Raw genomic sequence first — 54745 nt, 5'->3', positions numbered from 1 at the left:
TGGTCACACAAATTCGGGTGTGTTCGTCAAGATCACAGCGTCAGTCAGGAATGAATGAGGTAACTGCTATCAGACATTTTTGAAACAGGTTCTAGTCTGTTTGATCTTTAAGCCGGTTCTCACCACTGTTCCACAGAGTATTTGCGCGATCTTTCAATCTTCGTTATAATAAGTTTAGAATATTCCCCACCTGATATAAGAGTAGTTAATCGGTCATCGTAGACATATCATAATATAATCTGGTCATTGATTCGGTTTGGCGGTGCGTAGTTGTTTCGTGCATTATCAATGAGGATCGCATGACGCATCGTGATTCGGCAACACTACCGGCGCCCCAAATGGAGATCGATCATGTGGGGCTTAGCTTCGGTGGTGTACGTGCATTATTGTCGGTTACGTTTAACATTTACCCCGGCATGATCCAGGCGATCATCGGCCCGAATGGTGCCGGCAAAACCAGCCTGCTCAATTGCATCAGTGGTCTCTACCGTCCTCAGCAAGGGCACATTCGTTTTGAAGGCCGTAATATCATTGGCCTGCCGCCTCATCAGATTGCTCGCCTCGGCATTGCCCGTTCATTCCAAAACATCGAACTCTTCCGCCATATGACGGTGGTTGACAACCTGATGCTTGGTCGTCACATCCACATGCGCAGCGGTATCTTCAGTGGCGGTTTCTACTGGGGGCGCGCCCAACGGGAAGAGGTTGAGCATCGCGAATTTGTTGAGCAAGTCATTGATCTGCTCGAAATTCAGTCGATCCGCAAGAAGATGGTGGGGACGCTCTCGTATGGCTTGCAAAAGCGGGTCGAGCTGGGGCGAGCGCTGGCGATGAATCCGCGCCTGCTCCTGCTCGACGAACCAATGGCCGGCATGAATAACGAAGAAAAAGAGGATATGGCTCGCTTTATCCTCGATATCAACGAGGAATACGGTACCACGATTGTCCTGATCGAACACGATATGGGTGTGGTGATGGACATCAGTGATCGGGTCGCTGTGCTTGAATTTGGACAACTGATCGCCTATGGCACCCCGGCTGAGGTGCGCAGTGATCCGAAGGTGATCGATGCCTATCTTGGCCGTGAACACGCGATGCCGACAGTATAACCAGGGCGATATACCGGCGGAAACTGGCGATGTCATTATCGGGTGAGACGATGATACAGATACCGGAGACAACTCTACCACGGCTCCTCTTTCAGAACGCGGAACGTTTTGGTGATAAGGTGGCCCTGCGCGAAAAGGATTATGGCATCTGGCAAACGGTAACCTGGCGGCAGTTTGCTGAACACGTGCGTGCCTTCGCAATGGGATTACACGCGCTGGGCGTTCGGCGTGGCGATGTGATTGCCATTCTCGGTGATAACCGTCCTGAATGGTTGTACGCCGAGTTCGCGGCCCAAACCATCGGTGCGATGTCGATTGGGGTCTATCAGGACTCGGTTGCCGAAGAGGTCTACTACATCGTCTCGGCTGCCGGCGCACGGGTGATCGTGGTCGAGGATCAGGAGCAGGTCGATAAGATCATCGAAATCTGGCCGCGGCTGGAAGGGGTGGTGAAGGTTATCTATTACGAACCGAAAGGCATGCGCAATTATCGCCAGCCCTACCTCGCCGATTTTCCGTCTATTGAAGAGCTTGGCCGGACGTATGATCGCGAGCATCCGGGTCTGTTTGAGGCTGAACTCGCTGCCGGTAAACCTGATGACGTAGCCATCCTCTCGACCACCTCCGGTACCACCGGCAAGCCGAAGCTGGCCATGCTGACCCATCGCAACATGATCAGCCAGGGTGCCGGTCTGCTCTCTGTCGATCCGCTCGGCCCTGATGATGAGTTTGTCAGCTTCCTCCCGCTGGCCTGGGTGGGGGAACAGATGGTGACGGTGGCTGCCGGTATGCAGTGTGGCTTTACCATCAACTTCCCGGAATCAGCCAGTACCGTGCAAGAGAATATTCGTGAGATTGGGCCACGGGTGATGTTCTCGCCACCGCGGATTTGGGAGAACATGCTCTCGCAGGTGCAGGTGAAGATTCAGGACTCGACTCCGCTCAAACGGGCGATCTTCGAGTGGGCAATGCGCCAGGGGTACGAGATGGCCGATACCCGCTTCAGCGGGAAACAGCCCGATCTCTGGCTGCGCCTGCGCTATGGGTTGGCGCGCCTGCTGGTCTTTGAGATGCTTAAAGACCATCTTGGCCTGCGCTTCCTCAAACGGGCTTACACTGGCGGTGCCGCGCTCGGCCCTGATGTCTTCCGCTTCTACCACGCGATTGGGGTGAATCTGAAACAGGTGTATGGGCAAACGGAAAGTGCTGGCCTGAGCGTCATCCATCGTGATGGGCAGATTAAGTTTCAAACCGTGGGCACACCGCTGCCAAATACCCAGATTCGGATTGCCGAAAATGGCGAAATTCTAGTCAAAAGCCCCTCTGTCTTTGTTGGATACTATCAAAACCCGGAGGCAACCGCAGAAGCGCTCGAAGATGGCTGGTTGCACAGTGGCGATGCCGGCTATTTTGATGAAGATGGCCATCTGATCGTGATTGATCGAGCCAAAGATGTAATGACGCTTCACGACGGCACCAAATTCTCGCCACAGTTTATTGAGAATAAACTCAAGTTTAGCCCGTACATCAAAGAGGCGGTGGTCTTCGGTGGCGACTGGCCCTTCGTGACTGCGATGATCAATATCGATTTCGCGAATGTCGGTAAATGGGCCGAGAACGCTCAGATTTCCTACACGACGTATACCGATCTGGCGCAGAAGCCGCAGGTGTACGCACTCATCCGCAAAGATGTTGAACGTGCCAATGCCGATTTACCTCCGGCAGCGCGGATTCGCCGCTTTTTGCTGTTGCACAAGGAGCTTGATGCCGATGATGGTGAGCTGACCCGCACCCGTAAGGTGCGCCGTCGCCTGGTCGCCCAACGTTATCAAGAGATTGTCGATGCGCTCTACAGTGATCAGGACGAACTTGAAATCGAGACCACGATCACCTATCAGGATGGGCGAACCGCGCTGATCAAGACGCGCCTGCGGATCGAAGAGATAGCTGATCCAGCGACGACACTGGCAGCATCACCGTCGCGGATGGCAGTTCGTTAGTTAAGGCAACGGAGAGCGGCATGGATCGGTTTATTCAGCTTGCCCTGAGTGGGATTGCAAACGGTGCCATTTTTGCGCTGGTCGCGCTCGGTTTTGTGTTGATCTACAAAAGCAGCGACGTGATCAATTTTGCGCAGGGCGAATTGTTGTTGATCGGTGCCTACCTGACCTACGCTATGGTCGAGCAGTTTGGTCTCTGGTGGCCGGCAGGTGTGGTACTGGCCGTGGTGCTGGCAGCGGTTGCCGGTGTGCTCATCGAGCAGTTGGTGCTGCGCCCAATGATCGGTGAGCCGGCGATTTCGGTCATTATGGTCACCATCGGTCTATCATCGCTGCTGCGGGCGATTGTTGGCGCGATCTGGGGGGTCACGCCACGTCCGGCGCCGCAATTTCTACCCACCGATACGGTCACCATCTTGGGGGCAAATGTTGGCGTGGATCGCCTCTGGGCGTTTTTCCTGGCTATTACGCTCTTCGTGATCTTAACCCTCTTCTTCCGCTATAGCCGTGATGGCATTGCCATGCGTGCGGTAGCCGATGATCAGCAGGCGGCGCTCAGCATGGGCATCAGTGTCAAGAAGGTATGGGCCGTGGCCTGGGCCATTGCAGCAATTACCGCCGCAGTCGGTGGTATTTTGCTGATGAGCATCTTCGGTGGTGTGTCAGGAACTATTGCCCGGGTTGGTTTGATCGTCTTTCCGGTTGTGATCCTCGGTGGCCTCGATAGCATTCCGGGTGCAATTATCGGCGGGCTGATTATCGGACTGTTGCAATCGTTCGCTGGTGGCTATCTGCCTCCCGAATGGGGGGTCGGTGAGGTTGTGCCGTTCATCATCCTCTTGTTTATCCTGCTGGTACGTCCTTACGGCCTCTTCGGACAGCGCATCATCGAGCGGGTGTAGGGGATACAGACTATACAGACAGGATTGCCTATGCAGAGCGGAACATTTCATACCACGTATGCCAGTGATGTCAGTCTGCGCCCCTATTGGCCGCAACGGATTCGGATTGTCCTCGTTCTGGTGGCAGCACTGATCTTTCCCTGGTTTGCCGACCGCTACTGGCTCAATCTAGCCAACACGATTGCCATCGCTGCCATCGGTGCTATCGGCCTGAACATCCTGGTCGGTTACACCGGCCAAATCAGCATCGGGCATGGCGGCTTTCTGGCGGTAGGGGCGTATACCGCCGGTTTGCTGGCCGTGAATCTTGGCACCCCGATGTGGCTGACTATTCCTATCGCCAGTTTTTTCACGGCGGCAGTTGGCGCCTTCTTCGGCCTGCCGTCGCTGCGCCTGAAAGGTTTGTATCTGGCGATTGCCACCCTTGCCTCGCAAGAGATTATCATCTGGCTCCTTACCCACGGTAAACTGCTCGGTATCGGCGAGTCACTTTCGTTACCGCGGGCGACCAATAATCTCTTCGGCCTGCCAATGGAGTGGCTCGGCAACAATGACTTCGCCTTCTACTGGGTGTGCCTCGCCTTTTTGATTCTGACGATCATCTTCGTGAGCAATCTCTTCCGAACCCGTACTGGACGTGCCTTTGTTGCGATCCGCGATCAAGACATTGCGGCCCAGGTGATCGGTGTCGATCTCTTTCGCTATAAACTCCTGGCCTTCGCCACGTCTTCATTCTTCGCCGGTCTGGCCGGTGCACTGACTGCGCACTACCGTGGCGTGATCTCGTGGGAGCGGTTTACGATTGAAACCAGCATTCTCTATCTGGCAATGATTATTATTGGCGGTTTAGGGAGCGTCTCAGGATCAATCTACGGTGCTGCGTTTATGATCCTGCTCCCGGCCTTTCTCTCGAATATGGCCCGCACGCTGAGTGGCATCGTTCCTGACATCAACTCGTATCTGCCGTATATTCAGCAGGGTGCTTTTGGTCTGGCAATCATCCTCTTCCTCATCTTCGAGCCGGAAGGCATCGTTAAGATGTGGCGCAATGTCAAGGATTATTTCCGGCTATGGCCGTTCAGTTATTGAGGTTTGTAGCAAGGAGGATGGCATGCACAGGTGGAAACGCACGTTCGGTTGGTGGATCGCCATGGCGTTGGTCGCCACGATGCTGGCAGCATGTGGCGGCGGCGGTACCGGCGGAGGTGGGGGTGCGAGTAGTGAACCGATCAAGATTGGCGCGATTTTTGACCTGACCGGTGCAACAGCCGACGTAGGAACGCCCTATGCCCGTGGACAGATTGCCTTTATTGATTGGAAGAATGAACAGGGCGGTATCAACGGACGGCGCTTGCAGTTGGTGAGCGAAGACTATTCGTATCAGGTGCCGCGTGCGGAAGAGTTGTATACGCAATTTGTAACCCAGGATAAGGTGCTGGTCTTCTCAGGATGGGGTACCGGTGATACCGAAGCGCTCCGTCCCAAGATTACCGAAGACAAGATTCCGTTTATCTCGGCCTCATACTCGGCGACGCTGGCCAATCCGTCTGAAACGCCCTACAACTTCCTGGTTGCGCCGACCTACTCTGACCAGTTGATCATTGCGATGAAGTGGGCGATTGATGACTGGAAGGCGAAGGGCAATAGCGGTATGCCGAAATTTGCGTATCTGATTAACGATAGCCCCTTTGGGCGTTCGCCACTGGCCGATGGTACAGCCTTTGCCACATCGCAGGGCATTGACACCCCGCAGGAGGTGCCTTCACCCCGCGGTGCAACCGATCTGACGCCACAATTGACCCAGATTCGCGACTACGGTGCCAACTACATCTTCTTGCAGAACGTCTCTAGCCCGGCGGCACTGGCGATCAAGAATGCGAAGAGCCTGGGCTACGACGTGCAATTCGTCTGCCTCAACTGGTGCGCAAACGAGATTTTGATTAAGCAGGCTGGGGCCGACGCTGAAGGTGTTGTTGGTGTGGTGCCCTTCAACTATGAGGCGGAAGGAGCGCGGGTGGCCCTCGATTACGCCCGCCAGAAGAATATTGACTACGGCGGTGCCGACAGCACCTTTGTCCAGGGCTGGACGGCGATGTCGATCCTGGTGGCCGGTATCGAGCGCACACTGGCGGACGGCAAAGAGCTGACCGGCGAGAATATCAAGAATACGCTGGAGACGATGGGGTCTATCGACACCAAAGGGGTAACACTGCCGGTGCAGTTCAGCCCCACCGATCATGCTGGTGTGAAGTCAACCCGTATGTTCCGGGTCGAGAATGGCCGGTGGGTCGCAATTACCGACTTTATCAGTGCGCGGTAAGTTGTCGGTGACCGGTGTGTTGTCTGCTGATGACACACCGGTCATTCATAGCAGGCAATCGCTGCGGTTGCCCTCTTGCATATGCTGACACTCAACAATATTGAAGTTATCTATAACGATGTGGTGCTGGTGCTCAAGGGGTTGTCGCTTGAGGTACCGCAAGGTCAGATTGTAGCCTTGCTCGGCTCCAACGGTGCCGGCAAAAGCACAACCCTCAAAGCCATTTCGGGGCTACTCAAGCCGGAAAACGGTGAAGTGACCGATGGTGAGATTTTGTTTCAGGGCCAGCCGATCCACAAAAAAGATGCTGCCGAGATTGTGCGGATGGGCATCTTTCAGGTGATGGAGGGACGGCGTGTTTTCGAGCATTTGACGGTCGAAGAGAATCTCCGTGCCGGCGCCTATACCCAGTCATTCCGCCGCTTCGCCGACGATCTGGCGCTGGTGTACGACTACTTTCCACGCTTGAAAGAGCGGCGCAATCAGGTTGCCGGATTTCTCAGTGGTGGTGAGCAGCAGATGCTGGCAATTGGGCGGGCACTCATGGCGCATCCCAAACTGATTATGCTCGATGAACCGTCGCTCGGCCTGGCGCCACTGCTGGTTGCCGAAATCTTCGCGATCATCCGACGGATCAACCGCGAGCAAGGAACAACGATTCTTTTGGTTGAGCAAAATGCACGACTGGCACTGGAATCCGCTCATCATGCCTACATTATGGAGAACGGACGGATTGTGCTTGATGGATCGCCAGACGATTTGAAAGATAATGCCGATGTGCGCGAGTTTTATCTTGGCTTAAACGAGATCGGTAGTCGTAAGAGTTACCGCGACGTCAAACACTACAAGCGCCGCAAGCGCTGGCTCTCCTGATCGGGTTATCCATAATATGAGGATGGTATGAATATTGAGGCATTTTACGCTAGTTTTGATCAACGAGTGCGTGAGATTGTTGCGTTTGGCTATGAGCATTCGCCGGCATTCCGTCATCGTATGGACTCTGCCGGCTTGACGCCCTCTGATATTCAGACCACCGCCGATTTGAGCCGGCTGCCGATATTGCGCAAAGAACAACTGGTGGAATTGCAACGTCAAGGTCCACGGTTGGGTGGCATGCTCACGGTGCCCCTATCACGACTGCGCCGCATTTTTCAATCTCCCGGCCCAATCTACGATCCTGAGTCTGATGAACCAGACCCGTGGCGCTGGGCACCAGCGTTTCGGGCCGCCGGTTTTGGCCCTGATGATATTGTGATCAACTGTTTTGGCTATCATCTGACGCCTGCCGGCGTGATGTTTGAAGAGGGTGCGCGGGCGGTTGGTTGTGCGGTCATTCCAGCCGGGGTTGGTAATCAGGCTCAGCAAATCGAGGTGATGGCCCACCTCGGCGTGACTGCCTATGCCGGCCTGCCGAGCTATCTGAAAACCTTGCTCGAACGAGCGGTTGAGGCAGGTTACGATCCGCGCACCTGGCCGCTGAATAAAGCCTTTGTCGCTGCCGAACCGTTACCGCCATCACTGCGGGCGTTGTTTGAAGAGCAGTACGGCATTCTGGTGTATGACGGTTACGGGACTGCTGAGACAGGAAACCTCGGCTACAACGGCCCAGAGCGGCAAGGCTGGCACCTGCCTGACGACGCTCTGGTGCAGATTTGCGACCTGAATACCGGTGAACCGGTACCTCCTGGGCAGACTGGTGAAGTCGTGGTAACGCTCTTCCGCCGCGACTACATCCTGATCCGCTTTGCGGTTGGCGACCTCTCTGCGTTGATGGAGCCAACGACCGCGACCGTCATTCAGACCCCGCGCCTGGTAGGGTGGTTCGGTCGGAGTGGGGAGAGTGTCAAGGTGCGAGGGTTATTTGTTCATCCCCGGCATATTGCCGAGGCGATGCGGCGCACGACCGGCTTGCAGGCGTATCAGGCGGTTGTGGTGCGTGAAAATCACCGCGACGAGCTGATCTGTCGGATTGTACCGACCGTCGATGCCGATCCTGCGCATCTCCGTGATAGTGCCGCGCAGGCGCTCCACGAAGCGCTGAAACTGCATTGTCGAGTAGAGCTGGTTAGTGAACTGCCAGCCGATGCCAAACCGTTCGTCGATCTACGAACCTGGGACTAATCCTGACCGGGTAGTCACGACCCGCTAACCTGCCCGCTCAGGCGCCCGGCACCCCACCCCGCCGCGAGGCAGGGTTTGTACCCGCCGATTGAGCGAACCCGCCGTCCTCTCTCGCCTGGCACCCCACCCCGCCGCGAGGCAACCCCGCAGGGGTGGCCAGGAAGTGAGGCAGGGTTTCAACCCGCCGCCCGATACCCCGCTGGCTTCGCCGACCTGCATCCCCGTCCCTGTCAGGGCGATCTATTCATCGCACCCACCGTTGCATCGCCACAACCCCGACGCTGTAGGGCAGCACACCACCTGCAAACGATGAGTAAACGTATAACTGGAAGCGCTTTCACGGTTTTGTACAAGTGCTTCGCGCTTTTTGAAAAGCCAACCCAACCCTTTTTTGTACTATAGGGTCAGTTGGAAGCGTTCCCAGTGAGTGGTGGCAGATATGCATATCACCCTTGACGAAATTGCCCGGCGGGCCGGAGTCTCGCGATCAACCGCATCACGGGTTCTCAACAATCATCCGCATGTGAACCCGGCAGTGCGCGAGCGGGTCTGGCAGGCTATTCGCGAAACGAACTATCAACCAAACCTTCCTGCACGCTCACTGGCCAGCCGTCGGTCGCAGGTGATTGGGATCATTATTCCGCAGTCGATCCATACCCTGTTCGCCGATCCGTACTTTCCGCTCTTGATCGAAGGCATTGCGTATGTCTGTAATGCGCGGGAATTTTCGATCATGCTAGAGCTGGCGACTAATACAACCGGCAATCCCTACCGTCATATTGGTCGGCGCGGCTTTCTCGATGGTGCGATTGTCGCATCGGCAATCGAAGATGAGTTTCTGACACAATGGCTACAACAAGAAACGCTTCCGGTGGTGTCAGTTGGGCGCATCAGCGCACATCCGGTTATTCCCTATGTTGATGTAGACAATCGTCACGGTGCGCGCATGATGGTTGAGCACCTGATCCGACGAGGTTACCGCCGGATCGCAACCATTACCGGGCCAATGAATATCGTTGCCGGACGAGATCGCTATGCCGGGTATTGTGAAGGGTTGACCGCTGCCGGATTACCGGTACAACCTGAACTCGTCGTCGAGGGTAATTTCAGCGAACAGAGTGGCTTTACGGCGATGCAGATGCTCTTGCAGCTTGATCCGCTGCCCGATGCCGTCTTTGCGGCCAGCGATATGATGGCGCTCGGCGCTTTCAAAGCCTTGCGTGCTGCCGATCTGGTTGTTCCGCGTGATATTGCGTTGACCGGATTCGATGATATTCCGCTCGCCGCAGCAATGACACCGGCGTTAACGACCGTTCGGCAGCCGATCAATGAACTGGGTCAGACCGCTGCCCGGCTCTTACTCGATCACCTGATTGTCGCTTCTCCCGAACCTGCGCCACAGCGGGTTATTCTGCCTACCGAGCTGATCATTCGTGAAAGTTGCATTCGCGACTCGGAAAGGGGGTGAAGATACCGCCACATTGCAAAACTCGTACCCCGACCTGTGTCCAACACAATGGTGTAGTAGTTCCAGAGGAGGAAATGAGATGAAGTCGTTTAAAGTCCTGCTCGTTAGCGTCACATTTATTCTCGCCACGATCCTCAATGCTGCTTGTGGCAGCAGTCCTTCAACCCCCGCCGCCCAGCCAACTACCGCTCCTGCTACTGAACCAACTCAGGCTCCGGCCCCAACGCAGGCGTCTGCTCCTACCCAGGCTGCTACCAGTGGGCGTACCAAAGTGCGCTGGTTTGTTGGTTTGGGAGCCGGTTCAGATGAAGGGGCAATTCCGGCGCAGAACGCTTTTGTTGAGCGCTTCAATGCCAGTCAGGATAAGATTGAACTGGTGATCGAGATTGTTGACAACAACGTTGCGTTCGATACCCTGGCCACCCAGATTGCTGCCGGTAATGCTCCATGTCTCGTCGGCCCGGTGGGTATTCGCGGACGCGACAGTTTCAAGGGTGCCTGGCTTGATCTTCAGCCGTTGATCGACAAGTACAACTACGACCTGAGCGACTTCGATCCCAATCTGGTGAAGTTCTACCAGGTGAAGGAAGAGGGCCAGCTCGGCATTCCGTTCGCGATTTTCCCCTCCTTCATCATCTACAACAAAGACCTGTTTGACGAGGCGGGGTTGCCGTATCCACCTGCCGAACATGGTGCGCCATGGGTTGATGAGAATGGTGTTGAGCATGAATGGAACATGACCACGCTGACCGAACTGGCAAAGAAGCTGACCGTCGATGCCAATGGTAATGATGCCACCTCACCCGATTTTGACCCGGAGAAGATCGTTCAGTTCGGTTGGATGAATCAATGGACTGACCCTCGTGGCATTGGCACCTTCTTCGGAGCCGGTTCGCTGGTCGATGACAATGGCAATGCGCAGATTCCCGACCACTGGAAGGCGGCCTGGAAGTGGACGTATGACGGCTGGTGGAAAGACTGGTTTATTCCGAATGGTCCCTACGGTGGTGCCGATTTCCTGCAAGGCCCTGGTGGCCCCTTCTCGTCGGGCAACCTGGCGATGATCCACATCCATATGTGGTACGTAGCACCATGGGCACTGGGGAATGTTGATTTCGATTGGAATCTGGCGGCCACACCGAGCTATAACGGGACGATTACGGCCAAGATGCACGCCGATACCTTTGGCATCCTGAAGGGCTGCCCGACACCTGATGAAGCCTTCGAGGTATTGACCTACATGCTCAGCAAAGAGCATGTGAGTGAATTGCTCACCATCTATGGCGGTATGCCGGCCCGTCTCTCGCTTCAATCCGACTACTTCACCCAGTACAACCAGACCAGCTTCCCCAACAAGACCGACATTAACTGGGATGTGGTGGTGGAAGCGATGAGCTACGCCGATAATCCGAACCACGAGAGCTGGATGCCCAGCTTCCAGGAGACAACGGATCGCTATAACGAGTTCTGGAACTACCTTGCCAATACACCTGATGCCGATTTCGAGGCTGAAGTAGCTAAACTGCAAGCCGATTTACAGAAGATTTTCGGCGCGGCGAAGTGAGTATTGGTTTCAGACCATCGATCCTGCGCTAAAGACAGGATCGATGGTTCCCCCAGGAGGTTGTTATGGCGATTGTTCCTGACGTAAGTGAAGCTCTAAGGGGTACTTTTGCCAAAACGAAGCGGCGAAAGTTAAGCCAGCTTGAGAAAAAAGAGATCCGCTGGGGGCTGCTCTTTATCAGTCCGTGGATTATCGGCTTTCTGGCTTTCTACCTCTTGCCAATGATCGCATCGTTTGGCTTCTCGTTGTACGATTTCAATCCAGCAGTTCCTGATCAGGCTAGATTTGTTGGCTTTGCCAACTGGCAACGGGCGCTGTTTCAAGATCAGGAAGTCTGGTTGTCGCTACGCCGTACCATCCACTTTGCGGCCATCTCGTTGCCGATTTCGCTCCTCTTTGCGCTGTTTCTGGCGATTTTGCTCAATTCGGAGCACGTGCTGGGCAAGAGTGTGTATCGCACACTCTTCTACATGCCGACGATGATCCCGCTGGTCGCAACAGTCTTGATCTGGAATGGCGTGCTTAACGAACAGACCGGTTGGATCAATGTTATGATTGAACGCCTGACCGGGATTCGGGCAACCGGCACGCAGGGGTTGCGCTGGCTGGCCGATCCCAATCTGGTCTACTACGCCTACACGATGTTCGGGTTGTGGGGTGTCGGAAATGCGATGATCATCTTCCTGGCCGGTCTACAGGGCGTGCCGAGTGAACTCTACGAAGCGGCTCAGATCGATGGGGCGAACTGGTTTCAGCGTTTAATCTTCATCACCATTCCTCTGATAACACCGGTTATCTTCTACCAGGTCGTGTTGGGCGTTATCGGTTCATTACAGTATTTCCTCGCGCCATTTGTGCTCAACAATGGTACCGGCTTTCCTGAAGGGATGACCCGCTTCTTCATGGTCTACTTCTACAAGCAGTCGTTCACCTTCTTCAGCATGGGGTATGGGGCGACCCTGGCCTGGTTGATGCTGATCATCGCCATGATTATCACGATTGTGCTCTTTGGCACGGCACGCTTCTGGGTCTTTTACACAACGGAGGAACGGTGATGGTACGCACACAATACGTTCCCATGCGTTCGCTTTCTAAAACGGCACGGCTCGCTCTCACCCGCATTGCGCTTACCGGCCTGACCCTGGTTGTGCTCGGTCTGTTCCTCATCCCAATGGTGTATGGGATCACGACCGCCGTTAAGACCGACAATCAAATCTCCGAGAGTGGCGCACCTTGGTGGCCGGCGAGTAAACGCACCTTCGAGTATGAAGGGAAGAGCTACGATGTCTATCTCGTGCCCATCGATGGTGAGATGCGTGAACTGGCACTCTACCGGCCCGGTCGGCAGCGGAGTCAGTTTATCGATCCGAACAATCCAGAGGCGGGTGTGATCGAGTGGGAAGGCCAGTGGCGACAGCTTGAGCGCACGTGGGAGCTTGATATTCAGTGGAATAATTTTGTCCGCGCCTGGAATACGATCAACTTTCCCAATCTTTTGCGCAATACGATAACCTACGCTGGTGTCACAACCTTTGGCGCAGTGTTATCGGCAGCATTGGTTGCCTACGGCTTTGCCCGTTTCCGCATTCCCGGCAAGCAAATCCTCTTTATGATCATGCTCTCAACCGTGATCCTGCCGGGTGCGGTTACCCTGATCCCAACCTACTTTGTCTTCTTGCAGATTGGTTGGGTTGGTACATGGCTCCCACTCATTGTTCCGGCCTTCTTCTCGTGGGGCACTAACGTCTTTCTCTTGCGCCAGTTCTTCCTCTCGATCCCGCGTGATCTGGAAGAAGCGGCGATGATCGATGGCGCCAGTCCAATCCGCATCTTTTATTCGATCATTCTGCCGATGTCGCGACCGGCCCTGACTGCCGTGGCTCTCTTCCATTTCTTCTGGGCCTGGAATGACTTTTTTGGTCCCCTGATCTATCTTGCCGGTCATCCCGATAAGTTTCCGATCACGGTGGGCTTGACGGCGTTCAACAATCTGTATTCGCAATCGACCAATCTGATTCAGGCAGCGTCGCTGATTTCGGCGGTTATTCCGATTATCGTCTTCTTCTTCGCCCAACGCATCTTCCTTGAAGGTGTGGTGATTACCAATTTCGAGAAGTAGTATGCATTTCCATCCAGTGCTTGTGCTCGTGCTGCTACCAATCTTTATTGCTGCCTGCGGTCAGGTGCCGGTAGGGTCGCCACCACCAACTGCCACGGTGGTAACCTACCGCGATCCGTCGGCGCCAATTGCTGAACGGGTGAATGATCTGCTCCAACGCATGACCCTGGCCGAGAAGATCGGGCAGATGACGCTGATCGAGAAGAATAGTCTGACGCCCGATCTGGTGCGCGATCTGGCTATTGGTGGGGTGCTGAGCGGTGGTGGCGGCTATCCTCAAGCAGAGAACTCGCCGGCAGCCTGGGCGGCGATGGTCAATGAATTTCAGCAGGCGGCACTCAGCACGCGCCTCGGCATTCCGCTCATCTACGGTGCTGATGGGGTGCATGGGCACAATAATCTCTACGGGGCGGTGATCTTTCCGCATAACATTGGGCTGGGCGCGGCCAACAATCCGCAGCTTATGGAACAGATTGGCCGGGCGACCGCGCTGGAGATGGCGGCAACCGGGGTGTTTTGGAATTATGCGCCGGCAGTGATGGTGCCGCAGGATGTGCGTTGGGGACGCACCTATGAAGGCTACGCCGAGCGGCCAGATCACGTTGCTGCGCTAGCCAGTGGGTTTCTGCGCGGTTTGCAGGCACCTGACATCGCAACCCCAAATCGTGTGATCGGTACCCCGAAGCACTTCCTCGGTGATGGCGGTACCGCCTGGGGATCGTCTACAACCGAGAACTATCAACTTGACCAGGGAGAAACCTTCGGCGACGAAGCCTTTTTACGAGCCGTCCATCTCCCACCCTATCAGGCCCTGATTGCAGCGGGTGCCCAGACGATTATGGCCTCGTATTCGAGCTGGAACGGGCAGAAGATGCACGCCAGCTCCTACTGGTTGACAGATGTGCTCAAACGGGAACTTGGCTTTGCCGGTTTTGTGGTTTCTGATTGGGCAGCTATCGATCAGATCAGTCCTGATTACGATCAGGCAGTTATTACTGCGATCAATGCCGGTATCGATATGAATATGGTGCCCTACGATGCCCACCGCTTTATCGCCTCACTGACGCGAGCGGTGGAACGTGGGGCAGTGAGTGAAGAGCGAATTGATGACGCGGTACGTCGCATTCTGACCGTCAAATTCGCTATGGGTCTGTTTGAACAGCCATTCGCGCATACAGCGTTGTCCGATCAGATCGGGAGCGCTCAGCATCGTCAACTGGCCCGGACTGCGGTCGCGCAGTCGCTGGTGTTGCTGAAGAATGACGCCAATCTGCTTCCACTGCCAAAGGAGATTGGCCATCTCTATATCGGCGGTCAGGCAGCCCACGATCTCGGCATCCAGGCCGGGGGCTGGACAATCGAATGGCAGGGGCGTACCGGCCCAATTATTCCGGGCACGACCATTTTGGAAGGCATTCAGGCGGCAGTATCGCCACAAACGGTCGTTGAATACAACCAACACGGTCGCTTCACCGGTGATCCGGGTGCAGCCGACGCGGTTTGCATCGCTGTCGTTGGTGAATTGCCATACGCTGAAGGGCGAGGCGATAGCGCCAGCCTTAGTCTGCCCCCTGCCGAGAACCGTGTGCTACGGCGCATGGAAGAAGCCTGTGCCCGCCTGGTCGTGGTATTGGTCGCCGGACGCCCACTGCTGGTGACCGATGAACTGCCGAAGTGGGATGCGCTGGTGATGGTGTGGCTCCCCGGTAGCGAAGGGGCCGGTGTCGCCGATGTGCTCTTTGGCGATCAGCCATTTCGTGGTCGCTTGCCGGTCACGTGGCCGCGCAGCCTTGATCAGTTGCCAGTGGGGAGCGGTGATGGGCCGCCGCTCTTTCCCTACGGTTTCGGGTTGACGCCCTGACCGGTGATGGTAGTTTTTACCAGTACGTTTGTCGCCCTCTGTGACGCTTTGATGGCCTGGAAAGGTTATAAACCGTGCCTTTACCGTTGCTGCGTGTAATCAGGCGACCCCTGATCTGGCTGGGAGTAGTGTGTCTGTTGCTGGTTGGATGCTCGGCTATGCCGACGACGCCTGTGATCGGTGAACCAACACCAACCCCATCACCGTGGATCCTCGTCTGGAGTGATGAGTTTGCGAGCGAGACGCTCAACCCCCAGAACTGGTTGTTCGACAAAGGAGCCGGGGGATGGGGGAATAACGAATTGCAGTATTACAGCAACCGGCCAGAGAATATCCGTATTGAAGATGGTGTCTTGATCATCGAGGCTCGTAATGAAGAGTATATGGCCTGGGAATATACCTCGGCCCGCATCAAGACCCACTATCTGCAGAGCTGGACGTATGGTCGGATCGAGGCGCACATGAAGCTACCGGTTGGCGGTAAAGGTGTCTGGCCGGCCTTCTGGATGTTGGGCGATAACATCGCTACTGCGCGCTGGCCCAACTGTGGTGAGATCGACATTATGGAAAATATCGGTAACCCAACCGTTATTTATGGTTCGGTACACGGCCCGGGCTATTCTGGTGGAAATGCGATCACCAAGTCCTTTGTCAGTGCGGTGGATCTGTCGGCTGATTTTCACATCTACGCTGTCGAATGGGAAGCCGACGAGATCCGCTGGTACGTCGATGATCAACTCTACCACACCCTGCGCCGTGAACAGGTACCGGGTGAATGGGTATTTGATCATCCGTTCTTTCTCATTCTCAATCTAGCCGTCGGCGGGAACTGGCCGGGGTACCCCGACGAAACAACCATCTTTCCCCAGCAGCTCCTGGTTGATTATGTTCGCGTGTATCAAGCTGGTGCGGCCTCGTAAGCCAGCCTATGCAGAGGAAGGTTATGACTACGCTCGTTGATCCAGAAACACTGCTTGCTCACCTGACCCTTGACGAAAAGATTGCTCTGCTTGCCGGTGCCGATGCATGGCACACCGTTGCAATACCGCGCCTGGGTATTCCCTCGATCAAGGTTACTGATGGTCCGAACGGTGCTCGCGGTGCTAGCCGCAATGGCGTGCCGACGTCAGCCTGTTTTCCGGTTGGGGTGGCGATGGGCGCAACCTGGAACCCGGAACTGATACGGCAGGTTGGTGAGGCACTCGCCGAAGAGACCAAAGATAAAGGGGCGCATATTTTGCTCGCCCCAACTGTGAATATCCATCGCTCACCCCTGGCCGGGCGCAATTTCGAGTGCTTTTCCGAAGACCCTTACCTTACCGGCGTGATGGCCTCTGCCTATATCAACGGTCTGCAAAGCCGGGGTGTGGGTGCCTGTATTAAACATTTTGTCTGCAACGACTCAGAATTCGAGCGCTTCAGCATAAGCTCTGACGTTGGCGAGCGTCCGCTGCGCGAGATCTATCTGCGACCCTTCGAGATGGCGATGCAGCGTGCGCGTCCATGGACGTTGATGTCGGCCTACAATCGCATCAACGGGGTGTGGGCCAGCGAGAATCGGCGCTTGCTGGTTGAAATCCTGAAGGGCGAATGGCAATTTGACGGCATGGTCATTTCGGACTGGTACGGTACCTATAGCGAGCGAGCGGTCTACAATGGGCTTGACATCGAGATGCCGGGGCCGGCGCGTTGGCTCAGTCGCGAACACGTGATGGCTGCGCTCGAACGAGGTGATCTGAGTGAGGCTGAACTCGACGATAAGGTACGGCGCCTCTTGCGCACTATCGAGCGGGTCGGTGGTTTTGCAAATCCCTCCCCGTCAGCGGAACAGGGTGTTGATCGCCCCGGTCATCGTGCCCTGATCCGACAGGTCGGCGTCGAGTCGATGGTGCTCTTGAAGAACGAACAGCATCTCTTGCCGCTAAACCCTGATCAAGCGCAAACGATTGCCGTTATTGGTGCAAATGCGCATTGGGCTGCTATCATGGGTGGTGGTAGTTCTGAAGTCGCTCCCCACTACGTGGTGACGCCGCTCCAGGGTATTCGGGAGCGGGCCGGTGCCGGTTGTGTCGTTGAGTATGCTATCGGCTGCCCGATCTTCCGTCGCCTCCCCAACCTTGAAACCGGCTGGCTCCGCCTTCCCAATACCGACCGGCCCGGCGCCCGGCTTGACTACTTTGCCAATCCCGATCTGGAAGGGGCAGTAGTGCGGAGCGAACACCTGAACACGCTGGAGGCAAGCTGGTTTGGCGACCAAATTGCCGATCTAACGACGCCGGTCTTCTCGACCCGTGCGACCTGTGATCTGATTCTGCCGCAGAGTGGTCGTTATCATCTGGGATTGGCATGCGTCGGGCAGGTGCGCCTCTGGCTGGATGACGAACTGGTGATCGATCTGTGGGCGAAAGATCTGATGGATGGTGCCGATCAGCGGCAGATAGTGCAATTAGAGGCAAATCGGCGCTATCGTCTGCGGGTCGAATTCCGCTGGCCGCGAGCCGGTAACTGGCGTGGCTGGCAGGTTGGCTTGCTGGTAGCCGGCGCGAGCGATCCTATCGAAGAAGCGGTTGCGCTGGCAGCGCGCTCGAATGTCGCCATCGTCTTTGCCGGTCTAACCAAAGAATGGGAGAGTGAGGGCTTTGATCGCGTTGACATGGAGCTGCCTGGCCGCCAGAATGAATTGATTAGTCGGGTGGCGGCGGTCAATCCACGCACAATCGTCGTTCTCAATGCCGGTTCGCCGCTCAGCATGCCCTGGATCGATGAGGTCGCTGCCGTGGTGCAGGCATGGTATGGTGGACAGGAAGCCGGCCATGCAATTGCCGCTGTGCTGTTCGGCGATGCCGATCCGGGTGGCCGTCTGCCGACCACTTTCCCGCGACGATTGGCTGACAATCCGGCCTACATCAATTACCCCGGCGAAAACGGTCATGTGCTCTACGGGGAAGGGTTGTTCGTCGGTTATCGCTACTACGACCGCAAAGGGGTTACACCCCTCTTCCCCTTTGGCTTTGGCTTGAGTTATACCGAATTCGCCTACAGCAACCTTCGTCTTTCCGCCGAGTCAATGCACGCCGACGAGACACTGACGGTGAGTGTTGACATAACAAATACCGGTTCGCGAACCGGGACGGAGGTGGTACAGCTCTACGTTCACGATGTTGCCGCTCGTCTGGTGCGTCCCGACAAAGAGCTGAAGGGTTTTGCCAAGGTCGAACTCGAACCGGGCGCCACGACGACGGTGACGTTTACCATTGATCGGCAGGCGTTGAGCTATTACGATCCAGCGGTGCCGGGCTGGATTGCCGAACCGGGCGAATTCCACGTCCTGATCGGGCGCTCGGCCGCCGATATTCGGTTGCAGGCCGGGTTCCGCTTGCTGGCGGATCAGGAATGATCGGTTGGCACCGGATGTTGTACGGGGCGGGAGTAGAACGTATTTCATAAAAAGCTGTCATGGCATAGGGTTTGGAGCGCGGCAGCCATGCTGCCGCGCCAGCCACGCTCGCTGCTCCCGCCAGCGGACAGCGCAGGGTTTCCACGAAGCTGTATCGCCCCCCTCCCAACCTCCCCCCGCTGGGGGGAGGAGTGGACAGAACATCAACACGAACCTACCGTCTATGGTATCAGGAAGCCATAGACCACACTTCTACGCTCCCCTCGCCCGCTGCGCGGGAGAGGGGCTGGGGGTGAGGGCGTTCGGGTAGGGGCGGGTTCTGACCCCGCCCCTATGGACGGTGCCCGTGCCGGTTCACTTTACTATACGCAGGGATGCGACGCATGAGCGGGTATCGAAAGGGTACGTCGTGGATCACGTGTCATACATTGTGTTGTTCAGATTTGATGTTAGAACTTATTTCAAAAAACATCTACCAGAAGCTATCTCAATTCATTTCTAACAGACTCTACACTCATAACGAGCAGCTCCAGCATCCCCGTGACCGGCAAGGTCGACGACGTGCTACGCGCCGGATCGTATGTACGGCTGCTGCGGCAGCCATGCTGCCGCACTCCAAACGTCGCGACACGTGGATAACGAGCGGGCAAGGCGACCAATCCAGCGGGTGATGGCACTGTAGAATGGTCGCCAGCACTGATCCCCGCCATATCGGCAAGTTGGGAGCAGGATATACTGTCTTTGATGATTGGCAGGCGTTCATGAGTCTGTCCGACAATCTGGTGGCACGACGGCACAGCTTTATGGAATAAGTTCTACAAGACACCCCCTCCGCAACATCCTCTTGTCAGACCAACAATTTCAAGGTAAGATAGAACAAATATCCTAATTTTCATCGCCATTGGAGTACAACCATGGCCACTTCCAAGATCGAATGGACCGAATCCACCTGGAAACCGCTCACCGGCTGCACCAAAATCAGTCCCGGCTGCAAACATTGCTACGCCGAACGGATGGCGTTGCGTCTGCGGGCGATGGGGGTTGAGAAATATCGGAACGGCTTCACGCTCACGCTCCATCCTGACGTGCTGGAAGAACCGCTCACCTGGAAAAAACCACGCATGATCTTCGTCAACTCGATGAGCGATCTCTTCCACCAGGATGTCCCTCTCGCATTCATCCAACAGGTGTTCGAGGTTATGCGGCGCGCATCCTGGCATCAGTTCCAGGTCTTAACCAAACGGGCCGAACGACTGAGCGAACTTGCACCATTGATTGACTGGCCGGCGAATGTCTGGATGGGGGTGAGTGTTGAGCATGCCATGTACACCTCCCGCATTGATCACCTGCGTCAGACGAACGCCTGCATCAAATTTCTCTCGCTCGAACCACTGCTCGGACCACTACCAGACCTGAATCTGGCCGGCATTGACTGGGTGATTGTTGGCGGCGAGTCGGGACCACGCGCCCGTCCGATGCAGGCCGAGTGGGTGCGCGACATTCGCGATCAGTGTATCCGGGCCGGCGTGCCGTTCTTCTTCAAGCAATGGGGCGGTCCGGTGAAGAAACGCACCGGCCGCCTGCTCGACGGGCGAACGTGGGATGAGTTGCCGTGTCAATCTTCCGTTGCTTACGTTGAGCAAGAGCTAGCATAGCAGGCAGGAAGCGGGAAACTGTTAGCAAAGCGGGCAAGCGTAAACTCGCTACCCAATGAACACCGCCAGGGGCAGGTCGAGAACCTGCCCCTGGCGAAAAGCCGCAACGACGTGCAAAAGGTGGCTCGCTACCAACGCGCCTCGACACTACGCGGTTGCCATTGCCGCCTTCTGCTTTGCCTTCTCTTCTTCAACCAGCACCCGGCGCAGCACCTTACCGACCAGCGTCTTCGGCAATTCGCTGCGGAACTCCACCTCGCGTGGCACCTTATATGGTGCGAGGTGTAGCTTGCAGAACTCCTTGATCTCTTCAACCGTGGGATTTTCACCCGGTTTCGGCACGATAAAGGCCTTCACTGTATCATCACCACGCTGTGGATGCGGAATACCAACAACGACGGCCTCCATCACCTTGGGGTGCATGAAGAGGACTTCCTCGACATCGCGGGGCAGCACCTTGAGACCACCAACGTTGATCATATCCTTCTTACGGTCAACGATGTAGAAGTAGCCATCCTTGTCAACACGGGCAATATCGCCAGTGTGCAGCCAGCCATCGGCATCGATGGTCTGCGCAGTCTCTTCGGGGCGCTGCCAGTACCCCTTCATTACCTGTGGCCCACGCACGCATAGCTCGCCCGTCTCGTCGCTGCCTGGTTCAATCTCCTGACCGGTATCGAGATTGATCACCTTTGCCTCAGTATCCGGAATCGGAATACCGATGCTACCGGCACGCCGCTCACCAAAGACTGGATTGCAGTGGGTCACCGGGCTGGCCTCAGTCATCCCAAACCCTTCGACGAGGCGACCACCGGTCAACTGACCGAACTTCTCCTGCACCTCCATCGGCAGCGGAGCCGAGCCGCTGATACATGCCTTCACGCTGCGCAGATTGTATTCATTCACCTTGGGGTGGTTGACAATGCCGATATACATTGCCGGCACCCCGGGAAAGAGTGTGCAGCGTTCGCGTTGGATCACATTCATCACATTGTCAATCGGGCGTGGGCTGGGTACAATCACAATCTCGGCACCGATATGAATGCTATACATCATCGCTACCGTCATCCCGTACACGTGGAAGAAGGGGATGGCGGCCATCATCTTCTCGCCACCGGGTTCGCCGCGCGTCAACCAGGCTGCCACCTGCACCGTATTGGCTATCAGATTGCGATGGGTCAACATCGCCGCTTTGGGCAGGCCGGTAGTACCACCGGTGTATTGGAAGAGGGCAATATCATCAGGGGTTATACTGACCCGCGGTGGGGTTGGGCCATACTTCTCAAGCAGGTGTTGGAAGAAGAAGATATCCTGCTCTGGCATCACATCAACCCACTCCGGCGTCTTCCTTTGCGCACTTTTCACCAGCAAATTGGATGGAAAGCCCAGGGTATCGAAGATATGGGCCACAATCACCCGCTTTACCGGCGTTTCGGCACGCACTTCGCGCAGACGGGGCCAGAAGATATTGAGTAACACAATCGTCTCGGCACCCGAATCGTGCAACTGATGCTGCAACTCACGCCCGGTGTACGTCGGGTTGGTATTGACAACGATGGCCCCCAACCGCATACAGGCAAAGAAGGTAATAATGTAATGTGGCGAGTTGGGCAACATCACCGCCACCCGATCCCCTTTGCGTACCCCAAGCTGGTAGAGTGCCGTTGCCATCCGATCAACTTTTTCGTTCAACTGTCGATAGGTGAGCTTCCCGCCAACCGTGAAGCGACCACCGAGCAAGTAGCGCAAGACGAAATTGGTTGCGGTGTGGTCGGCATACGTTCTGGCACTGTTGCTCAACATATCGCTGAGCGTAATCTCAGGATACGTCAGCGTAGGCGGAACACCCGGCTCGTAGTACGACAACCAAATCTTGTCCAAATTGCACCTCCTTGTGCGCATGCCACCATTCGGGTGGAAGTGATCCCTCTCGCTTTGCGATGACCTTGCGGTGAAGGTAGCAGTCTTCACCGCATTAACGACCAGCCTTACACATCATCACGCAGCCAGCCTCGCTCACGGGCGATAAATTTGATCGTGGCATCGTCGGGTGGATACAACCCGGCTGCCTGATATGCGTAAGCGAGCAGAGCTGCTCCTCCGATGAGACCAATGATCAACCCCAGGAGAAAGGCGAATCCACCAATAATCCGCTTCATATAGCCTCCCCGTATCAAATATCCCGTCATTGTTTGGGGAACACACATCGATTGTACCATATTTTAACGGCATTGGAAGTGGATCGGGTATAATAGGGGTGTTAGCGCTTTGATAACTCATCATGGTATCGCTGTCGTTCCGCACCGGGAATTATAAACACCTGACATCTGCTACCGGTTGCTGCCCGATTGTTTGAGCTAAGGAGTTGACGCATGGCTAAAGTACAGATGACGCGAGGCAAATTTAACGGAATCCAGGCTTGCGCAGATGCCAATGGCATCATTGCTGCCGCAGCGATGGATCAGCGGGGTTCGTTGAAGAAGGCGATTGCGAAAGCTCGCGGCGCTGAGGCAACCAATGAAGATTTGACGGCATTTAAAACGGCTGTGACCCGCATTTTGACTCGCTATGCCAGTGCCATTTTGATGGATCCGGAGTACGGTTTGCCCGCCATTGCCCAGCGTGCCCCTGGTACCGGTGTGTTGCTGGCCTATGAGAAGACCGGTTATGATGCCTCGGTGCGTGGCCGGCTGCCCGACCTGCTCGATGTCTGGAGTGTGCGGCGCTTGAAAGAAGCTGGCGCCGACGCGATCAAGATTCTGCTCTACTACAACCCCTTCGACGACGCTGCGATTAATGAAGTTAAGCATGCCTTTATCGAGCGGGTTGGCGCAGAGTGTGCGGCCAATGATATTCCTTTCTTCCTTGAGCCAATTGCGTATGATGATGCCGTGGGCGATGAGAAGAGCTTCGAGTTTGCCCTGGTGAAGCCGAAGTACGTGACCGCCTATATGGCCGAGTTCTCAAAGCCGCGCTATGGGGTTGATGTGTTGAAGGTCGAAGTGCCGGTGAATGTCAAGTTTGTCGAAGGGATGCGCGTGTTCAGTGGCCAGAAGGCGTATAGCCGCGAAGAGGCTAAAGAGTTTTTCCGTCAGGCTGCCGATGCAGTGCGCAAGCCGTTTATCTATCTCAGTGCCGGCGTTTCCGACGAGGTCTTCCGCGAGACGCTTGAGCTGGCTGCTGAGGCCGGGACACCTTTCGCGGGGGTGTTGTGTGGTCGGGCTACCTGGCAGGATGGCATCCCGGTCTATGCCCAGCAGGGCTTAGGTGCGCTCGAAGCATGGCTGGAAGATCGCGGGGTTGCCAATATTACTGCGTTAAATGAGACCCTGGCGAAAGGGGCGAAGCCCTGGTGGACGATTTACGGCGGTTTGGAGAACATTGAAGTTGTTGATCTGCCCGTCCAGCAATAAACCCGGCCTGGTGTGGAGTGATCCACTGCCGAAAAGCTCATACGTTAGAGTGAGTGCGGAAGCTATGCTCCCGCACTCTTCATTTACTGCTGAACAAGAGCATATATGTGTCGCTACTACCGGATAGCCAGGGGAGATTGTGCACGGGTCGTGTTGTGCTCATGCCCAACCAACAACACTGAAACAACACAAATGCGACGGGGATACATCGTTTGACAATGACCCGTCGCATTCGGTATCGTTCACTGGCTGGTACTACGTGCTACAGCAACTCCTCCGCCAGCAGCGAGGCGATGTAAGTGAGCGTGGCCCGGCGGCCCTGGGGATGCAGGCGTCGCCACAGATTCAGTAAGCGCTGTTCGGTGTACGCATTGACAATCGTCTCACTGCCCATCCCATCCACTGCTGGCGATGATACGGTTTCAGATGGTGCAGTAGCAGGTTCAGCCTTCATTTCAGGCTGCGCCATGGCGACCGCAGCGGTTTCAACCACCGGTAGTGGTGCCGATGGCAACTCCACCCCGCGCTGACGTAATTCGGTGGCGATGATCAGGTAGGCAACTTCCAGAGAACTCGCCCCCAGGGCTTCGGCCAGACGCATCGCATTGTCGGGATCGGGTGTAGTGTGACCCATCAGATAGTTTTTCATGGCGCTATCGCTGATGCGCGTTGCCGCACACAGACCTGCGCGAGTGAACCGACTCTGCATTTGGTGTTTCAACCACTCGCTAAAAGGCTGTCCGGCGTATGGCAATAGCTCAGCGCGTTCGCGAACTTCGCTGGCCGGCATATTCAGGACGTTTGCCATTTGTTCAAGCGTTTTGCTGCGAATTCGTGTGCGTTTTCCGGCCTCGAACAGGTATGAACGCAGGGTTGCTACGCTGAGATCGAGTTTCTCAGCAAAATCAGCCAGCGACAGATGCTGCTCCATGGCAGCGTGGAAGAGGAGCACTGCAAGTGGTGTCTTTTGATCTGGCGTGCTCACTGGTGTAATCCTTTCATCATCAGTCTGTTCTATGCCAACAGATTATACGCGAAACATTGAATAATTACTTTAATTACTCTTGCTATCGTGGAATTATAATTGATCATTACTAAAGTGTCAAGGTTTATCATGTTATTCTATGATTTCTAGCAAAAATCTTAAGCGTTGATCAATGAGAAGTGTGTTACAATAGCAAGGTCTGTGTACCCGCTTGATAATTCATGGGGCCGAGTTATGACAAACCAACCCCCTGGTCGCTTTACCATTGACGATCTCTACGAATTAGGCTGGCTGGAAGACCCCCGGCTCAGTCCTGATGGACGGTATGTGGCGGTCGTGTGGGTGACGGTGGATCGCATTGGTAATAGTTATCGGCGGCACATTGTGCTGGTTGCTACCGATGGTAGTCAATTACGTCGCTTCACCCGCGGCAAACAAGATCATCAGCCACGCTGGAGTCCTGATGGGCGCTGGATTGCATTTGTCTCCAACCGCGACGATGAACGAGGTCAGATTTATGTTATTCCGGTTGATGGTGGTGAGGCCCGCCAGTTGACCTCGCATCCCAACGGGGCGAGTGATCCGGCATGGAGTCCTGATGGACGATATATCGCATTTCTGGCGCCGGTAAATGCTGAAGAGCAGGCTCGTGAAGATGCCGGTGAAACGCCTTCACCACCAGCCGACGCCTGGGAGGCGCGGCGAAGTCGCGAGCAGCGCCAGCACGAAGAAGAAATGCGCACAGATCCGCGGGTGATTACCAAACTTCCCTACCGCAGTGGTACCAGTTATTTTGATGATCGTCGCCGCCACATTTACCTTGTTGAAGTCGCTGATGATGAGGCACTACCAACCCCGCGCCGGCTGACCTCCGGTGACATCCACTACAGTGCGCCGGTCTGGATGCCGACAGGTGATGCACTCTTGAGCACGGCAACCCGCGATCCCGAAGCCGACTCGCTTTTTGCCTATTATGATGTGATGCGCGTTCCACTTGATGGTTCGTCGCCACACCCGTTAACCAGTAGCGGTTTTTCCTATTTTGATCCGCGCCCATCCCCCGATGGCACGCAGATCGCGTTTCTGCGCTTGAACGAGTCGCGCCTGCTCGGTGAAGGAAAACGGGTTGCGATTATTCCGGCTAACGGCGGTGAACCGCACGATCTCACAGCGCATACCGATCTGAATGTGGAACAATTTCACTGGCAACCCGATAGCCAGGGGGTGTTGTTCAGTGCTGGCTGGCGCGGTGATGCCCATGTCTACCAGATAGGGCTACCGGGAACACCAACCTATCGCAATGGCGCAACGCTGGTCGGTGGGCCGCGGATCGTCAGTGAATTTGATGTGGGGCGCGATGGCACAATTGCCTTTATCGCCGGAAGTGCTGACAATCCCTGCGATCTCTTTGTGCGTAGCGCTGATGGTCAAGAACGGCGTCTGACCGCTATTAACGAGCGCTTATTAAGCCAGCGCCTGATTGTGCCGATTGAAGAAATAACTTATTTTGCACCCGATGGTAGTGAAGTGCAGGGTTGGACGCTCCATCCACCCGATTTCGATCCGTCGCAACGCTATCCGCTGGCAGTCTACATCCACGGCGGCCCACACGTCATGTGGGGTCCGGGTTTCCGTTCGATGTGGCATGAGTGGCAGGTTGCGGCTGCCCGTGGCTATGTCATCTTCTTCTGCAATCCTCGCGGTAGTGAGGGCTATGGCGAACTTTGGCGTGATGCGATTCGGGGGAACTGGGGCGAAGCCGACGCACCCGATATTCTGGCCGGGATTGATGCCCTGGTTGCTCGTGGCTACATTGATCCCGAACGGATTGGAGTGACCGGTGGGTCGTATGGCGGCTATATGACGGCCTGGCTAATCGGACACGATGATCGTTTCGCCTGTGCCGTTGCAGCCCGTGGGGTCTACAATCTTCTCACCCAACACAGCACCAGCGATGCCCATGAACTGATTGAAATTGAATTTGGCGGTTTTCCCTGGGAATTGTACGAGGAGCTGTGGGATCATTCGCCACTGGCTCACGCGCACAAGATCAAGACGCCACTCTTGCTCTTGCATAGCGAGCTTGATTACCGGGTACCGATCAGCGAAGCCGAACAGCTCTTCGCTATTCTCCGCCGCCAGAAGAAAGTGGTTGAACTGGTGCGTTACCCGCGCGAAGGCCATGAACTGACCCGCAGCGGTGAACCACGCCACCGCGCCGATCATATGCAACGAACTCTGGAGTGGTTTGATCGGTATTTGAAGGAGTGATCTCTGCCCAATCTTACTCACCGGTTCAAGGGCGACTAGGATTTGTGGGCGCATGCAAGCGAGGGCTTAATGTCACATCTGGTGTCATAGCGTTCAAAACCCGTGATCCAACGTTCACCCTACCGCCGCTCCTGAGCGCGGAAGCGTACAACCAGTGTTCATGCTCCGCACGCAGTGTGGTCTCGTGGTTCGGCGAGAACACCGTTGCCAGAGCGAATTGCCCGTGGCGCATCGTTTGGCGTGTGGCAGCTACGCTGCCGCACGCCACACCCTGCACTACACGCATGCCAGGCGAGTAAGGCACGCTATCCAACGAGTGATGCTACTGGCAATGGTTGTCAGTCCGCCGCGCTGCCATACCGGCAGCCTGAGCGCAGGATATGGTATCGATGGTCGGTTCGCACGACACTACAGCTTTTTATGAAATAAGTTCTACGTCACACACGCCTCAAGCTGGTAACTCGGGTTATGCCTATACTCTGTGTCCGCCGTGCCTTTATGGTGACATAAGGTGGCAGCCTGGGTTCTAATAAGTGAATACTCCGCCATACACCTGGAGAACAACCTGTGTCGTCCTCCACCTCCAGGGCTTCGCTGAACCAACAGAGTCGCGCCGGTAACCTCTCTCGCAAACACCGGGCCAACTTAAGGTAACGGGTAGCGTGCGAGCGGTACGCCACCCTCACCGTTCCATACTATCTCCTCATTTTTTACAGCCCACGCCAGTCTTTACGAGCGACGCCAGCGTCGCCAGATGGCCATCCCACCGGCCACCGCCGCCAGCAGCACTGCTACTATCGTTGCCCCCGGCACAATCAGCGGAGGTAGCATTGCCGTCAGATCGGCAGGTGGCTCGTTGATAACCTGTATATCAGTTGGAGGTGGCGCGTTTACCATTCGGGCCAGATTGTCGAGCGTAGGTAGCATGGAATGTGCATAACCCTGGGCCAGCTTCTTGCGGATGAGCGAGAACGGAAAGAACGTCGGTAACACATAGATCAACGCAACACCGTTGGTAACACGGGTACCGTTCGCTTCCGGTCGCAACGTAAAGCTCCAGATTTGGGCGATGCCGGGTGCACCCGGCAAGCCAACCCGCCAGGCAAAGCGGTACGGTGGCTCCCAAATCACTACTCGATTGGCCGTCACATAATGAATGCCACGCATAAATTGCTGTGACTCGAAGACGGCCCCTACCCTGAGCGGTCGGCCATCACGAATCGTCACTGCCTGAACTTCACCACTCCCGGCAATTTGCGGATGACGCTCAACATCACTCACCAGCTCCCAGAGAGCTTCGGGTGAGGCGTTAATCCGCCCACTCACAGTTGCGCCTGTGTAGGCCAGCATACGCTTGTTCCCTTCGTGTATAACAGGTGTATGAACGGATTGCCATTGCCATACCGCAGACTTGCTGCGCTCACGAACGTCGTAGACGAGCCACCAGTTGGGTATAGAACTGATTACTTGGACGGAGCCTGACAAAGGTGCAGACCTGGGGGCTACGACGGACAACCACCTCATCACCTTCGATCAAGTCGATATTTTCCCGTCCATCAACTGCAAGCAACGCATGGTGGCGAGAGCGAAGCTGCATAGTCACAACAGCATCTTCGTGTAGAACCATTGACGGAATATTAGTCAGATGCGCCGCAATTGGCACCAGCACTAACGACTGCGAACGCGGATCAACGATTGGGCCGCCGGCAGCCAGGGCATAGGCGGTCGAACCGGTCGCGGTGGCAACGATCACGCCATCGGCGTGGTAGGTCGTGAGCGGGCTATCATCGATGGTAACGTGGACATTCACAATCCGGCTCAGGTCACTCCGCGAGATCACGACCTCATTCAGTGCGGTGTGCTGGCTGAGTTTCTGGCCGCCTCGCCAGAGCTGTGCTCGCACCAGTGAACGTTCGTCAAACCAGCCACCACCGTTCATAATCTGTTCACAACCGCTATACACCTCATCAGGGCCGATTTCGGCCATAAAACTGAGGTGTCCGAGTGCCACCGGCAAGACCGGGATGTTGTGTGGGAAGCAGAGGCGGGCTGCGCGCAAGACGGTACCATCACCACCCAGCGCGATCATCAAGTCGCAATCAGCTACCAGATGTGGCTGATCGCGAAACTCTTGCGATACGCCGCGCGTCGTATGTACGCCTCGTTCGGTAAGCCAATCGGCAAGTTCACGTGATAGTTTGATCGAAGCATCGCTCAAGGGGTTATACAGAACCGCCACGCGCTCTAGCATGTCTCAACCTCCTCTCACCCTGTTTGCATCAGAATACCACAAGCTGAGCAGAGTGTATGAGGTAGTTGCCGGGGAGGCTGGTGGTTTGGGGGGAGATAGGGGATAGAAGATAGGAAGTAGGAGATAGGAGGGTGAGAAGAGAGGAAGGAGAAGCGAGGCGAGAGGGGAGAGGGTTCAGAGGTTTGCTGGTGTGCTCAGGTAGAGTAGTGCCTCGTAACTCCCCCCGTTGAGGGGAGATCCCCCACTCACCCCCCGCTGGAGGAGTGGGGAGTAGTGACAGGCGTGTGCCATAGTGGTGTGCGTTCACTGCAATTCCGGCTCCCTCACCTCACCCCCCTGGCCCCCGCTCCTCTCCCACTGTGGAAGAGGAGCGGGGGAGTGGTGACATGCGTGCTCTCCCACTGAGGGGAGGAACGGACAAAACATAAGCACGAACCCACCGTCTATGGCATCAGGACACCCTGGCGCCGCTCGCTGCGCCCCCCTCGCTCGCGTAGCGGGAGCGGGGCCGGGGGCGAGGGCGTTTACGGTGATGCACCTGTGGGGTATCTATTCAACCAAACACCCGCTACGGCTGAAGCGCGACGATGAAACTGGCTTCGCCGAAGGGTTGTTCGACCAGGTTGATCCGCAGAGTGCTGGCGTTGGCGGCCAGTGGTCGGCGTACAACGGCAATCCCGCGTTGGCGGGTACCGGGTGAGGCACTGATGATGGCCGGGCGCGAGTCGCTGTCGGCCAGGGGGTAGTCGTTGCCCAGACCGTCGCTGATTTTGATGTTGTCGTGGCGGAGGGGGAGACTCACCGGGCGGGTGGTGTTGTTCTGGATGCTCCAGGTCAGCTCAATCCGGTCGCCGCAGGCATCGATCTGCTCTAACGCTACGATGATGTCGGGCGCAGTGCCGGTGGTCACCTCGCCAACCGCAACGCTTTGCCAGCGCTGCTCGGTGCTATCCCAGCGCTTGCCAACCAGTTGATAGGTGTTCCAGCGACAAAAGCTCGTGGTCGTGTTGAAACTCAGAATGGCGCTATCGGCAGGTGTACCGGCGATCAGCGTGAGCGGTGCATCAGAGCGTGGGATCGCAGCCGGTGGTCTGAACAGCAAGAAGAGCAGCAGAAAGAGCGCTAATGCTGCAAATCCCGCTGCCAGCCGACCGGTCGTAGTCTGGAGTGCCTGCCTGATCCGCACGGGCCATGGCTGTGCCGGTGCGGATGCCGGTACTGCCCGCTCCTCCTGCACCACCTCGTTGAGTTCAGTCCATGGCGTGCAGTGCAGGAGTTTCGGGATTGCCAGCATCTCCTCTTCGGTCAACTCAATCTCTGAAGAGCGCTCGGTGATCATATATGCGGGCAACTCATCAAGCCCGCGCACCTCCACTTTCCAGTCGAGATCGAGCTGTGAACCCTCTTCAATCCGTGGCGCGATGACAATCAGACGCTTGCAGGTGCGAAAGTCAACATCGTTCGCCTTCTGTTCCGAGAGGAACTCCCGCCGATGCTCGTTGAGAAAATTGGTCAGCGCGTGAAAGTAGGAGATAACCTGATTGTACGGATTTTTGCGTCCGGGATTGAGCCGTTTTTGTTCGCCATTGCGTCCTTCGACGATCCAGGGGCCGTTGACACTCCCGATGACCCGCCCGTCACAGTGCTTGAGTTCGATGATGACAATCGCATCGTGTTTGATGATCACCAGATCGATGTTGCGCCCATTGACGCTGAAATTGGCCAGAATCAGAAACAGGCCCTCCAGTTTTTCGAGTGCCTGGGCAACCCCCAGGATTGCCCGTCGTTCCTGGGGGTGTTCCGGTTTCTCGCCAATCCAGACTTGAACGGCCATGCCTCACTCACTTAGTGCTATCGTTTTGCGCAACTCAACGATCTGGTCGCGTAATGCAGCCGCCTTCTCGAAGGCCAGCTCTTTCGCGGCTTGCTTCATCTGCTTTTCCAGGTCTTTGATTAACTTCAGCACTTCATCACGAGGTAGATCGACCGGAACGGCGGTGGTTGGCGTTGCCACATACTCACCACGCTCTTCTGCCATCTTGCGAATACGGTCGGTCAGATCTCGTACCCCCTTGGCAATCCCCTGTGGTTTGATGTTGTAGCGCAGGTTGTGGGCCATCTGAATATCGCGCCGGCGCTGTGTCTCGCGGATGGCCGCCTCCATCGAGCGGGTGATCGTATCGGCGTACATGATCACTTTGCCTTCAATGTGGCGTGCCGCACGCCCGATGATCTGGATCAGCGAGGTCTCCGAGCGCAGGTACCCTTCTTTATCCGCGTCCAGGATCGCCACCAGGCTCACTTCCGGCAGATCAAGCCCCTCGCGCAACAGGTTAATTCCCACCACCACATCGTAAACCCCCAGTCGCAGGTCGCGCAAAATCTCCACTCGCTCAATTGTGTCGATGTCGGCGTGGAGGTACATCGTGCGTACCCCCATCTCTTTCAGGTAGTCGGCCAAATCTTCGGCCATGCGCTTGGTCAGCGTGGTCACCAACACACGCTGTTTACGCTCCACCCGCCGCCGAATCTCACCGAGTAGATCGTCAATCTGGCCGCGAGTTGGCCGCACCTCGATCTCTGGGTCGAGCAGGCCGGTTGGCCGAATAATCTGCTCGACAATCTGCTCGCTCGTCTCACGTTCGTAGGGGCCGGGGGTCGCCGAGACATAAATGACCTGATAGACATGCCGCTCGAACTCTTCAAAGCGCAGCGGGCGATTATCGAGCGCTGAGGGCAGGCGAAAACCAAAATCAACCAGCGTCTGCTTGCGCTGACGGTCACCGTTGTACATCCCGCGCAACTGCGGGATTGTAATGTGGCTCTCGTCGATAAAGATCAGAAAATCATCGGGAAAGTAGTCGAGCAGCGTCCAGGGCGTCTGGCCGGGTGCCCGGCCATCGAGATGGCGGGAATAGTTCTCAATGCCACTACAGTAGCCCACCTCACTGAGCATCTCGATGTCGTACAGGGTGCGTTGCTTCAGTCGTTGAGCTTCCAGCAATTTACCGGCAGCCTCCAGTTCGCGCACCCGTTCGGCCAGCTCGTCTTGAATACTGTCAATCGCAAGCTGCAACTTCTCTTTGGTGGTAACGAAGTGTTTGGCCGGATAAATCTCAACCACCGCGTGCTTGCACAACACCTCGCCGGTGAGCGGATCAAGCTCAACAATCCGCTCAATCTCATCACCCCAAAACTCCACCCGGATCGCGGTTGCGGCGTTGGCCGGGATAATATCGAGCGTATCGCCGCGTACGCGAAACGTACCGCGCTGAAAATCCATGTCTTTGCGCTCGAACTGCAAATCGATCAACTGGCGCATGAGCTTATCGCGGTTGCGTACCTCACCAACGCGCAGCGTGACCTTCTCTTGCCCGTAGTCGTGTGGTGAACCGAGACCAAAGATCGCCGATACCGACGCCACGATCAGCACATCGCGCCGGCTGAGCAGGGCCTGGGTTGCGGTGTGGCGCAAGCGATCAATCTCTTCGTTAATGCTGGCCTCTTTTTCAATGTAGAGGTCTTTCGAGGGCACGTAGGCTTCGGGCGTATACTCATCGTAGTACGAGATAAACATCTCAACCGCAGCATCAGGCAGAAACTCGCGGAATTCAGCCCAAAGCTGAGAAACAAGGGTTTTGTTATGGGCAAGAACCAGGGTTGGGCGCTGAATCTGCGCGAAGATATGCGCCATGACAAACGTCTTACCGGTACCAGTGGCGCCGAGCAGGGTTTGATGACGGTAACCGGCACGCAGGCCGGCCACCAGTTGTTCAATGGCACGTGGTTGGTCGCCGGTGGGCTGATAAGGCGCTTCGATCCGGAATGACATACGATGCTCGCCTGTTTCTGCGGTGTAGAGACGCAACAGCGCGGGTTGTGTCACCGCTCCAGGGCGGAGAGGGCCACAACGCCGCGCCGATGGTTGGGTTACTTTCATTATACCAGAAGTAGCAACAGTGTGTTGTCAGGATTGCGTGAATATGTAACACCATCCTGACAAAATCCCCACCTCTGCCAGGCCCGCTGCCAGAGGTGGGGGGTTAACCTTCGATTGATCTGGAGCTGCGATGTTTAGCGCAACTCAAACGTTACCTGCACCGAGGCGCTGTAGGTCTGTTGGCCGGGTTGCACCGGTGGCGCCATGCTGTCCATTGCTGCCCTGGCCTGCGTCATCACCGGGATTGGGAGAGGGCTGGCACCCATGTTCTCGGTGATGAACAGCACGCGACCGAGAGACGTACCGCTGGCGCGTGCCATCTGCTCGGCACGTGCCCGTGCATTGGCAACTGCCGCTTCCCGGGCCTGGGCCAACACACGCTCCGGATCGCTGACCCCAAAACTGATCCCGTAGACGCGATTGGCACCGACCTGTACCACCCGATCAATCAGATTCCCGGCCTGGCCGATGTTACGCACGGTGACATTCACCGTGTTGTTGACGGTGTAGCCGGTGATATTTCGCCCCTCGTTATCGTACACAGGATAGATGTTGATCCCGGTGGTCTGAATATCGCGCTCCTCGATGCCCAATTGCCGAATCTGATCGATAATCGCCTGTGCCTGCGCACTGTTCTGGGCCAGCGCTTCCTGCGTGGTTGGGGCAGAGGTTTCGACCCCAATCATAATAGATGCAATGTCCGGCTCGACCTTCACTTCGCCGGTGCCGATAACGACAATCTGTGGCATATTGGCAACACCGGTTTGCGCGGTTGCAGTCTGAGCCGGGCGAAACAGGCTGACCGCAGCCAGCGCCAGCACCGCTATCAATGCCGTCAGGGCCAGCACAGTCGAGAGAAGACGGTTTTCCATAGCTGTAACTCCTCAGTTGTGTAAAACGGTATTTGAACGTTACATCTCAGAGACGCCGCTGCCTGATGATTGGTTCCGCCTGATCGGTGGGCATGAACCAGCGCCCATCAGCGGCACCATACTGTACCGCTGGTTCCCGCCCCCAGCGAGGGCGGGTGAGGGTGGGGGCCATCCCCTGGGAGCACGCGCCTCCGTCGCACCCCACCTGCACCAGCGCCCCTCAGCGGCGCCATACTGTACCGCTGGTTCCCGCCCCCGGCGGGGACGGGTGAGGGTGGGGGCCATCCCCTGGGAGCACGCGCCTCCGGCGCGCTCGCCACCTGCACCTGCCCATCGTGCCTGCTTCCAGCAGGGTAGCATATCAGACCTTGCGTGATACGGGCATCACTGCTTGACACCGAATATGCGGGCATCCGTAGCTATCTGTCTTCTCAGTACACGTGGGGACATCTGGATAATCTCGGAGGAGCGGGTTACGTAGGGGCGGGTTTAGAACCCGCCCCTACAGACGGTGCCTGAACCCATTCACCTTGTTATACAAGGGATGCGGTGAACGAGCGAAATCACTCCATCACGCCGGTGGTGACCACGGACACAGCGAACGGCATTTCCGCGGCACACGCAAAATGATTTCCCGACTGAGTTACCCGTGTCGCGGAGTGTAGAGTGCGGCAACCACGCTGCCACAGCAGCCGTGCTCACAATCTGGCGCGGATCACGCCATTAACCCTGCCGGTCACGGGGATGCGGTGTGTGCTCATCACGATGAGTCTGTCAGTGATGAATGAGATAACTTCCAGGAGATGTTTTGTGAAACAGGTTCTACCCCGACCCGTTCACTTGCGCCGCCACATCTGCCGTAATCGTTGCCAGAATCGTTTCCAGCGTCCAACCTGCTGGCTACCGGTTTCACGTGCTTTTGCCATCAACAGCGCGGCCTGTTCCCGCCCCAACTGAATCGCCTCACGCCCAATCTCCTGCAAGCGCTCGCGATCAACAATTTCACCTTCCGCAAACCAGCGCCATGCGGCTGTGCCGGTTGTGTAGGTTCCGGCATACGCTATCGCCACTTTAGGCGCTACTCCCCACACCGGAATCAGTCCCACCAGCATTCGGGCCAGTTGGCGCCAGATAAACGCTCCCCCAATCACCGGTAGTACCTCGAACAGGCGCTCGCGAATATCGGGTGGTGCGCCGTATGCCAGCGCAAGCCGGTAGACCAGCATAGCCTGATTCTTAGTCAGGATCAGGGTGTCGGCGGCAGCAAACGGCATGTTGAGCAGCGGAATTTGTGATGGTAAGGCGGTTGCCAGCACATACGAGGCATTGGCAAAAGAGACGCTGCTAATCAGTTGTTTTGCCACTACCGGACGCAGACCGGGCAACCGCCGGGCAGCGGCCAGATGCAAAGAGGCCGGTAGCCGTTCGAGAATCGCTTCAGCTAATTGACGGTCGGTATCCGGGTTATCTGGATCAGGCACAACCAGCAAACGGGCGTGCGCAACTCGTGGATGTAGCGGCCCGGCGTCAGCGGGTAGTGCCGTGCCCCATACCACCACAACCGTAGGCAGTGCCAGGGCGGCCAGTTGTTCAATCACCGTTAACTCACGGGCCGACAAACGAATATTCCGATCCAGACCAATAATAACGAGATCGACGTTCCGTACCTCTTCTGGCACAATCGTGGCCAGATTGGCCAGATGGATCGGAGATGGCCCGACTGCACCGTAACGCTGCTCACCGTATTCCAGTCGTGCTGCAATACTCTGGCAGACCCGTGTCGCGCCGACACAGACGATAGTCAGCGGTGACTCGGCCTCTTTCCGAATATCGTCAACATTTATTTCACGCAGCGTATTCCAGGCAAGATTGAGATCGTTCCAGCTCGGCATGCAATAGCCCTCGTCGTGTCTGCTGATGTGCATTGACAGCGCCATTATAGCACGTACTGTCAGGGCAGAACTGTCAGTATGGTATAATACAGATCAGTATGCACAACGCGCCGTTTGTGCCTGAAGAGGAGGAAGCAAATGGAACTCACCCACCGCCGGCTCAATCGAGTTGACCTCATCGAGGTTATCGGTCGCGTTGATGCAGTGTCTGCACCACAACTCAAACAACTGATTGAGTCGATTTTCGCCGACGGTCGCTATCGCATCGTGTTGGATCTCAGCAAGCTCGAATATATCAGCAGTCCGGGTTTGCGCGTCTTGATTGAAGCGCGTAAGAAAGCTCGTGATTGGAAGATCACCGATCTCGAAGGTGGTGATGTTCGTATCGCTAACCTGCCACCCCGTATCAAAGAGGTGTTCGATCTAACCGGTTTCAGTTCGCTTTTCGAGATCTATGGCGATACCGTCGAAGCAGTTGGATCATTTTGAACCTGCCCTATTGCCAGACGTGTTCGTCTGGTCGCACAATCGCCATGGAGAGTATTACCCTTACTGCTGATCTGGATGCGTTGGCCAAAACCAGTGCATTTATCACCGCCGCAGCCGAGCGTTGTGGTCTGGATGAACGGGCAACCTGGCAAGTGCAGCTTGCAGTCGATGAAGCTGTAACCAACGTCATTCAGCACGCTTACGATCCTGACCAACCCGGTGATTTCACCCTGAGCTGGCAGTGCCATGATCGGCGTTTTATCGTGACGGTACGCGATCATGGTCGTCAGTTTGATCCCTCCGCTGTACCGGTACCTGACATTACCTCGCCGTTGGAAGAGCGTCAGGTCGGCGGCCTGGGTATCTATCTCATTACACGCTTAATGGACGAAGTTCATTTTGAATTTTCACCCCAAGGCGGTAATTTATTAACGATGGTCAAATACCTGCCACACGATCAAACCGAAGAAGCTGATGAAGTAGTCGTTATTCCCATCAACGACCGGATCGATGCCCTGACCGCACCCCGACTGAGCAAGACGGTGAACGAACAGATCAGCCAGGGCGCTCGTCAGATTGTGTTGGACTTCAGCAATGTGCCTTTTCTGTCAAGTAGTGGCTTGCGTGCGTTGCTTCTTATCCGTAAGGAGTTGATGACGCTCGGCGGTGAATTACGGCTGGCCGCTTTACAACCGCAAGTCCACGAAGTCTTTACGATTACCGGCTTTACCCAGGTTTTCAATATTCATCCCTCAGTCACAGAAGCCCGCGCAGCATTTTCCCAGAGGCGTTGAGTGTCGTGCGAACAGATGCTGACATGGTATGGGTTGGTGGTTGGCGTTGTGGCGTGGGTGTGGCTGTTTACGCTGCCCACTACGCCGGTAGCCCCCATACTGGTGATCCTGTTTGTGGCGATGGCCTTTGTCGTTGATCTGCTGGCATTCCGTACCCCGCCTGCCGATGTCCATAGCCTCGCCCCGCTGGTGCTGATCACGGCCAGTCTGACCCTGGGGCCGGTGAACGCGGCATGGCTGGCGGCTATCGAGGGGATTGTCTCCGGGGTGGTGATCCTGCTGTTGACCAACCGCCCCCGTACTTCCTTTTCTCTGTTTGGGCGTCCCCTCTTACGCAGTGGCCTGCGTACCCTGGGCATTCTCGTCAGTGCGTGGCCGGTCGGTGCTCTGAGTAATCAACCACTTACCGACCAGAACCTTACGCCGCTCTTCCTGTCAACTCTGTTTGGCTTTCCGCTGATTACCCAAACCGGACGCCTGCTCCGCGAACTGTTGCAAGGCGGGCGTAGTGGTCTGGCAACCTGGTGGCGCTCGGCGTGGCCGGCAATTTTGGGGGCGGAGATCGCTCCGCTGCCTCTGGCCTGGTTAGGGGCTGCTATTGCCCGGCAGCTCGAACTCATTCATCTTACGCTCGCCGGTCTTGCCCTGGTTGCCTCGGCAGCCATTCTCCGCCGCGCCTCACTCAACCTGCAACGCCAACGTCGTTCAGTGCGTGAATTAGCTCACCTGAATGAAGTGAGTCGGGCAATTATTCGCAGCGAACTCGACGTTGAGGCCCTCTGCGAGCTGATCTACCGCGAAGCGAGTCGGATTGTCGATACCTCGTCGTTCCATCTGGGGCTGTTTCATGGCAACCACTATACGCTCATGGTACGCATTCAAGATCGCGTGCGGTTGCCCCGGTTGACTGTTGATCTCTCAGAAAACAGTGGGCTAATTGGCTGGATTCGGGAGACCGGGCGGGCAATCCTGGTGGAAGATTTTGTGCGCGAGATGGATCGCTTGCCGGCGCGTCCGCGCTATCAGAGCGAACGGCCACCCCGTTCGGGTATTTATGTGCCGCTCATTGCCGGTGAAACAGTGATCGGCTCGATTTCGGTGCAAAGCTACGAACCGGGTGCCTTCGATGCTAACGACCTGCGCCTCATTTCGCTCATCGCCGACCAGGCTGCGGTAGCGATTGCCCGTGCTCGCGCCTTTCACGAAGCACGCCAACGGGCAAACCAGTTACAGGCCATTCGCGAAGTCAGTCAACAGATCACAGCGATTCTTAATCTCGACCAGTTGTTGCCCTCGGTTGTGCGGCTCATCCGTGAACGGTTCGGTTACCACCCGGTGCACATTTTTACTCTGTCTCCCGATGACGAGCGCATCTACTTTCGCGCTTCCACAGCCGATGGTGCCGATCTTGAGCGGATTTGTGCCCTCTCCCTCCGTATCGGCCAGGGTCTGGTTGGCGAGGCGGCTCAGCGCGGTGAACCGGTGTTGGTAAGCGATGTCATAAACGACCGCCGCGCTATTCGGGATACCTGGCAAACCCGTTCCGAACTGGCGGTGCCGCTACGGGTTGGTTCAACAGTTATCGGTGTGCTCGATGTGCAGAGTGATGAACCTGATGATTTTGATGAAGACGATCTGTTCGTGATTCGCACACTGGCCGATCAGATCGCCATTGCCATCGAAAGCGCCAATGCCTACACCGCCCAACAAGAAGAGGCGTGGACACTTAACGCCTTGTTACAGATCGCCGAGAATGTTGGTCGCGCTACCACCTTACCCGATCTGTTGGCTACTGTCGTGCGCTTGCCGCCGCTGTTGCTGGGATCTCCGCGTTGCTATATTGCGCTCTGGGATCGTGAGCGGAACGATTTCGTCCTGCGTGCAGCGTATGGGTTGTCTCGCCAGGCCCGTGCAACTCTGATCGACGAACCCGCCCGCTCGCCGTTTTTGCTCCGCTTACGCGAACGAACTATCGAGAGTGAACAGATCAATATTGAGACCTTGTGGCAGGCACAAGACAATGCCGATCAGTGGCCAGCCCTCATTCCGGTGGCACACAGCGAGGCCCTGATCGGCTTACCGATCAAAGTGCGCTCCACCCTACCCGGTGTGCTGGTACTGGATTATAACGACCCGTTTATTGCCCTCAGTAGTCGTCAGCAGAGTCTCTGCATTGGAGCTGCGGCACAGATCGCCAGTGCGCTGGAAAGTCTGTTGCTGGCGGCAGAGGCGGCAGAAGCCGCCCGCCTCGAACAGGAACTGCGCGTCGCACGTGAGATTCAACGAACCCTGTTGCCTACCCGTCTGCCGGTAGTTCCGGGCTGGCAGATCGATGCAGCCTGGCAATCGGCCCGGCTGGTTGGTGGTGACTTTTACGATTTCTGGCCTTTATCATCAGGAGATGGCCAGCATCACGAGCTGGGCTTTGTCATCGCTGATGTAAGCGATAAAGGGATTCCAGCCGCAATGTTTATGACCATGGCACGTTCATTGGTGCGTGCCGCCGCTCTCGATGGCTCTGCTCCGGCACGTGCGATGGAACGGGCTAACCGCTGGCTGTACCGCGACTCCGAGTCGGGCATGTTCGTGACTCTCTTCTATGCCCGGCTTAACCTTGAAACCGGCCATCTCTGTTTTACCTGCGCCGGGCACAATCCGCCACTCGTGTACCGCGCTGCTACCGGACATATCGAGGAATTGCACACGCCTGGCATTGCACTGGGGGTGATTGCTGAAGCGACTCTGGCCGAAGCCAGTACGACCCTTGCGCCCGGTGATGTGTTGGTATGTTACACCGATGGGGTCACCGAAACGGTGAATGAAGCGCTGGCTCCTTTTGACCTTAGCGGACTATGCGCCGTGATCAAGACCTATCACACAGCACCAGCCGGTGCTATCGTCCAGACCATTCTGGCGGCGATTACACGCCATAGCCACGGTCAGCCCCCGTTTGATGACATTACGCTGATCGTTATCAAGCGAGAGTAGAGTCGTTTCTTTCAGAGAATATGCTCTCGTAAGCGGAGTTACACGTACAGCGATCATTACACGTTACGGGGTGCTGGACTAACGCTGTTTACGATGCGTTCCGGGCATCAGGGAAAGGCTAGCGGGCGAGAAACCGTGTGATCCGTTGAAAGATGGCCGACCGGTATGGCCCGGTGAGAAGCAGTTGGTGGCCGGTGGCCGGCCAGTATGTCAGTTCACGGTAGGGGCTGCCGATCTGAGCTATGATAGCTGCGGCACTGGCAGGATCGGCCGTTGCATCATTGCGCCCGTGCATTATCAGGGTTGGCGCCCGTACTAGCGGTAGTGCACGACGAGCGGCTGCCAGTGTCAGCCGCAACTCATCGGCGGCAGCGACTGACACCTTCACCGAGCGTCGCAGCATCTGTTGAATGACCGGATCGTCGAGATCAAGGCCGGGCTGGCGACGCCAGATTGATGCCCGCAAATCGGGGCTGCTGAAATCGGCCTGGGCCAGCAGATAAAACCAGGGGGTCACGTAGCGGGCAACCCCCAACAGATCAACCCGCCAGTCGCCACCAAGGCGGTAGGGGGTGGCCAGCATCACCAGGCGGTGTACGGGGTGCTGTGCCGCCAGCAACGCGGCCAGTGCGCCACCCAGCGAAAAACCCACCACCGAGACGGCAGTAGATTGGCGGGCGAGTGCGTCAAATGCCGCCTGCACCGCAGCCAGCCAGTCAGTCCAGCGTACTGCAATCAGGTCTTCAGGGTTCCCGGTATGACCGGGCAGACGCATGCCAAATACTGTATAGCCGGTTTTCGCCAGATGATCGCCCAGATCACGCATCTCACCGGGATCACCGACAAACCCGTGGATTAGCAAGCAGGCGTGATCACCACCCGGCAACAAATACGGTTCAAGCATTGGGATCAACGTATACCAGCTTACGGAAGATATTGATATTACGCTCGCCAATACCGGAAATGGCAATCAGATCATCAACACTCTTGAACGGCCCATGAGCTTCGCGGTACGCGATGATGCGATCAGCCAGCACTGGCCCAATGCCGGGCAGGTTGATCAGAGCCTCGCGATCAGCGCGGTTAATATCAACCGATGCCGGTTCCGTTCCTTCAGCCGATACTTCTTCCTTCTCCTCTGCCTGCCCGGTCTCAGCGACGGGTGATGCGACCTCTCCTGGCTCGGCGACTTGCACGCCTGACGACGGTGCCGGCTGTTCTGCGACCATGCCGGTGGTGGTTGCAGATGCCGAAGCTACCTGCGATGAAGTATCGGCGTCTCCGGTCGATAGGTGTGTGACCGGCGCAGCGGATGGAACAGTATCAGACGTTGAAGCTGCATCGGTTACCCCATTGCGATCACTGGCAGCCGCCTCAGCACTGACACTACTCCGCCGAACCGTCGGTGGCGCACCACGATGAACACGAGTCACAACCGGTCGCGGCCCACTACTGGTGGAGGCAGGAGCTGACGTTACTGACGGCGCTGGTGGTGTTGATGGCGCTGATGGCGCCGCCGATGGAGCCGGTGATAGATCGGACACCGGTGACGGGGTTTGCTCTCTCTGCATCCGGCGCCAGATCACATATCCAATCCCAAGTAACAAGGCAACCAACAGCAACTTACGCCACATAACAGTTTGCTCCCCGGTTGTAGATGCGGATCCATACCTCTATTCGGCACCCTGTACGAGCGAACGCAACAGGGCCAGATTCATGCGATCCTCAGCCATATCCTCGCCTTTTGGGGTTTCGATGATCATCGGCAAATCGGCAAAGCGTGGGTCATTCACCAGCATACGGAACGCCTCAACACCGATGCAACCCTGTCCGATATGTGCATGCCGATCCACCCGACTCCCCAAATCCTTCTGGGAGTCGTTCAGATGAAAGCATTTGACCCGTGTCAGGCCAACCAGACGGTCAAGCTCGGCAAATGTGGCCTGATACCCTTCGGGATCACGAATATCATAGCCGGCCGCAAAGATATGGCAGGTGTCAACACAAATCCCCAACCGCTCGTGGTACGGGATCAACTCGAAGAGGCGGGCCAAATGCTCAAAGCGGTACCCTAGCGCTGTCCCCTGCCCAGCCGTCGTTTCAAGCAAGATCATCGTATCACCGCCGACACCCTCTGCCAACAGCCGGCAAATCGCATCAGCAACTCGCGCCAGACCAGCCTCTTCACCAATGCCGGTATGGGCACCGGGATGCGTCACCAGATACGGAATATCGAGTTGTGCACAACGTTCCAGCTCGTCGGCAAACGCTGCAATCGACTTCTCGCGCAGTTCATCGGCTGGCGCTGCCAGATTGATGAGGTATGAGTCGTGGACAACGACCGGATGAATACCGGTACGTTGTTGCTCAACCCGAAATGCTGTCGCCTCTTCTGGCGAGATAGGTTTCGCCGTCCACTGCCGTTCGTTTTTGGCGAAAATCTGCATCGAGTCCAGGCCAACCGATTCACCACGGGCAAACGACTTTGAGACGCCGCCCGAAATCGACATGTGTGCACCAAATCGCGGCATGCGGTCACCTTATCACTTTGTGCCGGCGAGTACCGGATACTGCAATTATATCACGGCATTCACAGAAGGCGGGTAGCAGGGTAGCCGATGAGAGTGTACGATGGGTGGTGAAGCTTTGCCGATACGTCGTGTGGTAGCTGGTGTGATGCAGTGCGATGCGCATCGGTTGGGTAACGTGCCAGCACATGAATAAAAAGCACTGGAGGAGAGATTCACCTCACATCCACCGGCTATCACCGTGTCGCTGTGCTTCATTTCGCTTGACATGAACCTGCGACGGCGTTAGACTACTACTGCATTCTGCCGCATCAAAAAGCTGTTTATCGTAATGGAACGCTCGCTGCCAGCCGGAATACCTCACCACCGCCGGGTGCGCTTCTGGCGGATCGTTGAATGGTTACTGGTGATCGCCGTCTTGATCAGCCTGGCGATACTGCTGGGTTACGGCGCGATCATACTGAGTGACCGGCTGCTGGCTGAACGCATCTACCCTAACATCAGTGTGCGTGGCTTACCGATTGGTGGGATGACCCGCGCCGAAGCGCGGGCCGCACTGCACCGTCGCTACGCCGAATTCCTTGCCACACCGGTAACCCTGCGCTTCAACGACCAGGGCTGGCGACCGGCAGCCGAAGACCTTGGTCTGCATCTGGCGATTGAAGAGGCACTTGATGCCGCATTCGCGATTGGTCATCAGTCGGCATGGGAAGTAAATGCCCAAATTGCAGCAGCCACCTGGCAATACGGTATTGATCTCCCGCTCCATCTCACCTTCGATCAACGTGTCGCTCAGTCCACGCTCCAGATGATCGCCACCGAGATTGACCGTGCCCCCATTGATGCAAGCGTTGATCTGCGTGGCAGTATGGTCGTTGTCGGTCGTGAAGTGTGGGGACGCCAGACCTTAATCGATGAGACATTGGCCGATATCGCGGCCGCCGTGCAAAGCCTGCAACCACAAGAGATTGCCATCCGCACGCGCATCCTCGAACCACGGGTACGTGATAGCGATCTGGCGCCAACCGTCAGTGAACTGCGTCTCTTGCTCAGCGGCCCGATCCGGCTTGAAGGTCAGGGCGGTCAATGTCGAGCAGGATGCCGCTGGGAATGGTCGCTCGATCAGATCGCATCCTGGATCAGGCTGCGCAGCCTGACCGCAGTTGATGGTCGTCCGGCGCTGGCCGTTATGATCGACCAGGCGGCTATTCGCGCTGCATTAACCCCAATCGCTGCTGTCCTGCGCGAAGAGGGTGGTCTGCCCAGAGTTGATTGGAATGACGGGAATCTGCGCATACGCACTCCCGGTACTCCTGGTCGTGGCCTGGCCGTCGAAGAGGCAATGGCCCGCATCAACGCTGTACTGTACAGTACCGAACGAACCGTCACCCTCCCCCTTCGCGAGCTGCCGCCACCGGTCACTGCTGACAATCTGGCCGCGCTGGGCATCAGGGCACCGGTCGGTGTAGGGGTTAGCTCGTTCCGCAATTCAGCACCATACCGCATCACAAATATCCAGGCCGGCACGCGCCAGATGGATGGGGTCTTGATCCCACCTGGCGCTACGTTCTCGTTCAACACTACGTTAGGGCCGGTTACCGCCGAACGCGGCTTTGTCGAGGGCTATGCGATTATTGATAACCGCACGCAGAAAGAGTGGGGTGGCGGGCTATGCCAGGTGAGCACTACTGTCTTTCGAGCAGCCTTCTTTGCCGGCTTACCCATTACTGAACGGCACGCCCATTCCTTTCGTATTGGTTGGTACGAGGAACTGGGTGAACCTCCTGGTCTCGATGCTGCGATCTTTACCGGTGTGCACGATCTGCGGTTTGTGAACGACACCGGTGGCTGGTTACTTTTGACCGGAACTGTAGACACCCGTCGCCAACAACTCACCATCACCCTCTATGGTTCGCCGACAAACCGCCGGGTGGAGTATTCATACCGCATCCTTGAGCGGATGCCGGCCCCTACCCGCCCCGTCTACATCGATGATCCGACCCTTCCGAGTGGGATCGTTCGCCAGACCGACATTGCGCGTGATGGCTTACGGGTGGAAATCTACCGCACTGTGTATGCGGACGGTGCTATTCATCTCCGTGATACGATCCCAACCACCTTCCAACCCTGGCCCGACATCTTCGTGCGCGGTGTGGGTCGGTAAGCATGTGATGTACTGCGAAGTGTACATGTGCTACGCGCAATCCCATGTGCATGCGCATGGTGATATGCGACACGTCCTCATCCCAGCCCGGCACTGAACCGCTGCGGACAAGAATCGCGTGAGCTACCGCTGTGTGCGTGGTTTACCCCCAACACCCGAGAGCAACGCCGGTTCTCCCGTTAATACGCATTTTCCTGCCGACCGGTAATAAAATTGATAATCGTGCGCAGAATAATCTTGATGTCGAATAGCAGTGACCAGTTTTCGACGTAGTAGAGGTCGTAGCGCGTGCGTTCTTCGATACTGGTATCACCGCGTAAACCATTCACCTGTGCCCAACCGGTCAAGCCGGCCTTTTCTTTATGACGACGCATATAGCGTGGAATCTGTTGGCGGAACTGTTCAACCCAACGGGCCTGCTCAGGCCGCGGCCCGACGATAGACATCTCACCAATGAGCACATTGATCAACTGTGGTAGCTCATCAAGACTGGTACGCCGCAAAAAGCGACCCACCCGGGTTACTCGTGGATCATTCTGCACTGTCCATGTGCTAAACCGTTCCGCATCCGGGCGCATTGTCCGAAACTTAATCATCCAGAAGGGCTGGCCGTCGAGACCAACCCGTTCTTGCAAGAAAAAGATTGGCCCACGTGACTCAAGCCGGATGGCGAGCGCAATCAACAGCATGACTGGGGCAGCGACAAGTAGTACCAGTGATGCCACGATCAGATCAAGCCCACGCTTGAGTGCACGGTTCCATGGATTGTCGAGCGCAGCATTCTTGACACTGACGAGCGGTAGATCGCTCAAGTCGCCAATTGAGACCTCGTTGTTCGTAATCAATTGAAACGTATCGGGATAAATCTTGATAGCGACCGATTCATCTTCAGCCAGCGCAATCACCTCAAGCAGGTCTTGCGAGGAACGACCGGAGAGCGCAATGATCACCTCATCGGCACGGGTTGCCCGGATCACCCGACGAATATGGTCGGTGCGTCCCAGCACCGGTAAGCCATCCACCAGATCGCCGATTGGTACAGTATCAGAAAGAAAGCCCTGTACCCGATAGCCTAACTCAGGCCGCCGCCGGATCGTATTCCAGACCAGGCGACCCGGCTCACGGGCACCGACAATCAATACCCGCCGGGTATCAATATCAAAGCAGCGCAGCACGTAGACGAAGGTGCGATGAAGAAACCGACCGGTCAGACAGCCAGCGACCGCCAATAACCAGCCCTGAAAGAGGATTTCCCGCGTCCATGGCATCTCTTCGCCACCAAACTCGCCGATCAGAGCATTCACGAAGATCACCAGCACCATCGTAAACGAGACTGCGGTTAATACCTTCACCGCTTCATCAAGACGTGAGGCACCACGTTTCATCTCATACAGACCGTGGCTGGTGAAGACGATAAGCGCGATAATGCTACCGAGCACGCTCAGCCGTAGTGGCGTCAGCGGATCGGCGGGGAGACGAAAACCGGCACTGACGAGCGACTCGGCACCAAGCGCATACGCTGCCTGCGTCGCCAGATTCAGCGCCGCGATATCGAATACAATCAGTAACAGGCGTAGCAATGTTTGCCACGCCCGCGGACGCAGCAAGGAGCGCGCTCTAACCGACGTGGCGCGCCCTGGATGGGAGGAGGAGATTGCGGCCAAGTGCCCACAGCTCCTTTACAGTAATTCCTAACTCGATCAAACTATTCAGGAATGCAGGAGTCGTCGCAGCATAATGCTTGCGATGAAACAGTCGCATCGCGTCGTAGAACGCCCGAATTGATGGAATTGGTCGTCGGCTGGAAGCTGCTCGCTTGTAATGATAGACGGTTATCGCAGGGTAATAGACAACTTTCCAGCCATACTGCTTAATACGGTAAGCCCAATCAAGGTCTTCGCCATACATGAAGAACGCCTCATCGAGCAGACCAACTTCGCGCACTACTGACGTGCGAACCATCATACACGCCCCAACCACCGCATCAACCTCAGTCTCCACATCAGGATCGAGATAGGTCAAATTATATGCAGCGAAGCGACGGCTGCGCGGAAAGAGGCGGGCCAGCCCGAACAAGCGGTAAAAGGCAATGGCAGGAGTGGGGAAACTGCGCCGACAGGCCAGATCAAGCGAACCATCAGGTAAGAGCAGTTTCGGTCCCACGACACCGACCGTTGGATGGTGGTCGAGATAATCAACCATTCCATCGAGGGCACCGGGCGGTACGACGGTATCGTTATTGAGGAGCAGAATGTAGTCAGGTGGATCGGGTAAAGCAAGAATCTGCCGTAACGCCAGATTGTTACCGGCAGAAAAACCACCGTTGACCGGACTCTCGATCAGATGCACCCACGAAAACCGCTCACGAACCATTGCGGCGCTACCATCAGTTGAGGCATTGTCAACCACCCACACCGATAGAGCACAGCGGGTTGGCGAAGCAGCAATCGAGGCCAGACAATCAGCTAACAGATCGGCCCGGTTGTAGTTGAGGATAACAACGGCAAGACTACTCATTATCGACACGCCCGGTCTGCACTGGTATACAACCCTGGTTCAGTATACCACAGGTTATTCTTGTTTTATATGCAAGAAGCGGATGGCAAGCGAACGGACGATTGCAAAATCAATTTAAGGCTTCATAATGCAAAATTAAATATCGATACCGATAGCTTGACAATGTGTATCAGGCGTATTATACTGGCCGAAAAGGCGGTAAAATTTTGCTTATCATTACACGTTATCCGAGTCAGGGCAACCGTCAGGCGCGATGTGAGAACGGTCGCCGTGCCAACCGTCAGCAGAGGGAGTCGCTATGAGCAGAGCAAAAGCGAAAGACCCCCGTTTTCCCGACTTTTCGTTCACCGTCGTTGAGGGTGCGCGGGCTACACGAGTACCGGGAGGGCGGACGATTGAAGAAATCGAGCCGGAATACAAGATCAAAGGGCGGACAACCTTTAGTGCGATCTTCCGTTACGATCCCTTTGATTTCTGGGTAGGGCCGTTCTACGTTGGCTTCTGGGGCTTTGTCTCGGTCATCGGTATCATCTTCGGTGCGTATTTCTACATCAACGAGACAATCCTCAAAGGCCCCTATTCAATACCGCAAAACTTCTTTGCCGGACGCATTGATCCACCGCCAGCCGAACTTGGATTAGGGTTTGCTGCACCGGGCGAACCGGGCTTTGCCTGGCAGATGACTGTCCTGTTTGCGACAATTGCGTTCTTCGGCTGGATGATGCGCCAGGTCGATATTAGTATGAAGCTCAATATGGGCTATCACGTCCCGATTGCATTTGGGGTTGCATTTTCGGCCTGGTTAGTCCTCCAGGTTATTCGTCCGATCGCCCTTGGTATGTGGCACGAAGGCTTCGTGCTCGGTATTATGCCTCACCTTGATTGGGTGTCGAACTTTGGCTATCGCTACAATAATTTCTTCTACAATCCGTTCCACGCTATCGGCATTACCGGACTGTTTGCCTCAACCTGGCTGCTGGCCTGCCACGGCTCGCTGATTCTCAGTGCTGCGCAGTACCGTGGCCCGGAAGGTGGCGATATTGAGAACGTCTTCTTCCGCGACGTACAGTACTATTCGGTAGGCGAGTCTGGTGTGCACCGGTTGGGGTACATCTTCGCTATTGGCGGTATCCTATCGGCTGATCTGTGCATTTTGCTGTCGGGCTGGCTGGTACAGGATTGGGTAAGCTTCTGGAATTTCTGGAATAATCTGCCCTTCTGGAGCGGCGTCTAGAGAGGAGCATACTGGTATGGCGACAATCAACATGACGCCGGGTGATCTGGAACTGGGTCGTGATCGCGGTCGGATCGGAAAACCAATTGAGATTCCGCTCCTGGAAAACTTCGGCTTCGATAGCCAGCTCGGCCCGTTCTATCTCGGCTTTTGGAACGCAGTGGCTTACATCACCGGTGGTATCTTTACCTTTATCTGGCTGATGGTGATGTTTGCTCAGGTGAATTACAATCCGGTGGCCTTTGCCAAGTACTTTGTGGTCTTGCAAATCGATCCACCGTCATCACGCTATGGCCTGAGCTTTCCGCCGCTGAATGAGGGTGGATGGTGGCTTATTGCGACCTTCTTCCTGACGGTCTCGATTTTCGCGTGGTATATGCACATTTATACCCGCGCCAAAGCGCTTGGGATTAAGCCCTATCTGGCCTATGGCTTCACCGGTGCGATTGCGCTCTACCTGGTGATCTATATCATTCGTCCGGTGTGGATGGGCGATTGGTCGGAAGCACCTGCCCACGGGATCAAAGCGCTACTTGATTGGACGAATAATGTGAGCGTGCGTTACGGCAATTTCTACTACAATCCGTTCCACATGCTCTCGATCTTTTTCTTGCTGGGGTCAACGTTGTTGCTGGCGATGCATGCCGGTACCATTTGGGCTCTCGAAAAGTATGCTGCCCACGAGGAATGGAATGAGATTCAGGCTCCCGGTACTGGCACCGAGCGTGCACAGCTCTTCTGGCGCTGGTGTATGGGCTTTAATGCGAATGCCTACTCGATCCACCTGTGGGCATTCTGGTTTGCCTGGTTGTGCGGGATTACTGGTGCATTGGGTGTCTTCTTCTCGATGCCCGATTTTGTCAATAACTGGTTCCAATGGGGTATTGAAGCTGGCATCAACTATCCGCAAGGTCCAACGCCACCGGTTTCACTGCCGTAGCGTTCGCGATACTTCTCTACCTTCCTCCTGGCCTCTCGCCCGTCATCAGACGGGCGAGAGGTTGTTTGTTCACCGGGAGCGGTGACTATCTGAGGACTGGTATATCAAATCTCAGGTGTGCCACCAGTGAGTCGGTGGCTTGTCGTCGGTATGGCCGGTAGGGGCACGGCATGCCGTGCCCCTACGGGACGACGCATGCGTCGCCCCTACCAGCGTCCAGCGCTGCATCGTGCAAGTGCTGCATCAGGGCGGTTGGTCAGGGTCTCATTTCAGGTTTAATCCCAGGTGGTGATCAACTATGCGTATCGTTTTCAGGTGTGTGACCGGCGAGGCGGAGGCTTGTTGTTGGCGTGATCGTAGGGGCACGGCATGCCGTACCCCACTGGCGTCCAACAGCTATATTGTGCGTAGAAGTCAGATCGTCAATCGAGTTGATTGTACACAGGATGCACAGCGTCCTGTGCCCGGCAGGTTGACCGGTGCGACCCGTGCCTGGCATTGAGTACGGTCGGTGCAGAAGCCCGGCTTCTCCACACCGAACTGTGCGATACACGCTCGCCATCTGGCGTGTAAAGGCGCTGTGGGTAAACGAAATGGCAGCTACCCCACTCAACACCGCCCTTCCTGTACTCGTTCCACCGACATGGCCAATGCCAGGGCCAGTGCATTGACCAGCGGTTGCAATGCTGCCGGGACGGCTGCGCTGTCGAGAATCCAGACCTCATCACCGACCAGCATCTCCAGCACAAGCACCGGTTGCAGGCGCCTGATCAGACCGCCGGTCACGATTCGATACGGGCGCAGACGCAGACCGCGAATTGCGGTACGTGCGATCCGCTGTTCACGTGGCCTCCCGACCCGGCTAACCTGACGAATGACGAACGTGTCGCTATCGAGTGAAATCTCGTTGCTTGTCGTGGCGATGGCATATCCACCCACAAGCCGTTGGATGCCGAGTCCGCCTAACAGTCCGGCCAGTGCTGCACTCAGACCGGCTACTGCAAAACCCAACTCTTGCAGAGCTGCCAGCACACCGGCAATCAGGATCACCATTGCGAAGAACATCAGTAAACCGCCACTAATGAAGGAGGGGAGCGCATGACTGCGGTTGGCCTGAGGGTATGATCGCAGGTGAAGCCGATCCGGTTCTGCTACGATGGCTTCATAATACGGCAATGAGCTTAGCCGCCGCCCCAGACGTTGACGAAGTGATGAGGTTGCCATCGCAAAACCCTTACCATCTGATCCTGTCTGCCTCTCGGTTTGCACTGTGCATCATGCAGATGCTATCGCAATCAGCGTCGCGGATAATTTGAAGTAACAATTGCTGCTTCATCCTATCACACTTGCACGAATCGAAAGTTCATGCTATACTCCTGTTGCGTTGCGGGAGTGGCTCAGTTGGTAGAGCGACACCTTGCCAAGGTGTAGGTCGCGGGTTCGAATCCCGTCTCCCGCTCCAAAGCAGGCCAGTGCGTAAGCACTGGTCTTTTACTTTGCAGTGCCGGGGGGCGGGTATGCGCTGAACGCCCTCACCATTGGCCTTGCAGTGTAGTAGAGGGGACAAGTAGGAACGACGCTGCATTGGTGTCACCGTACACTCCCGTTTCCTCTATACCCCGTAGCGCAGTAGAGGGGAGAATCAAGCGCTACGCTAGAGCTTCCTGATGCAGCAGGCATTGTCTTTGCTCGCAGATGCTGTTCGCGCCTGAATCTGCTGACACGGGTGCCAAACCAAGTGCGTGGCCTGGTCCGGCGATGCACGGATCGGCAACCTGTGATATAGTTCATACTGGCCGGTTACGTGCAGCCACGTACCGGCAACGGCGCAATTGCGCTCTTACCAAACGGCCAACCGATAGACAACTGCCGGTCCCCATGCTGTGTGTGTCGTTTGTGCCCCAACCGGTAGCGTGTACGGTTTGAAGAAACACAACACCTGATCAACATAGACCATGACCCTGCTAAACGCTCACAATCTCAGCAAATACTTTGGTGCTGAACTCATCTTTCACGATGTCAGCTTTCAAATCAGCCGTGGCGAGAAGGTCGCAATTGTCGGTTTGAATGGTGCCGGCAAAAGTACCCTGTTGCGCATTATTGCCGGCCACGAGACCCCTGACAGCGGGAGCGTTCATCTCGCTCGCGGTACTCGTGTTGCCTATTTGGCGCAAGAGGCTCGCTTCAGCGGTGATCGAACACTCTGGCAAGAGATGGAGGCCGCCCTGGCTGAGATCAACGCCTGGCGCACCGAATTGCTTGTGCTTGAAACCAGGCTGGCAGACACCACAGCGGACGATTGGGAAGCGGTGATGGAGCGCTACGGCGAGTTGAGTGCACGCTTCGAGCACGCCGGCGGGTATGAGATAGAACATCGTATCAAGCGCACCCTCCACGGCCTCGGCTTCCAGCCGGAACAGTTCCATCAACCGCTGCGCCAGTTCTCCGGTGGACAGAAGACGCGCGCCGCACTGGCAGCCGCGCTCTTGAGTGACCCCGATCTGCTGTTGCTCGACGAGCCAACCAATCACCTCGATATGCAAGCCCTGGAGTGGCTCGAACAGTTTCTACGGAATTGGGATGGCACCCTGATCGTTGTTTCGCATGATCGCTACTTCCTTGACCGGGTGACCAAACGCACGCTGGAGCTGAGTTTCAATCGTCTGGAAGATTATCCCGGCAATTACGAGAAGTATCTGGCTTTGAAGGCTGAGCGCATGGAGCGGCGCCTCAAGGAGTGTCAGGCGCAACAGGCGTTTATTGCCCGCACCGAAGAGTTTATCCGGCGCTATCGGGCCGGGCAGCGCGCCCGCGAAGCGAAAGGGCGTGAGAAGCGGCTGGAACGCTTGAAGCGGGAACAGATGCTTGAACGACCAAAAGAGGCGGCTAAGCTGCGGGTAGCTCTCAATCAGCAGTTGCGTTCGGGTGAACTGGTGTTACGCCTCGATGGTCTGGTTGTCGGCTTTCAAGGGCAGGCATTGTTGCGGGCCGATGACCTGACGATTCGACGTGGTGAACGGGTCGGCTTGCTCGGCCCTAATGGCTGTGGCAAGACGACGCTGCTGCGGACACTCGTCGGTCAGTTACCGGCACTGCAGGGTGTTGCCCGTTTCGGTCACGAAGTGCGTGTTGGGTACTACGCTCAGGGGCATGATGTTCTGGAATGGAACAACACGGTCCTCGAAGAAGTAGCACGGATCGCACCGGGCCTTGGGGAAGCGGCAGCACGCAATCTGCTGGCTCGTTTTCTCTTTACGGGTGATGATGTCTTCAAGCGGATTGCCGATCTGAGTGGTGGCGAGCGATCACGGGTAGCGCTGGCCCAACTGACGCTACTGCCCGGTAACTTTCTCCTGCTCGACGAACCGACCAACCACCTCGACATTGATGCCCGTGAAGCGTTGGAGTCCGTCTTGAAGGAGTACACCGGGGCGATCTTGTTCGTCTCGCACGACCGCTACTTCATAGACGCACTGGCCGATAAACTCTGGATCGTCGATCAGGGACGGATTCGCCAATTCATCGGCAACTACAGCGAATATATGGCGGCCCAGCAGGCACCAGCCCCCTCAGCCGCAGTACCAACCGCTAGTGCCAAAGCACCGGCGGCAAAGCTGGCCCGTTCTGACGATGCAGAACGGGCGAAGCAGCGTCGGTTGGCTGCATTGGAAGCCGAAGTCACTGCCCTTGAGCAGGATTTAGCTCGCCTGAGCAGCGAACTCGATGCGGCGAGTCAGGCATGCGATGTTGCCCGCCTGACGGCGCTGGGTGCTCAGTATGCCGAACTGGAACAGTTGCTGGCAGCCAAATACGCACAGTGGGAACAACTGGCTGCCTGACAGTGTCGTTCTGGTTGTTGAAGCCAACGCCCGGCAGTCATACCCACCACTGAAGGCAATGAATTATCGCGCATACGCATCGATCTATCATGCTGCCGGCCAGGCCACCTTCGGCGCAACCCTGGCCCGTACCATTCTTGATCGCCTGCCCCGCCCACAGCGGGTACTCGATCTCGCCTGCGGCACCGGCGCTGCTGCGCTCGTGTTTGCCGCCGGCGGGGCAACTGTGGTCGGTGTGGATCGTTCGCCGGACATGCTACAGATTGCCCAGAGCCAGGCAATGCAGCATGGGTTGGCTATTGAATGGATCGAAGCCGACATCCGTTCACTTCCATCCGATTCCCGTCTGGCACCGGCCAGTTTCGATCTGTGTACGTGCCTCTTCGATAGTCTCAACCAGCTTCTCGATGATACCGACCTCGCTACTGTCTGCCGGCAGGCTGGTACCTTATTACGACCGGGTGGACATTTTATCTTTGATTTAAACACACCCGCCGGTCTGCGCTCGTGGCAGGAGTACGATCAGGTTACGTTCGATGGCCGTGATCTGCTCGTCATCAACCGGCTCACGTTTGATCCGTCGCAACAACGTGCCTTCGGGCGCATTGTCTGGTTTCGTCGCGAGGGTCAACGCTGGTGGCGCTGCGAAGAGACGCACTGTGAACGTCCGTGGGAAGAAGACGAGATTGCGGCTGCGCTGGCCGCCGGCGGCCTGGTCTTAGTCGACCGGCTTACCCCGCAGTGGCTACCGGCGACCACCGATGAGCCGCGGATCGTGTATGTGACCACACGACCGGTTGGCTGAGGGTGAGGTGATACAAAACGATTTTGTGCCGATGCTACAACTGCACCATCTCACCCCTGTCAACGCACCACCGTCAATCCCAGCTTGCGCAACAGCAATTCAGCCAGCTCACAGGCATACGCATCGGCGAGGAACCAGCCATCAGGATGTGATTGAGCAATGAGATGCAGCACCCGGCGATAGGGCGTCGGTAGGGGCAGTTCGGGCAACAGCCAGCCACTGTCAATTGGTGAGAGTGTCAACCGCGGCTTAGGCATTAATAGCGCGTAAGCCGTTAACAGCGCTTCATCATCAGGCACGGTCTGCC

The 54745-nt window shown here is 56.4% G+C and carries 41 protein-coding genes and 1 tRNA gene (1 of these 42 running past the window's edge); 26 read left to right on the top strand and 16 right to left on the bottom strand.

Features of this window, described 5'->3' with window-relative positions; genetic code table 11:
- The first annotated feature begins 299 nt into the window (after positions 1–299).
- The 15 genes from VAE57_RS01565 (at position 300) to VAE57_RS01495 (ending at position 20516) form a co-directional block, all read left to right on the top strand.
- On the top strand, positions 300–1109 hold the full coding sequence (locus VAE57_RS01565) for an ABC transporter ATP-binding protein (RefSeq protein WP_322820159.1): 810 nt from the start codon (positions 300–302) through the stop codon (positions 1107–1109).
- Positions 1110–1138: 29 nt separating this feature from the next.
- Complete coding sequence (locus VAE57_RS01560; RefSeq protein ID WP_322820158.1) at positions 1139–3109, top strand: long-chain fatty acid--CoA ligase; 1971 nt, start codon at positions 1139–1141, stop codon at positions 3107–3109.
- 20 nt (positions 3110–3129) lie between these two features.
- The gene (locus tag VAE57_RS01555) at positions 3130–4011 is read left to right on the top strand and encodes a branched-chain amino acid ABC transporter permease (protein WP_322820157.1); all 882 of its coding nucleotides are present in this window, start codon (positions 3130–3132) and stop codon (positions 4009–4011) included.
- A gap of 30 nt (positions 4012–4041) precedes the next feature.
- Complete coding sequence (locus tag VAE57_RS01550) at positions 4042–5100, top strand: branched-chain amino acid ABC transporter permease (protein ID WP_322820156.1); 1059 nt, start codon at positions 4042–4044, stop codon at positions 5098–5100.
- Between the two features lie 22 nt (positions 5101–5122).
- On the top strand, positions 5123–6331 hold the full coding sequence (locus VAE57_RS01545; RefSeq protein WP_322820155.1) for an ABC transporter substrate-binding protein: 1209 nt from the start codon (positions 5123–5125) through the stop codon (positions 6329–6331).
- An 81-nt stretch (positions 6332–6412) separates the two neighbouring features.
- Positions 6413–7204, top strand: a complete 792-nt coding sequence (locus VAE57_RS01540) for an ABC transporter ATP-binding protein (protein ID WP_322820154.1) — start codon at positions 6413–6415, stop codon at positions 7202–7204.
- A gap of 27 nt (positions 7205–7231) precedes the next feature.
- Positions 7232–8452: a phenylacetate--CoA ligase family protein gene (locus VAE57_RS01535; protein ID WP_322820153.1), complete on the top strand. Its 1221-nt coding sequence runs from the start codon at positions 7232–7234 to the stop codon at positions 8450–8452.
- A 439-nt stretch (positions 8453–8891) separates the two neighbouring features.
- Positions 8892–9920, top strand: coding sequence for a LacI family DNA-binding transcriptional regulator (locus tag VAE57_RS01530; RefSeq protein WP_322820152.1), 1029 nt, complete (start codon positions 8892–8894; stop codon positions 9918–9920).
- Positions 9921–9999: 79 nt separating this feature from the next.
- The gene (locus tag VAE57_RS01525; RefSeq protein WP_322820151.1) at positions 10000–11484 is read left to right on the top strand and encodes an ABC transporter substrate-binding protein; all 1485 of its coding nucleotides are present in this window, start codon (positions 10000–10002) and stop codon (positions 11482–11484) included.
- 65 nt (positions 11485–11549) lie between these two features.
- Positions 11550–12539: a sugar ABC transporter permease gene (locus VAE57_RS01520; protein ID WP_322820150.1), complete on the top strand. Its 990-nt coding sequence runs from the start codon at positions 11550–11552 to the stop codon at positions 12537–12539.
- Entirely contained in the window at positions 12539–13603 is a 1065-nt protein-coding gene (locus tag VAE57_RS01515) for a carbohydrate ABC transporter permease (protein ID WP_322820149.1), read from the top strand. The genes VAE57_RS01520 and VAE57_RS01515 overlap by 1 nt, the downstream gene beginning before the upstream one ends.
- A 1-nt stretch (position 13604) precedes the next feature.
- Entirely contained in the window at positions 13605–15464 is a 1860-nt protein-coding gene (locus VAE57_RS01510) for a glycoside hydrolase family 3 protein (protein ID WP_322820148.1), read from the top strand.
- 158 nt (positions 15465–15622) lie between these two features.
- The gene (locus VAE57_RS01505) at positions 15623–16384 is read left to right on the top strand and encodes a glycoside hydrolase family 16 protein (protein ID WP_322820147.1); all 762 of its coding nucleotides are present in this window, start codon (positions 15623–15625) and stop codon (positions 16382–16384) included.
- Between the two features lie 23 nt (positions 16385–16407).
- Positions 16408–18861, top strand: coding sequence for a glycoside hydrolase family 3 C-terminal domain-containing protein (locus tag VAE57_RS01500; protein WP_322820146.1), 2454 nt, complete (start codon positions 16408–16410; stop codon positions 18859–18861).
- Positions 18862–19775: 914 nt separating this feature from the next.
- Positions 19776–20516, top strand: a complete 741-nt coding sequence (locus VAE57_RS01495; protein ID WP_322820145.1) for a phage Gp37/Gp68 family protein — start codon at positions 19776–19778, stop codon at positions 20514–20516.
- Positions 20517–20663: 147 nt separating this feature from the next.
- Here the strand turns inward: VAE57_RS01495 and VAE57_RS01490 are convergent, their stop codons facing one another.
- Complete coding sequence (locus VAE57_RS01490; protein WP_322820144.1) at positions 20664–22397, bottom strand: long-chain fatty acid--CoA ligase; 1734 nt, start codon at positions 22395–22397, stop codon at positions 20664–20666.
- Positions 22398–22504: 107 nt separating this feature from the next.
- A complete protein-coding gene (locus VAE57_RS01485) occupies positions 22505–22675 on the bottom strand; it encodes a hypothetical protein (protein ID WP_012256959.1) in 171 nt (56 codons plus the stop codon).
- Between the two features lie 213 nt (positions 22676–22888).
- Between VAE57_RS01485 and VAE57_RS01480 the strand changes: the two genes are divergently transcribed.
- Positions 22889–23929, top strand: coding sequence for a tagatose 1,6-diphosphate aldolase (locus tag VAE57_RS01480; protein ID WP_322820143.1), 1041 nt, complete (start codon positions 22889–22891; stop codon positions 23927–23929).
- Between the two features lie 262 nt (positions 23930–24191).
- Here VAE57_RS01480 and VAE57_RS01475 read toward each other — a convergent pair whose 3' ends face one another.
- Complete coding sequence (locus VAE57_RS01475) at positions 24192–24914, bottom strand: helix-turn-helix transcriptional regulator (protein ID WP_322820142.1); 723 nt, start codon at positions 24912–24914, stop codon at positions 24192–24194.
- A gap of 234 nt (positions 24915–25148) precedes the next feature.
- Here VAE57_RS01475 and VAE57_RS01470 point away from each other — a divergent pair, with 234 nt between their 5' ends.
- A complete protein-coding gene (locus VAE57_RS01470; RefSeq protein WP_322820141.1) occupies positions 25149–27185 on the top strand; it encodes a S9 family peptidase in 2037 nt (678 codons plus the stop codon).
- Between the two features lie 729 nt (positions 27186–27914).
- On the opposite strand, the gene VAE57_RS01465 is transcribed toward VAE57_RS01470, so the two are convergent.
- The 6 genes from VAE57_RS01465 to VAE57_RS01440 all read right to left on the bottom strand — a co-directional run bounded on the left by VAE57_RS01465 (position 27915) and on the right by VAE57_RS01440 (position 36140).
- A complete protein-coding gene (locus VAE57_RS01465) occupies positions 27915–28535 on the bottom strand; it encodes an SRPBCC family protein (RefSeq protein ID WP_322820140.1) in 621 nt (206 codons plus the stop codon).
- Between the two features lie 70 nt (positions 28536–28605).
- Positions 28606–29436: an NAD(+)/NADH kinase gene (locus VAE57_RS01460; RefSeq protein ID WP_322820139.1), complete on the bottom strand. Its 831-nt coding sequence runs from the start codon at positions 29434–29436 to the stop codon at positions 28606–28608.
- Between the two features lie 568 nt (positions 29437–30004).
- A complete protein-coding gene (locus VAE57_RS01455; protein ID WP_322820138.1) occupies positions 30005–31270 on the bottom strand; it encodes a nuclease-related domain-containing protein in 1266 nt (421 codons plus the stop codon).
- Between the two features lie 3 nt (positions 31271–31273).
- On the bottom strand, positions 31274–33268 hold the full coding sequence (gene uvrB, locus VAE57_RS01450) for an excinuclease ABC subunit UvrB (protein WP_322820137.1): 1995 nt from the start codon (positions 33266–33268) through the stop codon (positions 31274–31276).
- Between the two features lie 242 nt (positions 33269–33510).
- Positions 33511–34248 carry an SIMPL domain-containing protein gene (locus VAE57_RS01445; RefSeq protein ID WP_322820136.1) on the bottom strand — a complete coding sequence of 246 codons (738 nt, stop codon included), beginning with the start codon at positions 34246–34248 and terminating at the stop codon, positions 33511–33513.
- 836 nt (positions 34249–35084) lie between these two features.
- Complete coding sequence (locus VAE57_RS01440) at positions 35085–36140, bottom strand: hypothetical protein (protein WP_322820135.1); 1056 nt, start codon at positions 36138–36140, stop codon at positions 35085–35087.
- A 138-nt stretch (positions 36141–36278) separates the two neighbouring features.
- Here VAE57_RS01440 and VAE57_RS01435 point away from each other — a divergent pair, with 138 nt between their 5' ends.
- From VAE57_RS01435 to VAE57_RS01425, 3 genes are read left to right on the top strand one after another with little or no spacing between them, the layout of a single operon-like run.
- Positions 36279–36629, top strand: a complete 351-nt coding sequence (locus tag VAE57_RS01435; RefSeq protein WP_322820134.1) for an STAS domain-containing protein — start codon at positions 36279–36281, stop codon at positions 36627–36629.
- Between the two features lie 44 nt (positions 36630–36673).
- The gene (locus tag VAE57_RS01430) at positions 36674–37423 is read left to right on the top strand and encodes an anti-sigma factor antagonist (RefSeq protein WP_322820133.1); all 750 of its coding nucleotides are present in this window, start codon (positions 36674–36676) and stop codon (positions 37421–37423) included.
- 15 nt (positions 37424–37438) lie between these two features.
- On the top strand, positions 37439–40411 hold the full coding sequence (locus VAE57_RS01425) for a SpoIIE family protein phosphatase (RefSeq protein WP_322820132.1): 2973 nt from the start codon (positions 37439–37441) through the stop codon (positions 40409–40411).
- A gap of 118 nt (positions 40412–40529) precedes the next feature.
- Here VAE57_RS01425 and VAE57_RS01420 read toward each other — a convergent pair whose 3' ends face one another.
- The 3 genes from VAE57_RS01420 to VAE57_RS01410 are packed head-to-tail and all read right to left on the bottom strand — an operon-like array spanning position 40530 to position 42942.
- Positions 40530–41315, bottom strand: a complete 786-nt coding sequence (locus tag VAE57_RS01420) for an alpha/beta hydrolase (protein ID WP_322820131.1) — start codon at positions 41313–41315, stop codon at positions 40530–40532.
- The gene (locus tag VAE57_RS01415) at positions 41308–42045 is read right to left on the bottom strand and encodes a helix-hairpin-helix domain-containing protein (protein WP_322820130.1); all 738 of its coding nucleotides are present in this window, start codon (positions 42043–42045) and stop codon (positions 41308–41310) included. The genes VAE57_RS01420 and VAE57_RS01415 overlap by 8 nt, the downstream gene beginning before the upstream one ends.
- A 39-nt stretch (positions 42046–42084) precedes the next feature.
- The gene (locus VAE57_RS01410) at positions 42085–42942 is read right to left on the bottom strand and encodes a deoxyribonuclease IV (protein WP_322820129.1); all 858 of its coding nucleotides are present in this window, start codon (positions 42940–42942) and stop codon (positions 42085–42087) included.
- Between the two features lie 328 nt (positions 42943–43270).
- Here VAE57_RS01410 and VAE57_RS01405 point away from each other — a divergent pair, with 328 nt between their 5' ends.
- Positions 43271–45103, top strand: coding sequence for a VanW family protein (locus VAE57_RS01405; protein ID WP_322820128.1), 1833 nt, complete (start codon positions 43271–43273; stop codon positions 45101–45103).
- A 179-nt stretch (positions 45104–45282) separates the two neighbouring features.
- Here VAE57_RS01405 and VAE57_RS01400 read toward each other — a convergent pair whose 3' ends face one another.
- Positions 45283–46710, bottom strand: a complete 1428-nt coding sequence (locus tag VAE57_RS01400) for an undecaprenyl-phosphate glucose phosphotransferase (protein ID WP_416208419.1) — start codon at positions 46708–46710, stop codon at positions 45283–45285.
- Positions 46711–46720: 10 nt separating this feature from the next.
- Positions 46721–47620, bottom strand: coding sequence for a glycosyltransferase family 2 protein (locus VAE57_RS01395; RefSeq protein WP_322820126.1), 900 nt, complete (start codon positions 47618–47620; stop codon positions 46721–46723).
- A 298-nt stretch (positions 47621–47918) separates the two neighbouring features.
- Here VAE57_RS01395 and VAE57_RS01390 point away from each other — a divergent pair, with 298 nt between their 5' ends.
- On the top strand, positions 47919–48854 hold the full coding sequence (locus VAE57_RS01390; protein ID WP_322820125.1) for a photosynthetic reaction center subunit L: 936 nt from the start codon (positions 47919–47921) through the stop codon (positions 48852–48854).
- Between the two features lie 16 nt (positions 48855–48870).
- Positions 48871–49794 (top strand): photosynthetic reaction center subunit M, encoded by a 924-nt coding sequence (pufM, locus tag VAE57_RS01385; protein WP_012256939.1) that lies wholly within the window; start codon positions 48871–48873, stop codon positions 49792–49794.
- 609 nt (positions 49795–50403) lie between these two features.
- Here pufM and VAE57_RS01380 read toward each other — a convergent pair.
- Entirely contained in the window at positions 50404–51018 is a 615-nt protein-coding gene (locus VAE57_RS01380; RefSeq protein WP_322820124.1) for a hypothetical protein, read from the bottom strand.
- Positions 51019–51180: 162 nt separating this feature from the next.
- Here VAE57_RS01380 and VAE57_RS01375 point away from each other — a divergent pair.
- The 3 genes from VAE57_RS01375 (at position 51181) to VAE57_RS01365 (ending at position 54438) form a co-directional block, all read left to right on the top strand.
- Positions 51181–51256: transfer RNA gene (locus tag VAE57_RS01375), tRNA-Gly, on the top strand.
- Positions 51257–51749: 493 nt separating this feature from the next.
- Positions 51750–53633 (top strand): ABC-F family ATP-binding cassette domain-containing protein, encoded by a 1884-nt coding sequence (locus tag VAE57_RS01370; RefSeq protein WP_322820123.1) that lies wholly within the window; start codon positions 51750–51752, stop codon positions 53631–53633.
- Complete coding sequence (locus VAE57_RS01365; RefSeq protein WP_322820122.1) at positions 53572–54438, top strand: class I SAM-dependent methyltransferase; 867 nt, start codon at positions 53572–53574, stop codon at positions 54436–54438. The genes VAE57_RS01370 and VAE57_RS01365 overlap by 62 nt, the downstream gene beginning before the upstream one ends.
- 59 nt (positions 54439–54497) lie before the next feature.
- Here the strand turns inward: VAE57_RS01365 and VAE57_RS01360 are convergent, their stop codons facing one another.
- Positions 54498–54745 carry the 3' end of a hypothetical protein gene (locus tag VAE57_RS01360; RefSeq protein WP_322820121.1) on the bottom strand. The gene runs 433 nt beyond the window's last position, so the window shows 248 of its 681 coding nt (coding positions 434–681); its start codon lies off the right edge, out of view; its stop codon occupies positions 54498–54500.

The organism is Chloroflexus sp., from assembly GCF_034434295.1.
Lineage (GTDB): Bacteria > Chloroflexota > Chloroflexia > Chloroflexales > Chloroflexaceae > Chloroflexus.
Note: the sequence above shows the minus strand (reverse complement) of the source record. Positions and strands in the feature narration are given on the sequence as shown.

What these genes read in the sequence shown, in the direction of transcription:
- VAE57_RS01470 (WP_322820141.1), top strand. Translation starts at nt 25,149, where the DNA reads ATGACAAACCAACCCCCTGGTCGCTTTACCATTGACGATCTCTACGAA.
- VAE57_RS01505 (WP_322820147.1), top strand. Translation starts at nt 15,623, where the DNA reads ATGCCGACGACGCCTGTGATCGGTGAACCAACACCAACCCCATCACCG.
- VAE57_RS01460 (WP_322820139.1), bottom strand. Translation starts at nt 29,436, where the DNA reads ATGCTAGAGCGCGTGGCGGTTCTGTATAACCCCTTGAGCGATGCTTCG.
- VAE57_RS01370 (WP_322820123.1), top strand. Translation starts at nt 51,750, where the DNA reads ATGACCCTGCTAAACGCTCACAATCTCAGCAAATACTTTGGTGCTGAA.
- VAE57_RS01530 (WP_322820152.1), top strand. Translation starts at nt 8,892, where the DNA reads ATGCATATCACCCTTGACGAAATTGCCCGGCGGGCCGGAGTCTCGCGA.
- VAE57_RS01520 (WP_322820150.1), top strand. Translation starts at nt 11,550, where the DNA reads ATGGCGATTGTTCCTGACGTAAGTGAAGCTCTAAGGGGTACTTTTGCC.
- VAE57_RS01390 (WP_322820125.1), top strand. Translation starts at nt 47,919, where the DNA reads ATGAGCAGAGCAAAAGCGAAAGACCCCCGTTTTCCCGACTTTTCGTTC.
- uvrB (WP_322820137.1), bottom strand. Translation starts at nt 33,268, where the DNA reads ATGTCATTCCGGATCGAAGCGCCTTATCAGCCCACCGGCGACCAACCA.
- VAE57_RS01485 (WP_012256959.1), bottom strand. Translation starts at nt 22,675, where the DNA reads ATGAAGCGGATTATTGGTGGATTCGCCTTTCTCCTGGGGTTGATCATT.
- VAE57_RS01525 (WP_322820151.1), top strand. Translation starts at nt 10,000, where the DNA reads ATGAAGTCGTTTAAAGTCCTGCTCGTTAGCGTCACATTTATTCTCGCC.
- VAE57_RS01500 (WP_322820146.1), top strand. Translation starts at nt 16,408, where the DNA reads ATGACTACGCTCGTTGATCCAGAAACACTGCTTGCTCACCTGACCCTT.
- VAE57_RS01480 (WP_322820143.1), top strand. Translation starts at nt 22,889, where the DNA reads ATGGCTAAAGTACAGATGACGCGAGGCAAATTTAACGGAATCCAGGCT.
- VAE57_RS01405 (WP_322820128.1), top strand. Translation starts at nt 43,271, where the DNA reads ATGGAACGCTCGCTGCCAGCCGGAATACCTCACCACCGCCGGGTGCGC.
- VAE57_RS01510 (WP_322820148.1), top strand. Translation starts at nt 13,605, where the DNA reads ATGCATTTCCATCCAGTGCTTGTGCTCGTGCTGCTACCAATCTTTATT.
- VAE57_RS01550 (WP_322820156.1), top strand. Translation starts at nt 4,042, where the DNA reads ATGCAGAGCGGAACATTTCATACCACGTATGCCAGTGATGTCAGTCTG.
- VAE57_RS01380 (WP_322820124.1), bottom strand. Translation starts at nt 51,018, where the DNA reads ATGGCAACCTCATCACTTCGTCAACGTCTGGGGCGGCGGCTAAGCTCA.
- VAE57_RS01540 (WP_322820154.1), top strand. Translation starts at nt 6,413, where the DNA reads ATGCTGACACTCAACAATATTGAAGTTATCTATAACGATGTGGTGCTG.
- VAE57_RS01560 (WP_322820158.1), top strand. Translation starts at nt 1,139, where the DNA reads ATGTCATTATCGGGTGAGACGATGATACAGATACCGGAGACAACTCTA.
- VAE57_RS01415 (WP_322820130.1), bottom strand. Translation starts at nt 42,045, where the DNA reads ATGTGGCGTAAGTTGCTGTTGGTTGCCTTGTTACTTGGGATTGGATAT.
- pufM (WP_012256939.1), top strand. Translation starts at nt 48,871, where the DNA reads ATGGCGACAATCAACATGACGCCGGGTGATCTGGAACTGGGTCGTGAT.
- VAE57_RS01410 (WP_322820129.1), bottom strand. Translation starts at nt 42,942, where the DNA reads ATGCCGCGATTTGGTGCACACATGTCGATTTCGGGCGGCGTCTCAAAG.
- VAE57_RS01435 (WP_322820134.1), top strand. Translation starts at nt 36,279, where the DNA reads ATGGAACTCACCCACCGCCGGCTCAATCGAGTTGACCTCATCGAGGTT.
- VAE57_RS01425 (WP_322820132.1), top strand. Translation starts at nt 37,439, where the DNA reads ATGCTGACATGGTATGGGTTGGTGGTTGGCGTTGTGGCGTGGGTGTGG.
- VAE57_RS01430 (WP_322820133.1), top strand. Translation starts at nt 36,674, where the DNA reads ATGGAGAGTATTACCCTTACTGCTGATCTGGATGCGTTGGCCAAAACC.
- VAE57_RS01555 (WP_322820157.1), top strand. Translation starts at nt 3,130, where the DNA reads ATGGATCGGTTTATTCAGCTTGCCCTGAGTGGGATTGCAAACGGTGCC.
- VAE57_RS01365 (WP_322820122.1), top strand. Translation starts at nt 53,572, where the DNA reads ATGCCGAACTGGAACAGTTGCTGGCAGCCAAATACGCACAGTGGGAAC.
- VAE57_RS01545 (WP_322820155.1), top strand. Translation starts at nt 5,123, where the DNA reads ATGCACAGGTGGAAACGCACGTTCGGTTGGTGGATCGCCATGGCGTTG.
- VAE57_RS01565 (WP_322820159.1), top strand. Translation starts at nt 300, where the DNA reads ATGACGCATCGTGATTCGGCAACACTACCGGCGCCCCAAATGGAGATC.
- VAE57_RS01515 (WP_322820149.1), top strand. Translation starts at nt 12,539, where the DNA reads ATGGTACGCACACAATACGTTCCCATGCGTTCGCTTTCTAAAACGGCA.
- VAE57_RS01495 (WP_322820145.1), top strand. Translation starts at nt 19,776, where the DNA reads ATGGCCACTTCCAAGATCGAATGGACCGAATCCACCTGGAAACCGCTC.
- VAE57_RS01465 (WP_322820140.1), bottom strand. Translation starts at nt 28,535, where the DNA reads ATGCTGGCCTACACAGGCGCAACTGTGAGTGGGCGGATTAACGCCTCA.
- VAE57_RS01455 (WP_322820138.1), bottom strand. Translation starts at nt 31,270, where the DNA reads ATGGCCGTTCAAGTCTGGATTGGCGAGAAACCGGAACACCCCCAGGAA.
- VAE57_RS01420 (WP_322820131.1), bottom strand. Translation starts at nt 41,315, where the DNA reads ATGCTTGAACCGTATTTGTTGCCGGGTGGTGATCACGCCTGCTTGCTA.
- VAE57_RS01535 (WP_322820153.1), top strand. Translation starts at nt 7,232, where the DNA reads ATGAATATTGAGGCATTTTACGCTAGTTTTGATCAACGAGTGCGTGAG.
- VAE57_RS01440 (WP_322820135.1), bottom strand. Translation starts at nt 36,140, where the DNA reads ATGCCGAGCTGGAACGATCTCAATCTTGCCTGGAATACGCTGCGTGAA.
- VAE57_RS01395 (WP_322820126.1), bottom strand. Translation starts at nt 47,620, where the DNA reads ATGAGTAGTCTTGCCGTTGTTATCCTCAACTACAACCGGGCCGATCTG.
- VAE57_RS01445 (WP_322820136.1), bottom strand. Translation starts at nt 34,248, where the DNA reads ATGGAAAACCGTCTTCTCTCGACTGTGCTGGCCCTGACGGCATTGATA.